Below are 55,789 nucleotides of genomic sequence, written 5' to 3'. Positions count from 1 at the left end.
CATCACCAACGGGTATCTGTCCGACATGGCGATCGTCGTCGCCAAGACCGGCAACACCGGCGAAGGCTCGAAGGACATCTCGCTGATCATGGTCGAAGCCACCCGCGAGGGCTTCACCAAGGGCAAGCCGCTGAACAAGATCGGCATGAAGGCGCAGGACACCTGCGAGCTGTTCTTCAAGGACGTGCGCGTGCCGAAGAAGAACCTGCTCGGCCGCGAGGGCATGGGCTTCGTGATGCTGATGCAGGAGCTGGCCTGGGAACGCCTGATGATCGCGATCACCTCGATCGCCGGCGCCGAAGCCGCGCTGAAGCACACGCTGGAATACACGCGCAACCGCAAGGTCTTCGGCAAGACCGTGGCCAGCTTCCAGAACACCCGCTTCAAGCTCGCCGAGATGAAGGCCGAACTGTCGATCGGCCGCGTCTACATCGACCGCTGCATCGAACTGGTGCTGAACAAGAAGCTCGGTGTCGACGATGCTGCGACCGCGAAGTACTGGGCGTCCGACCTGATGGGCAAGGTCATCGACGAGTGCCTGCAGCTGCACGGCGGCTACGGCTACATGCTCGAGTACCCGATCGCCCGCGCCTGGATCGATGCCCGCGCGCAGCGCATCTACGGCGGCACCAACGAGATCATGAAGGAACTGATCGCGCGCACGCTGTAAGCAACCCGCAGGACACCATGAGGCAGGGATGAGCACCAACGCACGCTGGTGGGAATCCCTGCCGCATGACTATTACCGCCATGTCGAGCCGACGGCGGTCGATCGCGAGAACCGGCTGAAGGTCCGCGGATCGGCCGGGCTCGACCGGCTGCTGCGCACCGGCCTCGGCACGCTCGTGACCGGGGCGATGACACCAGGCTACCTCGCACGCGCGGGCGTGGCCCGCGAGCGGGAGCGGCTGCGCTGGTATCACCGGCATGCGGACGAGGCCGACCGCGCCACGATCTTCCAGCGGCCGGCCGGTCTGGTGCCGATCGATGAATCGAAGCCCGGCTGGTTCGACTATCGGCCGTCCGGCATTCCGTGCCGGCAATGGTCGTTCGAAAGTCCGTTCGAGCCGCTGAATCCGGCGCTGCGGGCGGCCTATGGCAAGTCCACCCGCAACCGCACGGCGCGGGCGCTGCACCTGCACCACGGCGACCGCGCGCGGCCGACGCTGATCTGGCTGCACGGCTACACCCTCGACAGCTACCGCGTGAACAGCCTCGGCTTCGCGCTGCCGTGGCTGTGGAAGCATGGCTACGACATCCTGATGGTGACCCTGCCGTTCCACGGGCCGCGTGCCGAAAGCTGGCACCCGTTCAGCGGCTATGGCTACTTCGCCGGCGGCATGGCGCACGCGAACGAGGCGATGCTGCACGCGGTGCACGACATCCGCATCTTCATCGATCACCTGTTCGATGCCGGCGCGCCGAGCGTCGGCATCTCCGGATTGAGCCTCGGCGGCTATCTGACGGCGCTGACCGCGTCGGTCGACGAGCGCCTGAGCTTCGCCATTCCCAATTCGCCGCTGGTTGTGCCGATCGACATGGCGCTGCAATGGCAGCCGATCGGCACCGCGCTGCGGCTGCTGAAATGGCGCGATGGTTTCGACATCACCGAGATGCGCCACGGCATGGCGCTGCACAGCCCGCTGACCTGGCAGCCGCTGATCGATCCGAGCCGCCTGCTGGTGATCGGCGGCGCCGGCGATCGTTTCACCGCACCGAGCTTCGTCAAGCTGCTGCACGATCACTGGCAGGGCTCGCAGCTGCACTGGTTCCCGGGCAATCATGTCCTGCATTTCCAGCAGGGTGTGTATCTGCGCATGATGAAGCGCTTCATGGACAAGGCCACCGGTCAGGGCCGTTTCGCGCATGGCTGAGCTGCCGCACCTGGGCGACTTGCCGGAGCTGCCGGACGCGCCGCGGCGCGGCCTTCTGCAGCTGAACGGCAAGGTGCTCGATGGCGTCGTCAACACGGTCGACTGGCTGTTCCGGCGCGATCGCCTGATCCAGTCCGGCAAGACCTGGTTCAAGCTGATCCACGATGGCGACCTGATGTCGGTGCGCCTGTACGGCCCGCCGGACGAACCGACCATCGCCTTGCCCGATGGCCGCGAGCTGCCGGTGCTGCGCACCCAGCACGCCGTTCCGCTGGTGCTGGTGCCGCCGCTCGGCGTCACTGCCGATACCTTCGACCTGATGCCGCATCGCTCGCTGGCCCGGCACATGGCGGCGCGCGGCTTCCGGGTCTACCTGATCGACTGGGGCCGGCCGACGCCGCAGCACGCCGCGCTGGGTCTTGCCGACTACGCCGACCACATGATGGGCGAGGCGCTGGCGGCGATCCGCGAGGATTCGGGATCGCGCGACCTGTCGCTGCTGGGCTGGTGCATGGGCGGACTGCTGAGCCTGATGCACGCCGGGCTGACGCAGGACCGGCACATCCGCAATCTGGTGACGGTGGCCAGCCCGATCGACCTGCGCGGCGGGGGCGTCGTGGCCGGCATCGCCGGTGCGCTCGATGCGCCGGCGCGCTTCATCCGCCGCTACAGCGATTTCCGGCTGGCGGCGGTCGATCCGCTGAAGCTGACGATTCCGGGCTGGCTGCTGGCGCTCGGCTTCAAGATGACCAACCCGGTCGCCAGCATCACGACCTACTGGGACCTGATGACGCGGCTGTGGGATCGCGAGTTCGTCGAAGCGCACAGCACCACGTCGAACTACCTGAACAAGATGCTGATCTACCCGGGCGGCGTCGTGCGCGACATGGTGGTCAAGGTCGCGATCGACAACGAACTGGCGAAGGGCCGCATCCGGATCGACGACCGCATCGCCGACCTGTCGGCGATCACGGCTTCGGCGCTGGTCTTCGCCGGCCGCAAGGACACCATCGTCGCGCCGTCGATCGCGCGGCGGATCATCGACATCCTGCCGACTGCCGACAAGGCGTATCGACTGGCGGCCGGCGGCCACATGGGCGTGATTCTCGGCAGCCAGGCGCCGGTGGAAGTCTGGGAACCGGCAGCCGCGTGGCTGGCGGCGCGCTCGCAGGCGCGAAAGGCCAAGGCCGTTCGAAAGTCGCGCGCGAAGCCGGCGGCGACCGCGCCGTAAGCGTGGCGCGGCCGGAGGAATCCGGACCTACGATGCGATCGCGTCGGGCGCCGGTTCCGGTTCGGCGGCGAGGCGGCGCGTGATGCCGTCGCAGTCGGTCAATGTCCGCACGTCGACGAACAGCCGCTGCGCTTGCCCGTAGCTGCGGCCGACCCAGACCAGCCACTGCTTCAGCATGCCCGGCGCGTACTTGGCGGACAGTGGCTTGTCGCACTGCATCGTCCAGTAGCGGCGGACCATCGGCAGGACCTCGGCCCAGCCCATCGGCGCGATGTCGCGGCCATCGCGCACGGCCGCGATCTGGCGCGCAAGGTCGGGACGGGCGATGACGCCACGGCCGAGCATCACGTCGTCGACGCCGCTGATGGCGCGGCAACGGCGCCAGTCGTCGACGCTCCAGATCTCGCCATTGGCGTAGACCGGCACGTCGACCACGTCATCGATCCGCGCGATCCATTCCCAGTACGCCGGCGGCTGGTAGCCATCGGTCTTGGTCCGGGCATGCACGACCAGCGACGCAGCACCACCGTCGGCCAGCGCCTGCGCGCAGACCAGCGCGTTGTCGGTGTTCTCGAAGCCGAGCCGCATCTTCGCGGTGACCGGAATCTGCGGCGGAATCGTGCGGCGCACGGTGCGCACGATGTCGTGCAGCAACTCCGGCTCCTTCAGTAGCACCGCACCGCCGCGCGACTGGTTCACGGTCTTCGCCGGGCAGCCGAAGTTCAGATCGATGACCGGCGCGCCGAGCGTGCAGGCAAGCGCGGCATTGTCGGCGATGCACTGCGGATCGGAGCCGAGCAGCTGGATCCGCATCGGCGTGCCGGACGGCGTCTTCGAGCCGGCTTTCAGCTCCGGTGCGAGCTTGTAGAAGCTCGCTGCCGGCAGCAGATGCTGGTTGATGCGGATGAACTCGGCCACGCACCAGTCGATGCCGCCGATTTCGGTCAGCAGGGTGCGCAGCACGTCGTCGACGAGACCTTCCATCGGCGCGAGGGCAATCTGCATGGCATCCGCTGCGTGGCCGCGGCGGCTGCCGCGAAGGCGCGAATGATAGGGGATGCCGGCCGCAATGCCGCGCGTCAGCCGGCGCGGGGGAGGCATCGACCGGTCGCCCTCTCTCATCGAGAGGGTTTCCTCCGGCGGGCCCCTGAGCCTTTCTTTTATCTATCGGTCAACGTGACGCCGGGTGGCGGTCGTTGCCGGGCGTCCGATCGGCAGGCCCGTCCGATCAAGCGCGGGTATGCGCGATGTGTCAGTGAATCAGCGGCAGCTTGCGTGCCTTGATCTGCTGATCGAAGCGGGCGAGCAGCGACGGCACCAGCTCGGTCAGCCCGCGATCGTCGTCACGCGCGATCGGATGACGCTCGTTGGCGATCTCCGCCTGCGCGCGGAACGCGGTCAGGTTGATCACGCCGCGGCCGGCAGCCGGTTCCAGCCAGACCTGCACCTGAACGGTGGCGTCGCTGCGGGAGAGTCCGGAGTAGAGCTTGCGCATGTCGAACGAACGGTCGGCTAGGCAGATGAGCGGTAGCGGAAGACTACCTGAACGGTTGCCGGCTGCCACCTGCCCCGGCTGGTCAAGACTGCCTAGCAGGGTCCTACTGACGGATGCCCGAACACGCCCGACGACGAGTAATCGGCATTGTTGGCACCTCGCGTTGTACGCTCGCGCCCGCGACAAACGCCCGTCATCGCCGGATTTGATGCGGTGGGGCGGGATTACCGTTCTCCATTCATTGCCCAGGTACCGCCATGCAGCATCTCGAAATCGTTCAGGACTTCTCCCGCCCGGTGGCGGATATCTTCGAGGCGCTGGCCGATCACAACCGCCTGAGCACGGTGTTCGGCATCCCCGTCAGCCGCATCCGCGATGGCAAGCCGGGCGTCAACGGCATCGGCTCGATACGCCGGATCGGCGTCAAGCCGCTGGCGATCGAGGAAACGGTGATCGCGCTCGTCGCGAACAAGTCGATCGACTACAAGATCAGTCGCGGCGGCTGGCCGCTGAAGCGCCACCACGGCCGGCTGACGTTCCGCGCGCTGCCGAACGACCGCTCGCAGGTCACCTGGCACATCGAGTTCGACTCGGCGCTGCCGCTGGCCGGCTCGGTGGTCAAGACCGTGCTCGGCCTGGCGATTTCGCGCGGTCTGAAGAAGCTCGCCTGAGGCCGACGGCCTGACGGCGGCGCGCCTGCCGACGGCGCGCCACCGTGCGCTGCACCACTGCAGAAGCCGATGTCGCGGCCGATAATCCGGCGACGGCACGATCGCTCGTGCAGCCCGCACCGCAGGCAGTCGGACATCGGTCGAACAATCGCCAAGCGCGATTCGGCCCCTCGCTGACCACGCGCCGCGCGCGCTGATCGAGCCCATCGCTCCTGCCGCCGATGAAGTGCTGCGGAGGGCGTTGCCGATGGACGTTTTCGATGCGCTGACCCTCGCGCGATTCCAGTTCGCGTTCACGGTCAGCTTTCACATCATCTTTCCGGCGTTCTCGATCGGGCTGGCGAGCTATCTCGCCGTCTTGAATGGCTTGTGGCTGCTGACCCGACGCAAGGTCTACTTCAGTCTGTTCCAGTACTGGAAGAAGATCTTCGCCGTGGCCTTCGGCATGGGCGTGGTGTCCGGGCTGGTGATGAGCTACCAGTTCGGCACCAACTGGAGCGTGTTCTCGGACAAGACCGGCCCGGTGCTCGGGCCGATGATGGGCTACGAGGTGCTGTCGGCATTCTTTCTCGAAGCCGGCTTCCTCGGCATCATGCTGTTCGGCCTGAAGCGCGTCGGCGAGACGCTGCATTTCATCGCCACGGCGATGGTGGCGCTCGGCACGTTCATGTCGGCGTTCTGGATTCTTTCGGTCAACAGCTGGATGCAGACGCCGGCCGGGTACGCGATCAACGCGGCCGGCCAGTTCGTCGTCACCGATTGGGTGGCGGTGATCTTCAATCCGTCGTTTCCGTATCGCCTCGTGCACATGCTGCTTGCGGCCTATCTGACCACCGCGTTCGTGGTCGGCGGCGTCGGGGCCTGGCATCTGCTGAAGGGTCACGGCAATCCGGGCGCCAAGACCATGTTCTCGATGGCGATGTGGATGGCGGCGATCGTCGCGCCGATCCAGATCGTCGCCGGCGACTTCCACGGCCTGAACACGCTCGAGCACCAGCCGGCGAAGATCGCCGCGATGGAAGGCCATTACGACAGCCATCCCGGCGCGCCGCTGATCCTGTTCGGGATTCCGAATCCGGCCGAGTCGCGCATCGACTACGCGCTGGAACTGCCGCGGCTGGGCGCGCTGATCCTGACCCACAGCTGGGAAGGCAGCATTCGCGGCCTGAACGAGTTCCCGCCGGAGCAGCGTCCGCCGGTGCAGATCGTGTTCTGGAGTTTCCGGGTGATGGTGGGCATCGGTATGGCGATGCTCGGCATCGGCGTCTGGAGCCTGCTGATGCGCTGGCGAGGCCGGCTGTTTGCCGCGCCGTGGCTGCACCGCGCGGCGGTGGCGATGGGCCCGGCCGGCTTCGTCGCGGTGGTTGCCGGCTGGATCACGACCGAGGTCGGCCGCCAGCCGTACACGGTCTACGGCCTGCTGAAGACCGTCGATTCGGTATCGCCGATTGCCGCAGCTGCGGTCGGTTCGTCGCTGGTCGCGTTCATCGTGGTCTATTTCGCGCTGTTCGGCGCCGGCACCTTCTACATCGTGCGGCTGATGAAGAAGCCGCCGGAGAAGGTCGAGCCGGACCTGCCGACGGACGAGCCGATTCGCGCCGCCGGCATCAATCCGGCCCCGGCGCTGAAAGTGCCCGGCGTGGTGTCATGAGCCCCGAAATCAGCTTCGATCTCGCGACGATCTGGGCCGGGCTGATCGCTTTCGCGGTGCTTGCGTACGTCATGCTCGACGGCTTCGATCTGGGCGTCGGCATCCTGTTTCCGTTCCTGCCGGAGGAGACCGATCGCGATCAGATGATGAATTCCGTCGCCCCGGTCTGGGATGGCAACGAGACCTGGTTGGTGCTCGGCGGTGGCGGCCTGTTCGCCGTGTTTCCGCTGGCCTACTCGATCATCATGCCGGCGCTGTACGCCCCGATCATCGGGATGCTGCTGGCGCTGGTGTTCCGCGGCGTGGCCTTCGAATACCGCTGGAAAACGAAGGCCGGCAAGTTCGCGTGGGACTGGTCATTCGCCGGCGGTTCCACCGTTGCCGCCTTCGCGCAGGGCATTGCGCTCGGCGCGCTGGTGCAGGGCATTCCGGTCGAAGGACGCGCGTACGCCGGCGGCTGGTGGGACTGGCTGACGCCGTTCAGCCTGCTGACCGGCGTTGCCGTCGTCGTCGGCTACGCGCTGCTCGGCGCGATCTGGCTGATCTGGAAGTGCGAAGGCCGCGTGCAGCAGCAGGCGTTTCGCCATGCCCAGTGGACCGGCATCGCCACCGTCGTGCTGATCGGCGCGGTCAGCGTCTGGACGCCGTTCCTGAACGAGGCGTTCCGTCAGAAGTGGTTCGTCTGGCCCACGCTGCTGTATGCCGCGCCGGTGCCGGCGCTGCTCGCGGTCTGCGTGCTGGCGCTGTGGAACGGGCTCGATGGCCAGCACGAACGCCAGCCGTTCTTCGCTGCACTCGGGCTGTTCGGGCTGTCGTTCGCGGGGCTGTGCGTGAACTTCTATCCGTACATCGTGCCGTCGTCGGTGACGATCCACGAAGCGGCGGCACCGGACAATTCGCTGTCGTTCCTGCTGGTCGGCTCGGTGGTGCTGTTGCCGCTGATCCTCGCTTACACCGCGTATTCGTACTGGGCGTTTCGCGGCAAGGTCGGCGTGGTCGGCGACTACCATCACTGACGATGGCGGACTCGAACACGCCTTCGCCTTCGATTCTGCGCCGGCTCGCCTGGTTCGCCGCGATCTGGCTGGCCAGCGTCGCCGCGCTCGCAGGGGTCGCCTTGCTGATCCGCTGGGCGATCCGGCCCTAGCGTCGCGCGCCGGGCTTGCGCCGCAGCCGCAGCGCCAGCGCCTCGACCCCGGCAACAAATTCCGGCACGCCGCCATACGCCGGATGACGCAGTGCTTCATGCGCATACCCGAGCCGGGTCAGCGCCTCGGCCGCCTTGTTGCCGACGGCCGCCAGCACGGCATCCGGCAGCGCGTCGCGCAAGGCGCGCAGCACCGGCTCGCCGGCGGCGAGTTCGGTGCGGGTCGGCGTGCGGTTGCTCAGCGGCTTGCCGGGCTCGTGCGGGTGCAGCGGAAACGCGTTCCACAGGAAGGTCGTCTCGGCGAGGCGCTGCTCGTACAGCGTGCGCCAGACGACACGGGCCGACGGTTCGCTCCACGGCTTCGCGCGGGTCGACAGCCGCGGCGTCGCCTCGAGGCCCGGAATGCTGCCATCGATCAGCAGCGCTTCCGAGGTGAACGCCATCCCCGAAATGCGGCAGCCCTGATAGCCCGCCGCCTCGCCGATCAGCACCAGCCGGATCGGCCGCGCGGCGTGCGTGGCCAGACGCGTTCGCCGCTGTTCGGCGCCGTTGTCATCACTATCGTCGGCGTTGGCGGATTGCCAGGGATTGAAGCAGCCGGGAAGCGGCGGCAGAGCCGTCAGCGCGGCGTGCAGGGAGGCAAAGAGATCGGTCATCGAGTGCGGCACGAGCCAGGGAGCGTGTTCGCCGCGCAGCATGCCCGAACCGGGCGTCGCGCACGGCCGGACGGCCGGGGTGATGACGAGGTGGTCGGCGGGGCGATCGACCGGGCTGCGGGCTTGACGCAACTCAACGGAATTCGGCGATGAATCCCTCTACGCTTCGTCAGTAATACGAAAATGCAAACCGTAGGATGATGTCCGGCAGAGGCAGCGCGCCGCGCGTTGCAAGCCGGTCATGCCAGACACAGCCCAAGGGACATCGGACTTGCGGACCCCGCGGAGCCGATGCCGAGTGTTTGCGCCACGTTCTTGCCACGACAACCATTCGATAGCCGCCATGCTTCAAGCCACTGACCTGACCAAACGCTACGGCGACCATCTGGCGCTGAATTCCCTGAACCTGAAGGTCGAGCCCGGCGAAATCTTCTGCCTGCTCGGCGGCAACGGCGCCGGCAAGACCACGACGATCAATCTGTTCCTGAACTTCATCCAGCCAACGTCCGGTCAGGTGAGCGTCAACGGCATCGATGTCGTCGCCCAGCCGCTGGAGGCGAAGCGGCACATCGCCTACATCCCGGAAACGGTGATGCTGTACGGCAGCCTCAGCGGCATCGAAAACCTGGAGTACTTCACGACGCTGGCGCTTGGCCAGAAGCGCCCGCGAGCAGAACTGCTGGATTTGCTGGTGCAGGCCGGACTGGCCCCGGACGCGGCGCCGCGTCGTGTCGCCGGCTATTCGAAGGGCATGCGGCAGAAAGTCGGCATCGCCATCGCCATGGCCAAGAACACCAAGGCCTTGCTGCTGGATGAACCGACGTCCGGCCTTGATCCGCAGGCGGCCAACGAGTTTGCGCGCCTGCTGGAGCAGATGAAGGCGCGCGGCGTGGCCATCCTGATGACCACGCATGACCTGTTTCTGGCCAAGCAGACCGGCACCCGCGTCGGGATCATGCAGCGCGGCGTGCTGGCCGCCACATTCGACACCGATACCGTCGGCCATGCCGAACTGGAACGCATCTATCTGGATCTGTCTTACGGGAAGAAAGCCGCATGAGCGCCACGATCGAAGCCCTTACCCCGAACGCGTCGTCGCCACCGCCACCGGCTGGGGTGATTCCGACGATTGCCCGCAAGGAACTGACCGAGTTGCTGCGCGACGCGCGACTCAAGTGGGCCGGCGGGCTGATCGCGCTGCTGATGCTGACCGCGCTGCTGCTCGGCTGGCAGCAGCAGGAGCAACTGGACGCCGAACGGGCCTCGGCCCGCAGCGAGACCTACCAGCAATGGCTGGGGCAGGGCGAAAAGAATCCGCATTCGGCGGCGCATTTCGGGCAGTACGCGTTCAAGCCGGCGAGCCCGTTGTCGTTTCTCGATCCCGGCATCAATCCCTATGTCGGCGCCACGGTCTGGATGGAGGCGCACAAGCAGAACGAGTTCCGCTTCCGGCCGGCGCGCGATGCCACCAGCCTGCGCCGCTTCGGTGACCTGTCGATCAGCTTCGTCTGGCAGGTGCTGTCGCCGCTGCTGATCGTGCTGCTGACGTTCAACGCCTTCAGCGGCGAGCGCGAGCGCGGCACTTTGCGGCAGTTGCTGAGCGTCGGCGTCCGGCCATCGCAGCTGCTGGCGGGCAAGCTGCTGGCGCTCGGCGCGCTGCTGGCGATGCTGCTGATCCCGCCGATCCTGCTCGGCATGTTGCTGTTACTGGTGATCGATGACCATCACCTCAGCGCCGTCGACACCTTGGGCCGCAGCGGCCTGATGCTGGCCGGCTACGCCATCTACCTCGGCGGTTTCGCGCTGCTGGCGCTGGCCGTATCGGCGCTGTGCGGCAGTTCGCGCAAGGCGCTGATCGTGTTGCTGGCGTTCTGGGTGGCCAATGCCTTCGTCGCGCCGCGCGCGATCACCGATCTGGCCGCACGGCTGGCGCCGACGCCGAGCGCGCTCGACTTCCAGGCGGCGCTGACGAAGGCCAAGCGCGCGAACTTCGGCCACGACGAAAACCACCCGGCATTCATCGAGTTCCGCGATTCGATCCTGAAGCAGTACGGCGTCACGCGAATCGAGGATCTGCCGGTGAACTTCCGCGCGCTGTCGCTGAACGAGGACGACGAACGCGGATACCGTATCTACGACGAGCACTACGGTCGCCTGTGGGCGATCTATCAGGAACAGGAACGCATCCGCGCGCTCGGTGGCGTGCTGTTTCCGCTGACGGCGCTGCAGCCGTGGTCGATGGCGATGGCCGGCACCGACATCGCGCAGCAGAATCATTTTGCCGCTGCCGCCGAGCACTATCGCCGCGGCATTCAGAAGGCAATGGCCGGCGACATGATCAAAAACCGGCCGAATGACAGCAGCGAGTACGTGGCCGGCCCGGAACTGTGGTCCAGCATCAAGCCATTCGAGTACACGCCGCCGTCGGCCGCGGACGTCGTCCCGGGCCAGCTGTCGAGCCTGTTGATCCTGCTGATCTGGGCTGCCGCTGCCGCGGCCTTGGCGATCACCGCCGTTCGCCGGCTGCAGCCGACATGAGCGCCTCGACCGTGACCGCTGCCGACATGCCCCGGCAGTCACTGTTCCGCGAAGCGATCTCGCTTGAACGCCGCTTGTTCCGGGCCGAGCGACTGGTGCTGCTGATCACCGTGATCCTGCTCGCTGCCGTCGCCTACGCCCTGTTCAATGGCGCTGCCTGGCGCGATCGCCAGGGTTCGCTGCTGGCCAGCGCCCAGCTGGAGGAAGCCACGCGCCTCGACGAACAGCGCGACAAGCTGACCAAGATGAACGCCGGCAGTTTCACACCGACCAGCTCGTTCCAGAACCCGCGCAATCCGCTGTGGGTCGGCTTGCGTCACGCGGCGACCTACGCCGCTTTGCCTGCGACGCCGCTGGCGATCACCGCGATCGGCCAGAGCGACCTGAACCCACCGTATGTGCTGGTCTCGGCCGACAGCCGCGAAACCTTCGCGCTGAACGAGGAAATCGAGAATCCCGGCAATCTGCTGGCCGGGCGCTTCGATCTGGCGTTCTTCGTCGTTTTCCTGCTGCCGCTGGTGATCGTCACGCTGTCGTACAACCTGCTGTCGGCAGAGCGCGAGCAGGGCACGCTGGCGATGGCCGCGTCGAACCCGGTGCGGCTGGCGCTGCTGCTGTGGGCCAAGCTGAGCTATCGCGCAGCCGTGGTGCTGGTGCCGCTCGTGGTGTTCGTGCTCGCCGGGCTGCTGCTGCTCGGCGCGCCGATCTTTGAAGCGGACGGCCCGGTGCGGATCGGTGGCTGGCTGCTGCTGGTGACGGCCTACGTCGGCTTCTGGTTCGCGGTGACGGCGGCGGTGACCGTGCTCGGCCGCGGCTCGGCGCACAACGCGCTGATGCTGGTCAGCATCTGGATCGTGCTGGTGCTGGTGCTGCCGACAGTTGGCAGCGTCGCCGTGAATCTGTCGTTTCCGGTGCCGTCGCGCGCCGAAATGATCAATTCCTTGCGCGAGGTCAAGACCGATTCGGCGCGAACCGCCGATGCCGGTGCCGCCAAGTACGCGCTGGAACACGAAACCGACCGCAATGGTGGCGCGGTCAGCGACAAGGATTTCGAAGCGGCCCGCAAGCGCGTGCTGTCGGTGCAGCTGGCGGCCGAGCAGATCGCGTCGACCATGGCGGTCTACGATCGCCAGATCGCCCGCCAGCGCAGCACCATCGCCTGGCTGCGCTTCCTGTCGCCGGCGGTACTGATGCAGGACGCTTTGAACACGATCGCCGGCACCGGCGACGAGCGTTACGCCGATTTCTCGGTGCAGGTCGATGCCTTCCACCAGCAGTGGCAGCAGTACTTCAACGCCCGGGTGCTGGCCAACGAGCCACTGACCCTGCGGGATTACGATGCCTTTCCGCGCTTCGTCTATCGGCCGGGATCGGTCTCGACCGTGATCGGGCCGCTGGCTTCGGCGCTGATCGGTCTGCTGCTGCCGATGCTGCTGCTGTTCGCCTACGCGATCCGCCGCATCGAGCGCTATCCGATCACCGATCGCGCCTGAGGCTCGAGGTCGCGCCAGCGCGCGACCGGCCGTGGCGCGACTGTCGGGCGTTCGGCGCTGATCGAGTGCGTTGCCGGCGATATCGTCGACGTTGCCGCCGCACCGGGGAGTCCGACCCGAGCGCCGGGCCGCGCAGGCGAGCGCTGACGACCGCGGCAAGCGTTGATGCGCATCATCGACGAACGAGCGGTCAATTTTCGCGTCTGCCGGGCGACTCGCTGCAGGTCCAAGCGTTTTGCGCGCAGGCGGTTTGTGCACTGCGCCAGACGGTGTGCTGCGCCGCTCATTGGGTGCTTGCCATCGATCCCTGCTATCCATCTAAACTGAACGAAGTGCAGCCTCGAATCACCAGCCGCCGCCACTTGACGCACGGCCCACGGGAACCTTCTTGACGATGGAATTCACCGACGAACTGATACATGGCCTTTACCGCGCCGCCGTCGAGGACGAGTGGCAGGATTTCCGGGCCCGGGCGCTGGTCCGGGTCTGCGAAAAGGTCGGCGCCTCGTCGATGGCATGGTGGACCCGCGGCTCCGGCACCGACGGTGGCGAACTCAGTCAGCATCCGCAGGCGCACGTCAACGTCGCCGCGCTCAGCGCGCTGCCATTCCCCGATACCTCGCACGGCGCGACCATTGAACTGGTGATTCGTGGCCAGGCCGCCGTTGCCATGCAGTTCCGCCACCGCGATACCGCCGTGATCAGCACCGTGCTGGTGCAGTTTGCCGCCGAGCGCAAGCCGCCCGCCGGCGACATGCTGCAGCGGGTGACCGAGCATCTGGTCGAAGCCGGTGCCCTGGCGCTGCGCCAGTTCATCCGCCGTGACGACTGGCTGCAGGCCATGGGCCGCGCCAACCGCGGTTCGGCCGCGATGGTCGATTCCGAAGGCAGCGTCTTCGCCGCCAGCGAACGCTTCCGCGAAATGCTCGATGAGGACGACGGCAAGGCGCTGACGCATCTGCCGTTCGAACTGCCGGAAGCCGTGCTCGGCGAAGAGGGCGGCGAGTTCGTGCAGGGCCCGCTGCATCTCCGCGTCACCCGCTCCGGGCAGCTCTACCTCATCTACGCCCGCAAGCCGCTGCCGCTCGATGCGCTGTCGCCGCGAGAGCAGGAGATCGCCCGCGCGCTCGGAAACGGCAAGACGCTGAAATCGATTGCCCGCCAGTACGGCATCGCCGTCTCGACCGTCGCCAATCACACCACCCGCATCTACCGGAAGCTCGCGATCTACCGCCGCGAAGACCTGATCGAACTCGTCCGCATGCGCGCGCAAGGCGGCAAGAAGGGTTGAAATCACCCGAGCTTGTCGAAGTGCCTTGAATGGCACTTCGACGGGTGATTTCAACGGGCGGCAGCCCCGGAATGAATCACCCGAGCTTGTCGAAGCGCCTTGAATGGCACTTCGACGGGTGATTTCAACGGGCGGCAGCCCCGGAATGAATCACCCGAGCTTGGTCTGCGTGCCTTGAATGGCACTTCGACGGGTGATTTCAACGGGCGGCAGCCCCGGAATGAATCACCCGAGCTTGGTCTGCGTGCCTTGAATGGCACTTCGACGGGTGATTTCAACAGGCGGCAGCCCCGGAGTGAATTCCCCGCGCTTGTCGAAGTGCCTTGAATGGCCGCGGGTCCCGTCGATTCGCACCGTCGCAGGTCCGGCTTCAGTCGGACCTGCGAACACGGGCCTCAGCACCCCGCCCGAATATCGCCACACACCTGCGAAACGCCATCCCGCGTCACGAAGCTGCGTGCCGACCGGAAATGGAAGCTCGTGCGATCGCGCCAGTCGGCATCGGCCAGCAGGCGGGCATCGGCATTGGCGTAGCCGGCCTCGGTCGGCGCCTTCAGCCAGCGATCGAGCCAGGCCAGCGTGTAGTGCTCGGCCATCGGCCGGCCCCAGCCGCCGTTGCAGCTGCCGCCGGCCGTGCTCGGGCACCAGCTGGTGGTCGGGAAGGTCGGGATCAGGCTCCATTCGAAGTGCGAGCTGCCGCGAATCGTGAATTCGTAGGTCGGGATGCCCGCGGCCTTCCACGCTGCGAAGCCGACGCCATGGGCATCCGGATCCGGTGGTGCCAGCAGCGGCAGCGGGGCAATGCCGTACTCGGACGATTGACCCATCGTCGGCACGCGCGGCTGCCAGCGCGGTTCGTCGCGGGTGATCAGACGGTCGATCACGGCCTGCGTCAGTACCTCCGGCAGCCGCTCGAACAGCGCACCCCCGGCGCCGCCGGGCGTGCCGTCGGCCGGCGAAATCAGCCCGTCCCAGGCCACCGCGACATCGACCGGATTGCTCGCATCGACCAGCCCGGGCCACGGATCGGCACCCGGTGCGCCGTAGCCCTGCACGATCGATACGCCGACCGCGCCGAGCGAGTGGCCGACGATGCCGAGGCGATCCGGATCGAGCACGGCGTGGAACGGGTTGAGCTTCGCGGTGACGGTCGGATAGCTGCCGGCGCAGCGCGCCTCGTGCGGGTACGGCGTGCCCGGGCGCGAGCGCAGGAAGTCGATGGCGTCGACGAGGCCGGTCCAGAACACGCTGGGGTTGATGTTGGTGCCCTGCGCCAGCGTGGGGGTGGCGAAGTCGGACCGGCCCTGACCGCGCGGATCGAATGTCAGCACCGTGTAGCCGGCGCGGACCAGTGCCTGCGCCATCCACCAGTACGCCGTTTCCGGCGCCTGCACCGAACCGTTCTGGATCACGATGCCCGGCAACCGCGTGCCGGCCGGCACATTGCGCGGCTTCCAGACCCGGCCGGACAGACGGGCGCAGCCCGCGTCGTAGAACACCACCGGCTCGACCTCGGCTTCGGTGCGGTAGAAGCCGTCGGTGGACGGCCAGCGGTACGGATCGCCGGCGCAGGGCCCGGCATAGGTCGAGCACAGCGGCAGCGCCACCGGCACGCCGAGCGGCAATCGCAGCGAGGCCGACGGATCGCGCCGGAGCAGCGACGTGACCTGATCGAGCGCGCTCAGCACCGGCGCCGGCCCACGCAGCGCGTCGACGGCGGCGGCGAGGGTCGGCGTGTAGGCCAGCACCCAACTCGGGTCGCGGGCGTCGCGCAGCAGCAGCGCGCTGGTGTTGATCGAACTCTGCGTGCCGAGGCGCAGCAGGAATGCCGGGTTGCGCACCTGCTCGGTCGGCGCCTCGAGCACCTTGGCGTAGTTCGCCGCTTCGCGCACCGTCCACGCGGCCGAGGGATAGGCCGGGCCTTCCGGCACGGCGTGCACGGCCAGCGGCAGCAGGGCGGCAGCGAGCGGCGTCAGGCGGCGGAACAGGGTCATCGGCGTCTCCTCGGTCTTGTTCTGTGCCCGCGAGGATGGGTGCTGGCGTCCGGCACCGCAATGGGAAATCCGTGTCAGAAAATCCGCCTTACCGACAGCCGTCATCACCTTGCGGCAGACTTCCGCCCATGAATTCACAAACCCCCATCACCAGCGTGCCGGTGCTCGAAGTGCGCGATCTGGTCAAGCATTTCAAGCAGGTCAAGGCAGTCAACGGCCTGAGCTTCGAGGTCCGCGCCGGCACCTGTTTCGGGCTGCTCGGGCCGAATGGTGCGGGCAAGAGCACGACGATCGAGATGTGCGAAGGCCTGCTGACGCCGACCTCCGGCAGCATCCGCTACCGCGGCGAGCCGCTCGGGCCGCGCTATCGCGAGCGCGTCGGCATCCAGTTCCAGTCGACGGCGCTGCAGGATCATCTGACGGTGATCGAAAACCTGCGCTTTTTCAGTGCCTTGTATCCGGTGCGGCGGCCGATCGACGAGCTGATCGCGCTGTGCCGGCTGGAGGAATTCCTCGATCGCGACAGCAAGAAGCTCAGCGGCGGCCAACGCCAGCGCCTGCTGCTCGCGATCGCGCTGGTCAACGATCCGGAACTGCTGTTTCTGGACGAGCCGACCACCGGGCTCGATCCGCAGGCGCGGCGCAACTTCTGGGATCTGGTCACCGACATCAAGGCGCGCGGCAAGACCATCGTGCTGACCACGCACTACATGGAAGAGGCCTATCTGCTGTGCGACGAGATCGTCATCGTCGATGCCGGGCAGATCATCGCGCGCGGCGTGCCGAGCCAGCTGCTGGCCGAGCATTTCAATGACTCGATGCTCGAAGTGCCGGCGGCCGAGGCGCACAAGATCGCCGCGACCGGGCTTGCCGGAGTGGCCAAGGGAGAAACCGTGGAAATCCAGACTGCCGATGTCAATGGCGCGGTTGCCGCCCTGCTCGCCGGCGGCGTGTCGCTGGCGCAGTTGCGCATCCGCCCGCGCACACTCGAAGACCTGTTCATCGAGCTGACCGGCCGGGGGCTGCGCGAATGAACGGGTCGCTCCGCAGGATCGCCGCCGCGACGTGGGCGCGCAGCCTCGAATTCGTCCGCGATCGCTCGTCGCTCGGCTGGAATCTGGTGTTCCCGATCCTGATGGTGATCGGCCTCGCGTTCGTGTTCTCCGGCCCCGGCCAGCCGCTGTTCAAGGTCGCGGTGATCGCACCGGCCGAGGCCAAGCTCGACACGAGCCTGCATCCGTTTCTGGGAACGCCGCAGGTCCAGTTCTATCGGGAGGACAGCCGTGACATCGCGCTGCCGAAAGTGCAGCGCCATCGCATCGACCTGCTGATCGACTTCACGGCGCAGCCGCCGCAGTACTGGGTCAACGAGCAGTCGCCGAAAGGCCAGCTGCTGGAACGGCTGATCGCCGGCAGCGGTGGCGAGCCGCTGGTGCGTCAGGCGACCACCGGCAAGGAAATCCGCTATGTCGACTGGGTGGCGCCGGGCGTGCTCGGCATGAACATGATGTTCGCGTGCCTGTTCGGCATCGGCTATGTCATTGTCCGGTATCGGAAAAACGGCTATCTGAAGCGCTTGAACGCGACGCCGCTGCGGGCCTTCGAGTTCCTGCTGGCGCAGCTCCTGTCGCGGCTGGCGCTGATCCTGATCGTCAACATCTTCGTGTTCGCCGCCTGCCGCATGCTGCTCGGCCTGCGCATGGAAGGCAGCTATCTGGACCTGCTGATCGTGGTCGCGCTCGGTGCGTTCTCGATGATCGCGATGGGGCTGGTGGTGTCGGCGCGCCTGTCGAGCGAGGAACTGGCCGGCGGCATCCTGAACGTGATCTCGACCCCGATGATGGTGGTCTGCGGCGTGTTCTTTTCGATGGACGGTTCGCCGCGCGCGCTGCAGATCGCCGCCGACTTCCTGCCGCTGACCCATCTGCTGTCGGCCGCGCGGGCGATCATGCTCGATGGCGCGGGGCTGTCGCAGCTCGGCTATCCGCTGGCGGTGATGGGGGCGATGAGCGCGGTCTATCTGACCTTGGGCGCTGCGCTGTTCAAGTGGCGGCAGGATTGAAATCCGCTGCGAGCACGGCTCGCAGCGGATTTCAATGACCGGCCACGGATGGCCGGTCCGGGCTCAGCCGACATGCGCACCGTCTCGCCAGGGATGGCCTAGATTGCTGGGCCAGAGAAACCGCACGGCTCGCAGCGGATTTCGATGACCGGCCACGGATGGTCTCGATCGGTCGATCGGTCGATCGGCGAGACCGCGCCATACGCTCGTCCGACCATCGATCCCGCCAGCCCCTTTGCACGCGTCCGGCGACGCGCCCTCACGATTTACAATGGCGGCCCACCTGCTACACGACGCCGCCATGCTGCCCGCCACGATCAACTACCCCGACAACATCACCTGCATCGATACCGAGCAGCAGCGCGCCGGGCTCGCCTGCTGTTACCTGATGCGCAGCGGCAACGAGTACGCGTTCATCGAGTGCGGCACGTCGCTGTCGATTCCGGGGCTGCTGGCGGTGCTGGCGAAGCGCGGCATCGGCACCGACCAGATCGCGTATATCATGCCGACGCATGTGCATCTCGATCATGCCGGCGGCGCCGGCCTGCTGATGCAGCACTGCCCGAACGCGAAGCTGGTGATCCACCCGCGCGGCGCGCGGCACATGGTCGATCCGACCGCGCTGATCGCCGGCGCCACCGCGGTCTACGGGCCGGAGGCGATGAAGGTGATGTACGGCGACATCGTGCCGGTCGAGGAGTCCCGCGTGATCGTCGCGGAGGACAACTTCCGCCTCGACTTCAACGGCCGCGAGCTGCTGTTCATCGACGCGCCGGGCCACGCCCGCCATCACTACGCGATCTGGGATGCCCAGAGTCGCGGCTGGTTCACCGGCGACACCTTCGGCCTGTCGTATCGCGTGTTCGATGGCCAGAACGGCCCGTACCTGCTGCCGACGACGACGCCGGTGCAGTTCGAGCCGGACGCCTGGCTGAAGACCATCGGCCGCTTCATGGCGACCGATCCGGCATACATGTTCCTGACCCACTACGGCCGCGTCGGCAACGTGCCGCAGCTGGCGGCGGACCTGCGCGGCGGCATCGCCAACTACCAGAGCATCGCGCTGCATCTGGCCGATGCCCCGGAGCGCCATGCACGCCTGAGCGAAGCGCTGATGCTGCACGCGCTTGAAGAACTGGCCGCGATGACCGCGCCGGTGACCGACGACGTCGCCCGCGACTGGCTCGAATTCGACATCGAACTGAACGCGCAGGGCCTCGGCGTCTGGCTCGACAAGCAGGCCGCGAAGCCGGTCGCGAAGTCCGCCTGAGTCGCGCCTGCGGGGCCGGCGCGCAATCACCGGCCCGTTGCCGGATCAGTCGCCCAGCAGCGCGTCGACGAGGTCGACGAAGCCCTTCGCGCTGATATCCGGCTGATGCGCCGGATGCGCCTCGGCATGCGGCCAGGCCGCCACATCGTGCTGGATCCAGCCGGCGAGCAGGCCGGCGCGCCGCGCGCCGAGCACGTCGGTCACCGGGTCGTCGCCGATGTGCAGCACGGTGTCCGGCGCATGGCCGAGCCGGGCGCAGGCGGCGAGAAAGATGCCCGGATCGGGCTTCGCCGCGCCGTAGTCGCTGGCCGACAGCGAAAAGCGGAAGTGCGCCGACAATCCGATCGTCTGCAGGTCGGCATTGCCGTTCGACACCGCCGCAATCGGGTAGCGCGCCGCCAGCCGCTGCAGCGCTTCGCGCGCCCCCGGATACAGGCTCACGCGCTGGCGCTCGGCAATGAACAGGTCGAAGGCCTCGTCGGCGCGGGCCGGATCATGGCCGGCGGCGTCGAGCATCGCGCGGAACATCATTCGCCGCAGGAACGCCAGATCGTGCTTCTGCGCCGGGTGCGCGGCCACGACCTGCTGCCGCAGCCGCATCCGCTCGGCCTCCGGCCACTGCACGAGCACGGCCGGCGCGTGTTCGGCGAACCAGGCGTTGGCCACCGCCTCGGCGGCGCGGATCGTCGGGCCGATCGGCCACAGCGTGTCGTCGAGGTCCAGCGTGATGGCAGCGGGGCGCAGCGGCTTCGGAAGCATGGGGTCAGTCGGTCGGCATGGCGACGAACGGTCGCTCGATGATCGCAATCAAGTCCGGTGGGGCGGGGCGTGCGTTCGCGCTCGGCAGACGTTTACAGTCTGATGACAAGTGGACCGCTGCCCGCCAGGATCGGACGGGTTGACGCAGGGACGCGAACATTACGGGAGTGAGGTCATGATCGGAACTCGTTGGGCCGCTGCCATCGCGGCCTGTTTCGCCTGTGCGGTCGTGGCATCGGATGTCGGCAGCGTGCTCGACAGCCCGTCGCTCGACCAGCCGGCAAGTGCCGCCGTCGTTGAAAGCGCGACGCTGCCGCTGTCGGTCTACAAGAACTCCCGCCTCGGCGGCGACCTGCTGGGCCTGCGCTCGATGCTCGCCGCGCACCCGCTGATGACCGCGCAGCAATTGCTCGCCGCGTTTCCGCAGATGTCGCTGTCGTCGCGCGGCAGTGAGCCGATGGTCGCACTCGACATCACTGCCAAGCGCGATCCGGCGGCGCTCGCGGCGGCGCTCGAGGCCCTCGGAGCCAGCCGGGTTTCGATCTACGGCCGCATGCTCAGCGCGCGCCTGCCGGTGTCGGCACTTGGCGCGATGGACCTGATGCCGGAACTGCTCGAAGCGCGCCCGGTGCTGGCCCAGACCGATCGCGGCGCCTTCGTCAGCCAGGGCGACTTCGCGCTGCGCGCACCGCTGATCCGGCCGCCGACGGCAGCCCTCGGCCCGACCGGCGCCGGCATCACCGTCGGCGTGCTGTCGGACAGCTTCGGCTGCCTGACCACGCAGCCGAACGCCGCGGCCGATGTCGCCGCCGGCGAGTTCGATCCGGTCAACGTGCTGAAGGAATTGCCGGGTTGCACCGGCGGCACCGACGAAGGCCGTGCGATGGTGCAGCTGATCGCGGACGTCGCCCCCGGTTCGCGCCAGTCGTTCTACACCGCGTTCGACGGCCAGGCCGACTTCGCCAACGGCATCGGCGCCTTGATCGACGCCGGTGCCCGTGTCGTCGTCGACGACGTGCGCTACTTCGCCGAGCCGTCGTTCCAGGACGGCATCGTGGCGCAGGCGGTGGATGCCGCATTCGCCCGCGGTGTGCCGTACTTCTCGTCGGCCGGCAATTCGGCGCGGCAGTCGCTGGAATCCGAGTGGCGCTCGTCGACCACCGGTGCCCGCATCGATGCCGGCTCGACCGGCATCCAGTTCGATTTCGATCCGGGCCCGAATCAGGTCACCCGTCAGCAGGTCACGATCGCCAACGGGGCCCGCCTGTCGCTCGCGCTGCAGTGGGACGAACCGTATGCGTCGATTGCGCCGGGCGCGCCCGGTTCCGCCAGCGACATCGACATCTACCTGCTGAACGCGGCTGGCGGCATCGTTGCGCTGAGCGCCGCCAACAACGTCAACGGCGATCCGTTCGAGTTCCTGAACTACACCAACAACACCGGTGTCGCCCGCACGCTGTTCGTCGTCATCGACGTGTACTCCGGCCCGGTGCCGGGCCGCGTGAAGTACGTCAACTACGGCACGTCGACGATTCCGTTCGCGTTCCCGACCAACAGCGCCACGGCGCTCGGCCACACGGCCGCGGCCGGCGCCTTCTCGTCCGGCGCGGCGGGCTTCTTCAACACGAACGCCTGCTACGGCGGGCCGACGATTCTGGAAACCTTCTCGTCACGCGGCGGCACGCCGATCCTGCGCACGCCGGATGGCGTTCGTCTGGCCACGCCGATCATTCGCCAGAAGCCGGACGCCGTCGGCCCGGATGGTGCGAACACCAGCTTCTTCGGGCAGGTGTTCAATGTGCCGGCGTCGGCGCGTCCGATCGTCCAGTGTCAGGACACCGATGGCCGCGCCAACAATTTCTTCGGTACGTCGGCCGCGGCGCCGCACCTTGCCGCCGTGGCCGCGCTGCTGCGCCAGCAGGCGCCGTTCGCCACTGCCACGCAGATCTACGATGCGATGCGCAGCACGGCGGAAGACATCCTGGCCCCGGGCCCGGATTTCGACTCCGGCTTCGGCTTTGTCCGGGCACCGCTGGCGCTGGCGGCGGCCGTCGACTTCACGCCGGATGCCGTGCAGTTCGTGCCGCTGAACAACGCGCCGTTCAGCACCACCGTCACCAGCAACAGCGTGACGATCAGCGGCATCACCGCGCCATCGCCGGTCTCGGTCGGCGGCAGCAGCTCGGCGGAGTACTCGATCAACGGCGGCGCGTTCACGCAGGCGGCCGGCACGGTGGTTCCGGGAGACACGATCCGGCTTCGGACCGTCTCGGCGCAGGCGGCGGGCGCGACGCTGAACATCAACCTCGCGATCGGCCCGACCATTACGACCTGGGCGGTGACCACCGGTGCCGACACCACGCCGAATCCGATCGAGTTCCCGGTTGCCCGCAACGTGTTGCCGCTGAGCCGCCAGACCAGCATCGAAGGCTTCGTCACCGGCATCAACGTGCCGGTGCCGATCACCCTCGGCAGCGTCAACGCCGATGCTTCCGCCGAGTACTCGCTGAATGGTGCCCCGTTCACTCGCGCGGCGGGCACGGCGCGTGCCGGCGATCGCATCGTGCTGCGGCTGCGGGCGCCGCTGGGCCTGGGCCAGTCGGCGGCGGCGCAGGTGCGGGTCGGCGAGACGATCGCGTCGTTCACCGTGGTGACGGTCGGCGCGCTGCCGGCGCCGTAGGCAACGCGGCGACGCGACTCCGGTCGCTCGCCGATTCAGACCAAGGCCACGTCGGCGACGACGTGGCCTTTTTCGTGGCCGCGGAGAGGCCGGACGCGCTAAGGTGATCGCCGAGAGGAGACCCCCATGGACCAGACCAAAGCCGCCAGCGTGTCGCCCGCCGACGAACGCATCCACCACCGCGCCTGCAATCTCTGCGAAGCGATCTGCGGCCTCGAAATCCGCGTGCGCGGGAACGAGATCCTGTCGATCCGCCCGGACGACGCCGACCCGCTGTCGCAGGGCCACATCTGCCCGAAGGCCGTCGCCCTGAAGGACCTGTACGAGGACCCGGACCGCCTGCGTCAGCCGATCCGCCGCACCGAGTCGGGCTGGGAACCGATGGAATGGGAAGCCGCGTTCGATCTCGTGGCCGACCGCCTGTGCGGCATCGTCGAGAAACACGGCCCGGATGCGGTGGCCAACTACCTCGGCAACCCGACGGTCCACAACTACGGCGGCCTGACCCACGGTCCGCGCTTCCTCGGCACGATCCGCACGAAGAACCGGTTCTCGGCGACCTCGGTCGACCAGCTGCCGCACCAACTGCTGGCGTACTGGATGTACGGTCACCAGCTGCTCGTGCCGATCGCCGACATCGACCGCTGCGACTACCTGCTGGTGCTCGGCGCCAACCCGATGGCCTCGAACGGCAGCCTGATGACCGTGCCGGCGTTTCCGAAGCGGCTGAAGGCGCTGCAGGCGCGTGGCGGCAAGCTGGTGCTGCTCGATCCGCGCCGGACCGAAACCGCGGAAGTCGCCGACGAGCACCTGTTCATCCGCCCGGGCACCGATGCCGCGTTCCTCGCGGCACTGCTGAAGATCATCGACCGCGACAACCTTGCGCGTCCGGGCCGCCTGTCCGGCTTCGAGGACGGGCTGGAAGTGGCGATGGCCGACATCGGCGCGCTCGATCTCGACGCGCTGTCGGCGCACTGCGGCATCGACATCCCGACGATCGAGCGCATCGCCCGCGCGTTCGCGAGCGCGCCGCGCGCGGCGGCCTACGGCCGCATGGGCGTGTCGACGCAGGTGCGCGGCACCTTGTGCCAGTGGCTGATCCAGCTGCTGAACATCGTCACCGGCAATCTCGATCGCGAAGGCGGCGCGCTGTTCACCCAGCCGGCGGTCGATCTGATCGACAACCCGACCTCGAAACCCGGCAGCTTCGGCCGCTGGAAGAGCCGCGTGCGCGGCCTGCCGGAGTTCGGTGGCGAGTTGCCGGTGGCGGCCCTTGCCGAAGAGATTCTCACTGAAGGCGAAGGCCAGGTTCGCGCGCTGATCACGATGGCCGGCAACCCCGTGCTGTCCACGCCGAACGGCGCGCAGCTTGACCGGGCGCTCGACGCGCTCGATTTCATGGTCTCGATCGACTTCTACCTGAACGAGACCACGCGCCACGCCGATGTGATCCTGCCGCCGACCTGCACGCTCGAACACGATCACTACGATCTGATCTTCCACGCGTTCGCCGTTCGCAACACCGCGCGCTACAGCGCGCCACTGTTCGAGCGGCCGGCCGATGCCCGGCATGACTGGGAAATCTTCGAAGCGCTCGGCGATCGCATCGCGGCGCGGCTTGGGTCCAAGCGCACGCCGCATCCGCGGCCGGATCAGGTGGTCGACATGGGCCTGCAGATCGGCCCGTACGGCGGCATGCGCAAACACCCGATGAAGCTGTCGCTCGCCGCGTTGAAGGCGGCCCCGCATGGTGTCGATCTCGGCGCGCTGGAACCGAGCCTGCCGCAACGGCTGCAGACGCCGGGCAAGTTTATCCTGTGCGCGCCGCCCGCGATGATTGCCGAGCTTGCCGATTTCGCGAAGGAAATCAGAGGTGTGGCTAGCGAGTCAGGCCTGTCGCTGATCGGCCGCCGCCATGTCCGCAGCAACAACTCGTGGATGCACAACTCGCAGCGCCTGGTGAAGGGCCCGGTGCGCAACCGCCTGCTGATGCACCCGGGCGATCTCGCCGCGCGCGGCCTGCGGGACGGCGCCAAGGTGCGCGTCGCGTCACGGGTCGGCGCGGTCGAGGTCGAGGTCGAAGCCTCGGACGCGATGATGCCGGGCGTGGTCAGCCTGCCGCACGGCTGGGGCCATGATCGCGCCGGCACGCGGATCGGCATCGCCGAAGCGCATGCCGGCGTCAGCCCGAACGACCTGACCGATGACCAGTACCTCGATGCCGTCTGTGGCAATGCCGCGCTGAACGGCGTGCCGGTGACCGTCGCCGCCGCCTGATTGCGTATCGCCGCATGTTCAATCTCGAAGCGAAATTCCGGTTGCCGGACCACGCGGCCGCGCAGGCGGCTGCCATCGCCATCGGCTACCGCCCGGAAGCGGTGCTGAACCAGCGCGACACGTTCTTCGTCGTCGCCACCGGCAAGCTCAAGCTGCGCGAGGAAGACCATCGCAGCTACATGATCGGTTACGGCCGCGTGGAGCGGGATGGCCTGCAGCTGAGCGAATACCAGATGGTGCCGGTGCCCGATCCGGCCGCGATGCGGACCTTGCTCGCCGGCACGCTCGGCGTGCTGGCCGAAGTGCGCAAGCGCCGCACGCTGCTGCTCTGCCGCAACGTGCGCCTGCATCTGGACGAGGTCGACGGCCTCGGCCTGCTCGGCGAGATCGAAGCGGTGATGCCGGACGGTGGCGACTGGCAAGCCGAGCGCGCGTTCGTCGAGGCGACGCTGGCCGCCCTCGGCGTGACGAAGGATCAGCTGATCGAGGGCTCGTACTTCGAGATGGCCCGGCGGCCGTGATTGCACAGCGGCCGGCAGTGCGGATGCTGATGCTGGGGGCTGCGGTGTGTCTGAGCGGCTGCAGCACGATCGACTACTACGCCCACCTCGCGAAAGGCCAGTACGCGCTGCTCGCGGCGCGCCAGCCGATCGCGACGCTGGTGGCCGATCCGGCCACCGACGACAGGCTGCGCGCGCGCCTGAAACTGGCGCTGGAGGCGCGGGCGTTCGCGTCCGATCAGCTCGCGCTGCCGCGCAACGGCAGCTACACCGACTACGCGGACCTCGGTCGCCCGTACGTGCTGCAGAACGTCTTTGCCACGCCCGAGTTCTCGCTGGACGCGGTCGAGCACTGCTTTCCGATCGCCGGCTGTGTCGCCTACCGCGGCTACTACGACGGTACGCGCGCGAAGGCGGAAGTCGAACGACTGAAGGCACAGGGCTACGAGGTTCACGTCGGCAACGTGCCCGCGTACTCGACCCTCGGCTGGTTCGACGATCCGGTGCTGAACACCATGCTGCGCTGGGACGACGACGAACTGGTCGGCACGATCTTCCACGAGCTGGCGCACCAGCAGCTGTACCTGAAGGGCGACACCCGGTTCAACGAAAGCTTCGCGACGTTCGTCGAGCAGCAGGGCCTGCGCCAGTGGCACGCGGCGCGCGGCACGCCGCCGGCCGACAGCACGCGCAGCCAGCGGGCCGATCAGTTCGCCGAACTGATCCTCGCGCTGCGCGAGCGGCTGAGGGCGCTCTACGCAAGCGGCCTGCCGGCGCCGGCGATGCGCGCGCGCAAGCAGACCGAGATCGAACGACTGCGGGCCGACTACCGTGCGCTGCGTGATGGCGCGTGGCAGGGCTATCGCGGCTACGACGGCTGGATCGATGGCGAGATCAACAACGCCAAGCTGCTGCCGTTCGGCCTGTATCACCAGTGGCTGCCCGGGTTCGCGTCGCTGTACGACCGCTCCGGCAAGACCTGGCCTGCGTTCTTCGCCGCCGCACGCCGGCTGGCCGATGGCAGCGCCGCCGCCCGTTCTGCCGCGCTGGAGCCGTCCGCGACACCGGCCGCCCCGAGCACACCCGACACGATCCCCACCGCCTCGCCATGACCCGCATCCATGTTGCCGCGCCGCTGGCAGTCGGCACCTCGCTTGATCTGCCCGACGACGCCGCGCGCCATGTCGCGCAGGTGCTGCGGATGCGCGTGGGCGAAGCCCTGACCCTGTTCAACGGCGACGGAGGCGAGTACGGCGCCACGATCACCGCCGTCGGCCGGCGCGACGTGACGGTGCGCATCGACGGCTTCGACGACTGCCAGCGCGAATCGCCGCTCGACGTGACCCTGGTGCAGTGCGTGTCGAAGGGTGACCGCATGGACTACACGATCCAGAAGGCGGTCGAGCTGGGGGTGACGCGCATCGTTCCGGTGCTGTCCGAGCGCAGCGTGGTCAAGCTCGATGCCGAGCGCTGGGACAAGAAACTCGAACACTGGCGTGGGGTTGCAAGCTCCGCCTGCGAACAGAGCGGGCGCACGGTGGTCCCGGATGTCGCCGCCGTGATCAAGCTCGATCACTGGCTCGCGACACCGGCTGACGATGCACTGCGGCTGGTGCTGGCGCCGACCGAATCGGTCTCGCTCAAGTCCTTGCCGATGTCGAAGCGCGTGGCGCTGCTGATCGGCCCGGAAGGCGGGCTGTCCGACGCCGAAGTCGCCGCCGCGCGCCGTGCCGGCTGCGTCGGCATCGGCCTCGGTCCGCGCGTGCTGCGCACCGAGACGGCCGGGGTGGCGACCTTGGCGGCGCTGCAATTGTTGTGGGGCGATCTGGGCTGAGGCGCATAATTGCCGACGTTCAATCGACGGTGAAACCATGCTCATCACCAACGCCACCCTCATCAACGAAGGACAGCGCTTCGAGGCCGATCTGCTGATCGACGGCGAGCGCATCGCCAAGATCGCGCCGAAGATCACCGCGCCCAAGGGCGTCGAAGTGTTCGACGCCAAGGGCCGATTGCTGCTGCCCGGGCTGATCGACGATCAGGTGCATTTCCGCGAGCCGGGCCTGACCGCCAAGGGCGATCTGGCGACCGAATCGGCGGCCGCGGTGGCCGGTGGCGTGACCAGCTTCTTCGACATGCCGAACGTCAATCCTCAGACGATCACGCGCGAGGCGCTGGCCGACAAGTACCGCATCGCCGCCGGCCGCACCTTCGCGAACCACGCGTTCTACATGGGCACCACCAACGACAATCTGAGCGAGCTGGAAGCGCTGCAGCCCGGTGAGGCCTGCGCGATCAAAATCTTCATGGGCGCGTCGACCGGCAACATGCTGGTCGACAACCCGGACACGCTCGACAAGATCTTCCAGCGCGCGCCGGTGATGATCGTCACGCACTGCGAAGACACGCCGATGATCAAGATCGCCGAGGACGCGGCGCGTGCGAAGTACGGCGAGGACGTGCCGTTTTCCGAACATCCGTACATTCGCTCGGCGGCGGCCTGCTACAAGTCGACGGAGCTGGCCGTGGGGCTGGCGAAGAAGCACGGCACGCGACTGCACGTGCTGCACATGACTTCGGCCAGCGAGCTGCACTTCTTCGCCAAGGGTGACGTCAAGACCAAGCAGATCAGTGTCGAGGCCTGCGTCCATCACCTGTACTTCGACGAAAGCTACTACCCGCATCTGGGTTCGAAGCTGAAGTGCAATCCGTCGGTCAAGACGCTGGCCGATCGCGAAGCGCTCGTCGCTGCCGTGCGCGATGGCGTCATCGACATCATCGCCACCGATCACGCGCCGCACACGGCGGCCGAAAAGGCCAACACGTACTTCAAGGCGCCGAGCGGCCTGCCGCTGGTGCAGCACAGCCTGCTGGCGCTGCTGGAGCTGGTCGAGCGCGGCGAGCTGTCGCTGGAAACGGTGATCGAGCGCGCCTGCCACGCGCCGGCCGAGCGTTTCGGCATCGTCGATCGCGGCTATCTGCGCGAAGGCGGCTACGCCGATCTCGTGATCGTCGATCCGAACGGCAAGACCGATGTCACGCCGGAAAGCATCCGCTACAAGTGTGGCTGGTCGCCGTTCGACGGTCACCGGTTCAAGGCCCGCATCGACGCCACCTGGGTCAACGGCAAGCTGGTCTACCGCGATGGCGCGCTGCGGCCGCAGGCGTTCGGTCAGCGCATCGCGTTTCGCCGGCAATGAAGGGTTCGCCGCAGGCATCGCAGCGCCGTGATTTTGCTGCGCTGCGATAGCTCGCCGCGTTGCCAACCGGCCGCGTTCACAACCGTTCGTCGAGCCGCTGAATCCGGGCGTCCGATCTTGGCGTAAACGCAGGCGGATGTTAGAACGGCGCGTGACCCGGTGTGCAGCAAAACCGGGCATGCAGCGCTTACAGGGCCAAACCCGCGTGCAAGGGAGGAAGCGAAAGATGCGCATCAAGAAATACGATCACGATTACGGCCGTCGTGAATTGATGAAGAAAGTGGCGACCGGTGCCGGCGCGGGTGTTCTGGCACCCCTGTGGCCGATGATCGCCAACTCGGCCGACAACGTCAGCAAGGCCTATCCGGACGAGCTGTTGTCGATCGAGGCGTACACCAAAGGCAAGATCAAGCCGGGCGACCAGCTGACCGCCGCCAACGTCGATCTCGTGAAGGATCTGTTCGATCCGATCACCTACACGCAGATCAAGTCGCAGGGTCGCCGGATCACCGTCGTCGAATCGACGCGCGACGTCACCAAGCTGTTCAACGCGCCGTACTTCGAGGCAACCCTGCGCAACAAGGGTCGTGCCCGCTTCGACAACACCGGCAATATCGTCACCGACAAGGGCGAACCTTGGATCGGTGGCAACCCGTTCGTGGACCCGAAGAGCGGCGAAGAAGCGATCGCCAACCTGACGTTGGCCTGGGGCCGTCACACGTACTCGCAGTACGCGATCAAGGACTGGGACATCGGCCCGGACGGTCGCCTCGGCTATCAGTACGATTTCATGTGGTGCGAGCTGAACTGCACCGCACGCACCGACGGCAAGGTGTTCAATGGCCGCAACGATCTGCTGCGCCAGCAGTCGGTGTTTTTCACGTCGCCGCAGGAACAGGCCGGTGCGTCGTTCCTGAACACCTGGTACTACGACCAGCGGAAATTCCCGGATCTGTACGGTTATCTGCCGCAGTTCCGCCGCGTTCGCCAGTTCCCGGCGAACCAGCGCTTCGAGCCGCTGGTTCCGGGCATCACGATCTTCCTGTCGGATGCCTGGGCTGCCGGTGACCCGATGCTGACCTGGGGCAACTACAAGGTCATCGGCCGTCAGCCGATGATGGGTGCCATCAGCGGCACGAATTGGCGTGGTGGCTACCATCCGAACTGGGAGCGCGGCGTGCACGGCGGTCCGCAGAACCAGACGTTCTTCGACACCTGGTTCGAACTGATTCCGGAGTGCATCGTGCTGGAAGCCGAGCCGACCGGGTATCCGCGTTCACCGGTGGGCCGCAAGCGCATCTGGATCGACGTTCGCAACGGCATGTTCGTCGCGTACGTGACCTACGATCGCCAAGGCAAGATCTGGAAGTCGTTTGAACCGGCGTTCGCGCAGTACAAGAACGACAAGGCCGAACTGAAGGATGCCGGCGGCAAGCCGGACTGGTCGTGGGTCTACGTGCACAGCCACGACGTGCAGGCCAACCGCATGAGCCGCATCTCGCAGGTTAAGCAGATCAACGGTGGCTATAAGAGCAAGTTCTCCGAAGAAGGCGAGGACGTCTACAACCGCTATCTGACGCAGGCAGCGCTGGCGCGACTCGGTACGGTCTAAGTTCGATCGCAAGCGGGGTTGTGCGGACATCGTCAGCAATGACGATGTCCGTTTTTTTGTGCGGCTCGCTCAGTGGCGAGCGGGAGACAGGCGATGACGACGTGTGCGTGGGCGATGAAGACGGCGGCCGAGCGTGCGTACCACGATGCCGAGTGGGGACGCCCGGTGCACGATGACCGCCTGCTGTTCGAGATGCTGATCCTCGAAGGCGCACAGGCCGGCCTGAGCTGGTCGACGATCCTCGCCAAGCGCGACGGTTATCGCCGCGCCTTCGATCATTTCGACGCCCGCAAGATCGCCGCCTACACCGATGCCGATCGCGAACGGCTGATGAACGATGCCGGCATCGTCCGCAACCGGCTCAAGATCAACGCCGCCATCGTCAACGCGCAGGCCTATCTCCGTCTGTGCGACGAGGAAGGCAGTCTCGACGCCTGGCTGTGGCAGCAGGTCGATGGCCGGCCGGTGGTCAATCACTGGACCGAGATGAAGCAGATTCCTGCGCGTACCGAACTGTCCGATCGCATCAGCAAGGCCTTGCTCAAGCGCGGCTTCAAGTTCGTCGGCTCGACGATCATCTACGCCTACCTGCAGGCGGTCGGCGTGGTCAACGATCACCTGATCGGCTGCCCGTCGCGCATCGTCTAGCCCGCTTGCCCGGGAGTCACGGCTGAGCGAGGCGAATCGCCGATCTGAATCGCCGATCTGAATCGCAAGTGAACCGCACGGTTCAGGCCTGATTCAAGGCGCGGCGCGCAATCTCCGTCCTGCAGGTCAAGCCGACTTGCGCGCTGCCCGAACCGGGCGAGGAGATGACCAGATGTTCAAGAATCCTTTGGTGAAGAAAGCCCTGCTCGCCGTCACGGCGACCGCGACGCTGCTCGTCGCGCTGCCGAGCCAGGCCGGGCGTCCGTATTGCCCGAACCCGTACGGCTACGGCTACGACAACCGTTACGACGACCGCTACGACCGCCGTCCGGTTCGCAAGGTGGTCGTGGTCAAGAAGGTGTATCACGATCATTACGATCACCGCGGAGACCGCCGCTGGGACCGCCGCGATGATCGTCGCGACGACCGCTGGGACGATCGCCGCTACGGCCGCTGATTCGCGGTGCGTTCACGACGAGGCCCGCCGAGTGCGGGCCTCGTTCGTTTCGGCTTCCGGAAGCCAATTCCGCATCCGGAAGGGCACCGTTACACTCGTGCGATGAACGCACCGACGCTGCCGCCGATCGATACCGCCGCCCTGTTTTCCGCGCTGGCCGAGGTCCTTCCGAAAGGCGCGCTGCTGACCACCATCGAGCAGATGCGGCCGTACGAATGCGATGGCCTGTCGATGTACCGCCGGCTGCCGCTGTGCGTCGCACTGCCACAGAATGAAGCGCAGGTCGCCGCCGTGTTGCGCATCTGCAACGCCCGCGGCGTGCCGGTTGTCGCCCGCGGTCACGGCACCGGGCTGGCCGGTGGCGCGCTGCCCGAGGAAGGCGGCGTGCTGCTGTCGCTGGCGCGGCTGAACCGCATCCTCGAACTCGATCCGCTGGCGCGCACCGCGCGCGTGCAGCCGGGTGTCCGCAATCTGGCGATCAGCGAAGCCGCCGCACCGCATGCGCTGTACTACGCGCCGGACCCGTCGAGCCAGATCGCCTGCTCGATCGGCGGCAATGTCGCCGAGAACTCCGGCGGCGTGCACTGCCTGAAGTACGGGCTGACGGTTCACAACGTCGTCGCGGCCCGCGTGGCGCTGGCCGATGGCGAGATCATCGAACTCGGTGGCGAAGCGCCGGACGCGCCGGGCTACGACCTGATGGCGCTGCTGGTCGGCTCCGAAGGCCTGCTCGGCGTGGTCACCGAAGTCACCGTCAAGCTGCTGCCGCGGCCGCAGCTGGCGCGCGTGGTGATGGCCTGCTTCGACAGCGTCGAGAAAGCCGGGCAGGGCGTCGCCGCGATCATCGCCGCCGGCATCATCCCGGCCGGGCTGGAAATGATGGACAAGCTCGCGATCGAAGCGGTCGAGGACTTCGTCAAGGCCGGCTATCCGCTCGATGCCGAAGCGATCCTGCTGGCCGAAAGCGACGGCACGCCGGAAGAAGTCGCCAACGAGATCGAGCGCATCGAAGCGGTGCTGGCCGCCAGCGGCGCCACCGCGATGCGCACCTCCAAGGACGAGGCCGAGCGCCTCAAGCTCTGGGCCGGCCGCAAGGCCGCGTTCCCGGCGGTCGGCCGGATCACGCCGGACTACTACTGCATGGACGGCACCATTCCTCGCCGTCATCTCGGCGACGTGCTGCGCCAGATCGCCGGTTTCTCGGACGAATTCGGCCTGCGCTGCGCCAACGTCTTCCACGCCGGCGACGGCAACCTGCATCCGCTGATCTTCTACGACGCCAACAAGCCCGGCGATCTCGAAAAGGCCGAGGCGTTCGGCAACAAGATCCTCGATCTCAGCGTCGCCGTCGGCGGCACGATCACCGGCGAGCATGGCGTCGGTGTCGAAAAGATCGACGCGATGTGCACGCAGTTCCATTCGCGCGAATTGACCGCGTTCCACGCCGTGAAGGCCGCGTTCGATCCGAAGGGCCTGCTGAATCCCGGCAAGGCGGTGCCGACCCTGCATCGCTGTGCGGAGATGGGCCGCATGCACGTCCATGCCGGCAAGACCGCGCATCCCGAACTGCCGCGTTTCTGACCGCGCATGAGCGACTTCATCGACCAGGCGCAGGCGCGTATTCGCGCTGCGCACGCGAACGGCACGCCGCTGCGGATTCGCGGCGGCGGCAGCAAGGATTTCTTCGGCGGCGAACGGGTCGGCGACGTGCTCGACACCGCGGGCCACAGCGGCGTCATCAGCTACGACCCGAGCGAACTGGTGCTGACGGTCAAGGCCGGCACGCCGCTGCGCGAGGTCGAAGCCACGCTCGCCGCCGCCGGCCAGTGCCTGCCGTTCGAGCCGCCGCATTTCGGCAGCGCCGCGACGGTCGGTGGCTGCGTTGCCAGCGGCCTGTCGGGGCCGCGTCGTCCGTATGCCGGTGCGGTCCGCGACTACCTGCTGGGCGTCACGCTGATCGACGGTCGCGGCGAGAGCCTGCGCTTCGGCGGCCAGGTGATGAAGAACGTCGCCGGTTTCGACACCTTCCGCCTGCAGGCCGGTGCGATGGGCACGCTCGGGCTGATCACCGAAGTCAGCTTCAAGGTGCTGCCGAGGCCGGAAGCGGATGAAACGCGGGTATTCGCATCCAGTGCGGCCGAGGCCATCGCGACGATGAACAAGCTGGCTGGACAGCCGCTGCCGCTGGCGGCTGCCGTGCACCGCGATGGCCAACTGACTTTGCGGCTGGCCGGCAACCCGGCAGCGGTCAGTGCTGCGCTGGCCAAGCTCGGCGGCGATCCGCTGGTGGATGCGGCCTCGTTCTGGACCTCTATCCGCGAGCAGACGCATCCGTTCTTCGCTGGCGAAGCGCCGCTGTGGCGGCTCTCGGTCAAGCCAACCGCGCCGCCGCTGGCCGCTGACGGCATCGACGAACTGATCGACTGGGGCGGCGGACAGCGCTGGCTGCGCACGACGCTGCCGGTCGATGCCGTCCGGGCGCTCGCGGCGCAGCACGGCGGGCACGCCACGGCGCATCGCGGTGTCGACCGTCAGCACGCATTCCAGCCGCCGTCCGCGGCGGTCATGGCGCTGCACCGGCGGCTCAAGGCCACGTTCGATCCTGCCGGCATCCTCAATCGCGGCCGTCTGTACCCGGATTTCTGAGCGCGCCATGCAGACCAATCTCGCCGACTTCATCCGCGACACGCCACAGGGCCAGGAGGCCGACCGCATCCTGCGCGCCTGCGTCCACTGCGGCTTCTGCAACGCCACCTGCCCGACCTACCAGCTGCTCGGCGACGAGCTCGATGGCCCGCGCGGCCGCATCTACCAAATCAAGTCGGTGCTCGAAGGCGCGGCGGTCACCGAGGAAACCCGCGATCATCTCGACCGCTGCCTGACCTGCCGCAGCTGCGAATCGACCTGCCCGAGCGGCGTGCAGTACGGCCGTCTGGTCGACATCGGCCGTGAAGTGGTCGAGGCGAAAGTCCCGCGCAGCGCGCCGCAGCGGCTGATCCGCTGGGCCTTGCGCCTGGTGCTGCCGAAGCCGGCGCTGTTCGGCTTCTTGCTCGGATTGGGCCGGCTGTTCCGGCCGCTGCTGCCGAAGGTCTTGAAGGACAGCGTGCCGCTGCCGCGCCCGGCTGGAACCTGGCCAGCGGCCCGGCACACGCGGCGGCTGGTGGTCGCCGGTGGCTGCGTGCAGCCGTCGCTGGCGCCGGACGTCGACAGCGCCGCCGCGCGCGTGCTGGACGCGATCGGCATCAGCGCGGTGCCGGTCGCCATCGGCTGCTGCGGCGCGGTGGCCTATCACCTGAACGCGCAGGCCGATGGCCTCGACACCGCCCGCATCGCGATCGACCGGCTCTGTGCAGCGCTCGATGCCGGCGCCGAAGGCATCGTGGTGTCGGCGTCCGGCTGCGCCAGCTTCGTCGCCGAGTACGCGCATCACCTGCATGGCGACCCGGCGCATCGCGGCAAGGCCGAGCGGGTCACGGCGGCGCTGATTGATCTCACTGCGATCCTGACGCGGGAAGCCGCCGCCTTCGATGCCGCGCTCGCACGCACGCCCGCGAAGCCGGAAGCGATCGCCTTCCATTCGCCGTGCACCCTGCAGCACGGCATGAAGAACAAGGGTCAGGTCGAGCGCCTGCTGACCGTTGCCGGGTTCCGCACCACGGTGGTTGCCGACAGCCACCTCTGCTGCGGCTCGGCCGGCACTTACTCGATTCTGCAGCCGGCGCTGTCATCGACGCTGAAGGCCAACAAGCTGGCCGCGCTTGAAGCCGGCCAGCCGAACCGCATCGCTACCGCCAACATCGGCTGCCTGACCCATCTGGCCAGCGATGCGAAGCGGCCGGTCGAGCACTGGATCGAGCTGATCGCCGAGCGGCTGGGCGTCTGAGATCGACCAGGCGGCCTGATCGCGCGCCGAAGGCGACGGGGTCCTTCTTGATCGCGGGCGTGCCCGCCACCGACGTGGGGGCCCAAGACGGCGGTGGTTGATCGTTGATTGGAATCAATGCCTGATGGATAACGCTGGCCGACGTCCGGCGGCAGTCGTTAATCTCGAGTGACGAACCCTGTCGAGACATCAGTCATGACGTTCTGCCCGTACAGCGCACCGACTTTGAAGCGCCGCAACCTTGCTATCCATGCCGCAATCCTGAGTCTGGCCTGCGCAGGACCGGCGCTGGCGGCACCCGGCGAGCGCATCGGCGCACGCATCGAGGTCGAACCCGGCACCTCGCTCCCCGTCATCGGCAGCAGTGCGGCCGGCGATTTCGTGGTGGCCTGGACGCCCACCCGATCTTCCGGCGTCGTTCGAGCGCGGCGCTTTGACGCCGACGGTGTCGCTGCCGGTGATGCCTTCGTGGTTGCCAACAGCGAAGCGGCGGCTGGTGCGGCAAGCGTTGCGATGAACGCGAGTGGTGCCTTCGTGATTGCCTGGGCGACGCCGCGAACCACGGTCGTGCCGCTGGTCTTCGGTACCGTGACCCGGCCGGGACGCGTCATGGCCCGTCGTTATGCCCCGGGCGGCGTGCCGCTGGGCGAGGCATTCGAAGTGTCGCCGGAAGGCGATGAAGTGGATGTCGCGATCGACGATGACGGCGACATCGCGGTGGCCTGGGCGGTCGATGGCAACCGCGGCACCGTCAGCCTGTTCGTGCCGGTCGGCTACCTGGCGCTTCGTACGCTGGACCTGCGCTTTGCCGGTGTCGATCGCATTGCCGTGCGTCGCTATGCCGCCGACGGCAGCGCCTTCGCGCCGGTCACGATCGACCGCCAGATCGAACTGCTCGGGCGCGGTGCCAGTGGCGTGACCGTGGCGATGGATGCCGATGGCGATCACGCCGTGGTCTGGTCGCGGCGTATCGGCCGCGAGCGCAGTCAGATCGTGGCCCAGCGCTTCAACGCCGAAGGTGAGGCGACCGGCGACGAGACGATCATCAACAGCAGCCCGGTGACCGGCCGCGACACCACCTCCGGACCGGATGCCGCGATGTCGCCCGACGGCACGCTGGCCGTGACCTGGCAACCCGATCTGGACTTCTCGCCGAGTGCCTCGGCGCGCATCGCCGTCCGTGCGCCGGACAACACGGTGCGCGTGACGGAATTCGCGGCGGCGGCAGGCAATGGCGAGCTCGCGGTGCTGCCGAAGATCGCGATCGATGCGCTCGGCAATCTGCGCATCGCGGCCGGCAGCAATGCCCCGATTTCGTCCCGGCCGCTGCAGACACGCCTGTTCGATTTCAACGGTGTGCCGCTGACGGCGACGACGCCGGTGCTTCCGGCACCGATGAACACGTCTCCGCAGATTTCCGCGATTTCGACGGACGGTGCGGGCCGCAGCGCCATCGCCCACTCCTTCCTCCCCACGGACTTCACCGGTGCGCGACTCAGCGTGCAGCGCTTCGCCGGGCCGTGAGCAGCTAGCCGATCCGCGCGGCGGCAGGCCGAGCAGTCCGATCGGCGGCCGGCTTCGTGATCAACGCGAAAGGCCGACGACGGGGCTGCGCTTGAAGCGGCGCGTCGGGCACGGGATCGAGCCGATTGCGAAACGTCCGCACGTCTGATTCACGTGCTTTGGGCGTTCTGCGGGCCGCTTGAGAGGCGTCATGTCGCCTTGAGTTTCACCCTCGAATTTGCCCCACTAGTCGTGGGACGAGCGAGCACCGGGGCCGCGGCTGCACATCGAATTCGATGATGCGGACGAACCGCCGCCGGCACTGCCTTCGCGCCCGGGAAACCCACGAGAGGGAGGAGAACGAGATGACGATGCGGAAGGGTCTTTGGCTCGCGGTGACGCTGGTGGTCAGTGGCTGTGCGGGCCTTCCGACCGGGCCGGCCAGCCCGGTCACCGGCATTGATGGCGTTGCCTGCGTCACGGGCACCGCGGCGATCGATCCGAGCCTGAAAACGTCCGAGAACGACGTGCTGCTCGGCAAGGCGCGCGGTGTCAGCGGCAAGGGCGGGACCTGCGATGGTCAGGTCTATGCCGTGAGCGCGCCGGTCAAGCTGTACCGGGTCTACGATTCCGCAAAGGGCTACACGCAGCGCGGTTCGTGGTGGGCGCTGGAGAAGCCGAGCGGCACGCGCGACAGCTATCGCGCGACGTACGCGATCTGTCCGGAGTGGAGCGCTGTCGATGCGCTGGTGGAGTGCGAGATTCGCCCCGGCACGCAGGTCGTGATCGGCAGCACCCAGAGTGCCGTCTGTGGCGACGGCACGGAACTGCCGAAGACCGCGGCGCTGCAGGTGTATGTCGCGAACGACGGTCGCAGCGACCTGTACCACGTCGGCGCGTGCAAGGAACTCGGCAGCTGGCCGTGATCAGCCGCGGGTGATCACAGGCCCGGCAGCTTCGCGCGCGGCGGCAGATGCCCGGCCTTGAACCAGATCCGGCAGCCGTCGCGCGAGAACGGCGTGTGTGACGAGCCCGGCGGCACGCGATACCAGGTGCCGGCCGGGTAGTCACCGAACTCGTCGCTCAGCGTGCCCGACAGCACCAGCACTTCCTCGCCACCGTCGTGCGCGTGGAACAGCGAGGTGCAGCCGGGCGCGAAGTCGATCAGCTTGACCACTTCATCGCCGAACTGGTGCAGCAGGATTTCCCGCTGGCCCGGCACCCGGCCCGGCCGCCACTCGGCGGTCACGGTGTCTACCGAGAACTGCGCGGTGTCGCCGTCCTCGAACTGCCAGAGCTTGACCAGAATCGTGCAGCCCTGCGGCGACTTCGGGATGTGCCGGCTGCCGATCGGGTTGCGCACGTAGGTGCCGGCCGGATAGGCGCCGTGCTCGTCCTCGAACACGCCGTCACACACATAGAACTCTTCGCCGCCGCCGTGCGTGTGAGCGCTGAACGACGAGCCCGGCGCGTAGCGCACGAGGCTCGTGGCCCGCGCGACTTCGGCACCGTCGCGGTCCAGCGGCTTGCGCTCGACGCCGGGCAGCGGCGAGGGCGTCCAGTCCATCGCCGTGGTGTCGATGACGACGCGCTGGCGGTAGTCGGTGTGCAGTTTCATCGGGGTCTCGGGACAAGCCGATCAGGTCACGGCTTCGACAGGGACTTCGCGATCTGCACGAACACGCCGTGGTCGACGACCATGCCGAGGTGCGAGCACTGCACTTCGATGTGGTGGACATGCCGGTTGTGGCGGTCGATGCACGCGGCCCAGTTGACGATACCGTCGCGCCGGTCGTACAGCGCGGTGACCGGCACCGGGATGGCCTTCGCGGTTTCGCGATCGTCGGCGGCCTGCGCCATCCGGTCGAGGTCGTAGCCGCGCTTCTGGTAGCCGCTGCCGAAGGTGGTGTACTTCGCACCGCCGACCACCGGCGAGCCAAGCGTGATCACCTGCGACACCAGCGCCGGGTACTCGCGGGCGATGTCGCGCGCCATCACGCCGCCGAGGCTCCAGCCGACCAGCTTCAGCGGCGCGCCGGCCGTGGCGCTGAACTGCTGCACGCGCTCGATCAGTTGCGGCATCAGCTTCTTCATGTTGCCGGTGTTGCGGCCCAGGCCCCAGGTTTCGGCGCGATAGTCCAGCGCCTTCAGCCGCTTGGTCAGCAGGCGGATGGCGATGTCATCGGCCGCGAAGCCCGGAAGCACCAGCACCGGTTCACCGCGGCCGCGCGGCAGCTTCGCGGCGAACGGGCGCGGCAGGAAGCTGGTGACCAGCTCGGGCACCACGCGCAGCTCCCACAGCAGGAGCTTCGGCGGCGGCATCATCGGTTGCGTGGGACTGGCCATCGGGGCTCGAGAGTCGATAGGGGCGGAGCAGCGGAATCAGGCGCGACGCCAGCGCTGGCCGTCCTTGGAATCTTCGACGAGCACGCCGCGTGCCTTCAGATCATCGCGGATGCGGTCGGCCTCCGCGAAGTTGCGGGCTGCCTTGGCCGCAAGGCGGGCCGCGAGCGCGGCTTCGATCTCGGCTTCGCTCGGGCCTTCGCCGGCGCTGCCGGTGGACTGGCTGAACCATTCGCCCGGCGGCTGCTGCAGCAGGCCGAGCACCGAGCCGGCGTCACGCAGCTGCGCGACAAGCGTCGCGCGCTCGGCCGCATCGGTCGACTTGTTCAGCGCCTTGGCCAGTTCGAACAGCTCGGCCAGCGCGGCCGGTGTGTTGATGTCGTCTTCGAGGGCGGCGATGAAGGCGTCCGGCGCCTTGGCGTCGCTGGCGGCCACGTCGCCGGCATCGCGCAGCGCGCCGTACAGGCGATCGAGCTTGCGCCGCGCGTCGGCCAGCGCTTCGTCGTTCCAGTCCAGCGGCTGGCGGTAGTGGCCGGTCAGCAGCGCCAGGCGCACGGCTTCACCCGGCGCGTGCTTCAGGATCTCGCGGATCAGCAGCACGTTGCCGAGCGACTTGGACATCTTCTCCGAGTCCATCGTCAAAAAGCCGTTGTGCAGCCAGTAGCGGGCGAACGTGGCGCCCTCGTGCGCGGCGGTGCTTTGCGCGCGTTCGTTCTCGTGGTGCGGGAACACCAGGTCGTGGCCGCCGCCGTGGATGTCGATGGTGTCGCCGAGCAGCGCTTCGGCCATCGCCGAGCATTCGATGTGCCAGCCCGGACGGCCGCGGCCCCATGGCGACGGCCAGCCCGGCTGTTCGTCGGTCGACGGCTTCCACAGCACGAAATCGCTCGGGTCCTTCTTGTACGGCGCGACCTCGACGCGGGCGCCGGCGATCATTTCGCGCCGGTCGCGCTTCGACAGCTCGCCGTAGCCGGCATAGCTCGGCACGTTGAACAGCACGTGGCCCTGCGCGGCGTAGGCCGAGCCGTTCGCGATCAGGCGCTCGATCATCGAGATGATGTGCGCCAGATGCTCGGTGACTTTCGGCTCGAACGTCGGGCGCTGCACGCCGAGCGCGTCGAGATCCTCGTGATAGATGTCGGTGTAGCGGCGCGTGATGACGCCGATCTCCACCCCTTCCTTCGCGGCGGCGGCGTTGATCTTGTCGTCGATGTCGGTGATGTTGCGGGTGTAGTCGACGCGCGGGTAGCGGCGGCGCAGCACGCGCGCCAGCACGTCGAAGACCACGGCCGGCCGGGCGTTGCCGATGTGCGCGAACGAGTAGACCGTCGGTCCGCAGACGTACATCGTCACCCGCTCCGGGTTCAGCGGGACAAACTCTTCCTTGCGGCCGGACAGCGTGTTGTGCAGGTGCATGGGGACTCGATCGGGCGGCGGACGGGCCGCGTGCGGGGCGGCGGGCAGCGAAAAACTGCGGAAGGATAACTTTGGGGGCGGCCGGTTGCAGCGCAACACGCCGCGCTGTCGCGGCCACGGCGTATCCTGCGCGCCTTCCCGCTCCCGGTCCGGCGCGTTCCTTGCGCCGCGTTTCGCATGACTTTCGATACCTGGCTGGCCTTCTTCGTCGCCGCGTGGCTGATCTGCCTGTCCCCCGGCCCCGGCGTGCTGTCGTGCGTCACGGCCGGGCTGCAGCACGGCTTTCGCGCAGCCCTGTGGAACATCGCCGGGCTCCAGGCCGGGGCGACGGTGACCTTGATCGTGGTCGGCGTCGGCCTGGGCGCGGTGCTGGCGGCGTCGCCGATTGCGTTCACCGCGATCAAGTGGTTCGGCGCGGCTTATCTCGTGTATCTCGGCGTGCAGCAGTGGCGATCAGCCGAAGCCCCGATTCGCGCACCGGAGCCGTCTGCGCCGGGTGTCGCGGCGATCAACGTGCCGCGCGCGCTGTTCCTGCGCGGGCTGATCGTCAACTCGACCAATCCGAAAGGCATCCTGTTCACGGCGTCGGTGCTGCCGCAGTTCATCGACCCGCAGGCGCCGCAGCTGATCCAGTTCCTGATCGTCTGGGTGACGATGCTGTTCACCGATGTCTGCTGCATGACCGGCTACACCGCGCTCGGCGTGCAGGCGCTGCGCTGGCTGCAGAATCCGGACGTCGCGCGCTGGACCAATCGCGCCTTCGGCTCGCTGTTCGTGCTGGCCGGCATCGGGCTCGCGGTGTTCAAGCACTCGTCCTGAGCGCGCAACAGGGCCCGGATCGCGGACAAAAAAAGAGACCGCCGAAGCGGTCTCTTTCGGGTGCTGCCTGACGCCGTGGTTCCGGGCGCCGCCGCTGCGCGGGGGGACGCGACGGCCGTGCCCGGAGGACGCGCGATCAGTTCTTGCGGTCGGCGCGCTGGCGCTGACGCAGCGTCTGGCGTTCGGCGCGGTTGCCCTGACGTTCGGCCTGACGCTCGCTGCTGTTCTCCTGGCGGGTGTCGGCACGCTCGGCACGGTTGCCCTGACGCTCGGCGGCGCGATCCTGCGCGGCATCGACCTTGGCGGCACGTTCCGGGTTCGGATTCGCGGCCTGCGCCTGCGACTGGGCCTGATCGACGGCTTCGGCGCGATTCTCCTGACGGAGGTCGGTGCGGTCGGCCCGGTTGCCCTGGCGCAGTTCCTGGCGCTCGGCGCGGTTGCCCTGACGCTCGGCCTGACGGGCAGCGGACGCTTCCGCCGGCGTCTGGGCCGGCGCGGTCTGGGCATGGACCCGCGTAGCGGCCAGGCTGAGCACACCGGCGGCGAAGATCGAAGCAAAGATGGTCTTGTTCATGTGCGACTCCTGATGGGGATGACGCCGACGAGCCTGTTCTGTGGCGAACGGTGCGTGGTCGACAACTTCACCATACGCCCGGTTCCTGAACGGGGCCTGACTTGCTTTTGACAATTCGACGCACCGCGCCGGCGCCGCAAGGCCTCACTCCGGTGCCGCGGTCGTCACTTCCGGACGACGGCCGGTGCGGAACAGCAGGTCCATCGTGTGGATGCCCTCGACGCCCTTGGCGCGGTCCTCGAAGAAGAACTTGAGGCTGTGCCAGATCGTCGGGAACGCGATCTCGTCCCACGGGATCTCGTCCTCGCGCATCAGCCGCGTTTCCGAGCTTTCGGACGTGATCGCGTGGTGCGGGCTGCGCATGGTGCCGCGATAGATCATGTAGATCTGCGAGACATACGGCACGTTGATCACCGCCAGCAGCCCGCCGATGTCGACCTCCGCCTGCGATTCCTCCAGGGTTTCGCGCGCGGCGCCCTGGGCGCTGGTCTCGCTCATCTCGAGGAAGCCGGCCGGAAACGTCCACAGGCCGAGGCGTGGTTCGATGTTGCGGCGGCACATCAGCACCTTGTCTTCCCAGACCGGCACGCAGCCGGCGATCACTTTCGGGTTGCGATAGTGGATCGTCCCGCACGACGGGCAGACGTGGCGCGGCAGATGGTCGCTAGGCGGGATCAGGTGTTCCACGGCATGGCCGCAGTCGGAGCAGAATTTCATGCGAGAAGGGCAGTTGGAAGCACGCGGAACAGCTTGTTCCACAGGTTATCAGACGGCCCCGGACTGTCGGCCCCCGGTGCGGCCGCATGCGGGCGGCAAGCCGGCGGACCTCACGCGCTGCTGACGTGCCGCATGCTATTGCTGCCATCCGTTTCACTCATTCCCGGAAACCCGCATGTCCCGATCGCTGCTGCCTGCCGTGCTGAGCGTCCTGCTCGCCGTGCTGTTGTCCGCCTGCTCGCTGCCGGCCGCGCAGGGGCCCGCGCCGGCCACGCTGCCGTATCAGCTCAAGGTCGTGGCCGAAGGGCTCGAGTTCCCGTGGAGCCTCGCGTTCCTGCCGGATGGCCGGATGCTGGTCACCGAGCGCCCGGGGCGGCTGCGGATCATCGCGCGCGATGGCAGCCTGTCGCCGCCGGTGACCGGCGTGCCGGCGGTGTTCGCGAAGCGCCAGGGCGGTCTGCTGGACGTGGTGCTGGACCCGGCGTTCGAGCGCAATGCCCTCGTCTACCTGTCGTACTCGGAGGGCGATGTGCTCGGCATGGCCGGCACGGCCGTCGCGCGCGGCAAGCTCGTCGACAACGCGCTGACCGAGGTCGAGGTGATCTACCGGCAGTTCCCGAAAGCCGAGGGCGGGCTGCACTTCGGCAGCCGCCTCGTGTTCGCACCGGACGGCACGCTGTTCATCACCCAGGGCGATCGCTACATCCACAAGGAAGGCGCGCAGGATCTGGCAACCGACTACGGCAAGGTCGTGCGGATCAATCCGAACGGCTCGATTCCGCTCGACAACCCGTTCGTCCGCAACCCGGCGGCACGGCCGGAAATCTGGTCCTACGGCCACCGCAACCTGCAGGGCGCGGCGCTGCATCCGAAGACCGGCGCCCTGTGGACGCACGAGCACGGCGCGATGGGCGGCGACGAGATCAATCTGGACGAAGCCGGCCGCAACTACGGCTGGCCGGTGATCACCTGGGGCGTGGACTACGACGGCTCGAAGATCGGCGAAGGCACCACGCGTGACGGCATGCAGCAGCCGCTGCACTACTGGGTGCCGTCGATCGCGCCAAGCGGCATGGCCTTCTACACCGGCGATGCCTTCCCGAAATGGCGCGGCAGCCTGTTCGTCGGCTCGCTGAAGTTCGGCTATCTCGACCGGATCTCGCTCGATGGCAACCGCATCGTCGGCGAGCAGCAGCTGCTGACCGAGATCGGCGAGCGCATCCGCGACGTCCGCGTCGGGCCGGACGGCTACGTCTACGTCACCACCGATCTGAAGCAGGGCCGGGTACTGCGGCTGGAACCGCCGCAGTAGGTCCGGCGCCGGCTCGCCGCTGCCTACAGCCCGAGATCGCTCAAGCCCGGGTGATCGTCCGGCCGGCGGCCGGATGGCCAGCGGAACAGGCGGTCGCCTTCGCCGATCGCCAGATCGTTGATGCTGGCGTGACGCCGCGCCATCAGGCCGTGGCCGTCGAATTCCCAGTTCTCGTTGCCGTACGAGCGATGCCAGTGGCCGTCGATGTCGTGCCACTCGTAGGCGAAGCGCACCGCGATGCGATGCGTGCCGTGGGCCCAGATTTCCTTGATCAGCCGGTAGTCCAGTTCCTTCGCCCACTTGCGCTGCAGGAACTCGACGATCTGGCCGCGGCCGACCAGGAACTCGTTGCGATTGCGCCAGCGGCTGTCCGGCGTGTACGCCAGCGACACGCGCACCGGGTCCTTCGAGTTCCACGCGTCCTCGGCCAGACGAACCTTGCGGATCGCGTCTTCGAGCGAGAACGGCGGCAGCGGCGGGCGGGGTTCGGGGGAGGTCATGTGCGCAGTCCTGTCGCGTGAGGGCGGGTGATGCAGCCACTTTGCGCGCTTGAGACCGCGATTAGAATCCTTGTCGATCGAATCGATTCGTGTCGCGAGGCGCAACAATGGACCGCTTGCACGAGATGACGGTGTTTCAGGCCGTGGCCGATACCGGCGGCTTTTCGGCAGCAGCGCGGCAACTGGCGCTGTCGACCCCGGCAGTGACCCGCGCCATCGCCTCGCTGGAAGAACGGCTCGGCGCCCGGCTGCTGCACCGGACCACGCGGCAGGTCAGCCTGACTGAAGCCGGCGAGCGCTTCGTCGGCGACTGCCGCCGCCTGCTGGCGGAAATCGCCGAAGCCGAGCAGGCCGCCGCCGGCCTCCACGGCCAGCCGCGTGGACAGCTGGTGGTCACCGCGTCGGTGCTGTTCGGCCGCCTGCATGTGGCGCCGGTGCTGTTCGAGTTCCTTGCGCGGCATCCGGAGGTCACGGTACGCACGCTGTTTGTCGATCGCGTCGTCAACCTGCTCGACGAAGGTGTCGATCTGGCGGTCCGCATCGGCGACCTGCCGGACTCGAACCTGCGCGCCGTGCGCGTCGGCCACGTTCGCCGCGTGATGTGCGCGGCGCCGACCTATCTGGCAAGGCGCGGCGTGCCCCGAACGCTGGCCGATCTTTCCGCACACGATGGCATCGCGTTCAGCGGCATCGGCAGCCCGAACGACTGGCGCTTCGAGATCGACGGTCAGGTGCAATCGGTGCCGATGTCGCCGCAGCTGATCACGCACAGCGTGGAAGTGGCGCTGGATGCCGCGATCGCCGGCCTCGGCGTCGTGCGCCTGCTCAGCTATCAGGCCGATGCCGCGGTGCGCGACGGCCGGCTGGCGATCGTGCTGCCGGACACCGAGCCGCCACCGTTGCCGGTGCACGTGCTGCACCATGAGGGCAGCCGGGTATCGGCGAAGGTGCGCGCCGGCTTCGATGCCCTCGTTGCGGCGTTGCGCCGCAATCCGGCGCTGACCGAAGTCGCTGCCTGAGTGCAGCGCCCCTCCCGATTCCCGAATGAGATCCGTCGGACATGAAAAGTCACCGTCAGGAGTTGTGGTTCGAGACGAAGGCGCGCACCGCGTTCATCAACATCACGCCGCAGGTCGAGGCGGCGCTGAAGGCGAGCGGCGTGCAGGAAGGCCTTTGTCTGGTGAACGCGATGCACATCTCGGCCAGCGTCTTCATCAACGATGACGAGCACGGCCTGCACCAGGACTTCACGCGCTGGCTCGAAGGCCTCGCGCCGCACGAGCCGATCCGCCAATGGCGTCACAACGACACCGGCGAGGACAACGCCGATGCCCATCTCAAGCGCCAGATCATGGGCCGCGAGGTCGTCGTCGCGATCACGGCCGGCCAGCTCGACTTCGGCCCGTGGGAACAGATCTTCTACGGCGAATTCGATGGCCGCCGACGCAAGCGGGTGCTGGTCAAGATCATCGGCGAGTGACGTTGATGATGACTGACGATTCGGACGCGGACTCGAAACTGCTGGCGTCGATCAAACGCCCTGGCCGCTTCTGAAATTTCGGTCGGTGTCGACGTGAATCGTCGTTGCAAACCACGGCAGGTATCCGGTTTTCGATGACGCCCGGCTGATACCTTGCCGTCGCGCACGCTTGCTGGTCGATCTAGCATGCAATCACGGTCCCGCATCGCCGGGACGATGCTGTGGCCTGCTCGGGGCAGGGCCAGGGAAGCGTTTTCGGATCGGATGCGCGGCCCGTGTGTGGGCGATGAAGGCCGTGTCTCGACGTTCGCAACCTGTCTTGACGCAACCGGGACGCTGCACTTGCCAGTCGACGACCGGCGTTGAAAGTCGTTTCGCGCAAGGCCAAGGTGGCATTGCATCCGAAAACTGGTGCCTAAGGAGAGACTCGAACTCTCACGAGGGGTTGCCTCGGCGGATTTTGAGTCCGCTGCGTCTACCGATTCCGCCACTCAGGCCCGCATTGATGCCCCGCAGCAGGCTGCAAGGTCGCGCATTATAGCCGCCGCGCCGCGGCTGCAGGCTGATGGCGCCGACCTTTTTCGAGCCGCCGATCACGCCATGCAGCGCAGCGATTTCACCTACGAGCTTCCTCCCGAACTGATCGCGCAGGTGCCGCCACCCACCCGCAGCGGCGGGCGGATGTTGTGCGTCGATCCGGACGCCATCGATTTTCGCGATGCCCGGGTCGTCGACCTTCCGGGTGAACTGCGGGCGGGGGATCTGCTGGTGCTGAACGACACGCGGGTAATCCGCGCGCGGCTGCACGGCGCGAAGGAATCCGGCGGGAAGATTGAAGCGATGATCGAGCGCGTGCTCGATGCGCAGCGCGCGCTGGCTCAGGTGCGCGCCAGCAAGACGCCGAAGGCGGGCGGCCGGCTGCTGTTCGCCGACGGCGCGCTGGCAGCGACCGTCATCGCCAAGCACGACGATCTGTACGAGCTGGCGTTCGAGACCGACGACCTGCTGGCCGCGCTCGATCGGCACGGCGAGCTGCCGCTGCCGCCGTACATCGCCCGCAGCGACGACGAGCGCCGGCACAGCGCGGCCGACGACGCGCGCTACCAGACGGTCTGGGCACGCGAGCCGGGCGCGGTCGCGGCGCCGACGGCGAGCCTGCATTTCGACGAGGCGATGCTCGACGCGATTCGCGCGCGCGGTGTCGACATCGCCTTCGCCACGCTGCATGTCGGGGCCGGCACCTTCCAGCCGGTGCGGGTCGATGATCTGGCCGCGCACGTCATGCACAGCGAGCGCGTCACCGTGACCACCGCGCTGGCGCAGGCGGTGGCGGATGCCGAGGCCCGCGGCGGGCGCGTGGTTGCCGCCGGCACCACGGTGGTGCGGGCGCTGGAGACCGCTGCGGCGCAGACCGGCCGCGTGCAGCCGTATCAGGGCGAGACGCGGCTGTTCATCACGCCGGGCTATCGCTGGCAGGCGGTCGACGCGCTGCTGACCAACTTTCACCTGCCGGAAAGCACCTTGCTGATGCTGGTGTGTGCGTTCGGCGGTCACGGCCGGGTGATGGCGGCCTATCGCCACGCGGTGGCGAGCCGCTACCGGTTCTTCTCCTACGGTGACGCGATGTGGCTGCCGGCGCGGGCGGCGAGCCAGTCCACCGCACCCTGAGCGGCGGCACGGCCGCTGGCGAAGCAGGCCGTGAGCAGATAGCCGCCGGTCGGCGCTTCCCAGTCCAGCATTTCGCCGGCGCAGAAGACGCCGGGCAGCGCGGTCAGCATCAGGTGTTGGTCGAGTGCCTCGAAGCGCACGCCGCCCGCGGTAGAGATCGCTTCGTCGATCGGCCGGGTCTTGCTCAGGTTCAATCGCAGCCGCTTGATCTGGCCCGCCAGGGCCGCCGGCTGCCGATCCAGTTCGGCGAAGGCGGCGTCCGGCGCCAGCTCGCGCAGCAGCGTGCTCTTGACCGCATCGAGCCCGCAGCGATGCAGATGCTTGGCGACGGACTGCTTGCCGCGCGGCGCGGCCAGCTTCGCGGTCAGCGCGTCGAGCGTCACGCCCGGCAGCAGGTCCAGTTCCAGATCAGCGTGGCCGTACCGGGTGATCGCATCGCGCAGCGCGGCGGACAGCGCGTAGATCAGGCTGCCTTCGACGCCGATGCTGGTGATGATGAATTCGCCCTGCCGGAACGCGCCGTCGCCGCCGTGTTCCGGCGACAGCCGCGCGGCAACCGGTTTCACCGGCTGGCCGGCGCAGCGGCTGCGCAGGATCTCGCTCCAGCGCGTTTCGAAGCCGCAGTTCGATGGCTGCAGCGGCGCGACGTCGACGCCACGGGCGGTCAGCAGCGCGGTCCAGCGGCCGTCCGAGCCCAGCCGCCGCCAGCTGCCGCCGCCGAGCGCCAGCACGGTGGCGTCGACACGCACGTCGACATCGCCGGCGGGGGTGGTGAAGGCGAGGGCGCCGTCGTCGCGCCAGCCGGTCCAGCGGTGATGCAGGTGGAAGCGCACGCCGGCCTCGCGCAGGCGGCGCAGCCAGCCGCGCAGCAGCGGTGCGGCTTTCAGATCGCGCGGGAACACGCGGTTCGAGGTGCCGACGAAGGTCTCGACGCCGAGGCCCTGTGCCCAGTCGCGCAGCGCGTCCGCGCCGAAGCCTTCGAGCATCGGCCGGATCGCCTCGGCGCGGCTGCCGTAGCGCGACACGAACGGCGCGAACGCTTCGGCGTGGGTCAGGTTCAGGCCGCCCTTGCCGGCGATCAGGAACTTGCGGCCGCAGTTGGCCATGGCGTCGTAGACCTCGACGGCATGGCCGGCCGCGGCCAGCGTTTCCGCCGCCATCAGCCCGGCCGGGCCGCCGCCGATGACCGCCACGCGGACGCGGCCGCTCATGGCCGCGACCGGCGCAGCACGACGCTGATCTGACCGTTGGTTTCCAGCATGGCGACGCGAACCTCGTTGACGCAGATGCAGCCGGCCTTGCGCAGCGCGGCGTTGATGTCGCGCTGCGACAGGTCGGCGGTGGCGATCGATCGCGGCCGGAGCCGGCCGTTGGGGATCAGGATCAGCGGCCGGCCGCCGATCAGGCGGTCAAAGCGCTTGCTGGCGGTGGTCGCGACATCGAACAGGTGGTTGACGGCAACCAGTGTCACGGCCGAAATCAGTCCGCCGATCAACGAGTTGTCGCCGCCATTCATGGAGTTCTGCACGGCGTTCGACAGCACCAGCAGCAGCACCAGATCGAACGGCGACAACTGCCCGACGGCGCGCCGCCCGGTGATGCGCAGCAGCCCCAGCAGGAACAGGTAGACGCCGGTGGACCGCAACACCAGCTCCCACCACGGCACGGTCAGTTGCCACATCGTCACGATCTCCGGTCATTCGGCCGCCATGATGGGGCCGAATCGCCGCGACCGTGCAGCCATGTCAGCGCCGGGCGCGGCTCAGAGGCGGTCCAGGTGCCGATCAGCCGGGGCCGGCGGGTTGTACTGGTAGACCCAGGTTTCGGTCAGCGGCTGACCGACCGACTTCAGGAACAGGCGCAGGTCGATCGGATCGGTCGAGTCGTCCGGCGGCCGGATGTCGAAGATCGCGCGGTAGCCCTTGATCGCGTGCAGCGGCCGAGCCGAGGTCAGCTCCACCGTGCCGCGTGACGCCGTGACGATCGCCTCGACCTTGGTGTTGCTGCCGAGCAGCGCCAGATCGCCGCCGGCGAAATCCACCGCGAAGCGCCACGAGAAGTACGTGCGCTTGACGCCGGCCGGGCCGCCGAGGCCGGTGCGGGTGGACTGCACGGTGGCCAGCCGCGGTGCCACCGGCGGCTTGCGGCCCCAGTGCAGGCGGTAGGCATACAGCAGTTCCTCGCCCGGCTGCGGCTTCTTCTCCGGATTCCAGAACGCGACCATGTTGTCGAAGGTTTCGTCGATCGTCGGGATTTCTACGAGCTGCACCGAACCCTTGCCCCAGTCGCCCTTCGGCTCCACCCAGAGGCTCGGCCGCAGGTCGTAGAACGCGCCATCGTCCTGATAATGATCGAAATTCTGATCACGCTGCATCAGGCCGAAGCCGCGCGGGTTGTTGTCGAGGAAGCTGTTGAAGCGCAAGGATGTCGGGTTGACCAGCGGCCGCCAGATCCACTCGCCGGCACCGGTCCACATCTGCAGGCCGTCGGAATCATGGATTTCCGGGCGGTAGTCGTAAGCCAGACGGCGATCGTTCTCGCCGGTCTGGTACATGCTGGTGCCCGGCGCGATGCCGAGGCGCTCGATCTTGCGGCGCGGGTACAGCGCGGCGTCGATCTCCATCACGTGGCTCTGGCCCGGGGCGATCTCGAAGCGGTAGGCGCCGGCCACGCTCGGCGAATCCATTAGCGCGTAGATCACCAGCTTGTTCGAGCCGGGCGCCGGGCGCTCCAGCCAGTAGGCGGTGAAGCGCGGAAATTCCTCCGGTGTCGGCGCGCCGGTGTCGATCGCCAGACCGCGCGCCGACATGCCGTACTGCCAGTCGCCGCCGACGGCGCGGAAATAGCTGGCGCCGAGCCAGGCGCCGACATCGCGCTCCAGATCGGTGTGGAACAGCACGCGGAAGCCGGCGAAGCCGAGGTCGTTCGGCAACTGCCCGGCCTTGACGCCGGACTTGCCGAAATCGAACAGCGAGGCGTCGTAGGCGATTTCCTGCGACTGGCCGTTGACGACCTCGAACATCCGCACCGGGTCCTTGAAGAACAGGCCCATGTGGAAGAAGCGGACCTGGAAGCTCAGGTCATCCTTGGCCCACAGGCTGCGGTCGGCCTTGAAGCGGATGTTCTGGTAGCGGTCGAAGTCGAGTCCCTGCAGGGTTTTCGGCAGGTCGCGCGGCGCGGCCAGATAGGCCACCGAGGCCATCTGGCGGGCCTGGCCCTTGAGCCACGAATAGTCGAAGGGCTGCGGCTTGCCGAGCAGCTTGAGCTTCGGCGCGGCAGCCTCGGCCGGACCGGCCGTGACCCCGGCGGCGAAAACGCCGGCGCCGGCCGACAGGGATTTCAGCAGTTCGCGTCTTTGCATGGTCGATACGAGGAAGGAAGGGGCAACGAATTCATGGACCGTTCGTCCGACATAATATCCGCATGAATTCTTCGTTCATCGGGACGATCACCGGCCTGTACGCCGGAACGGTGCAGCCGATGCCGGGCGACGGCCGGCCGACGGCCATTTTCAAGCAGCCGGTGACCGGCCGGATGGCGATCGGTCCGGAAGGCCTGATCGGCGATGCCCAGGCCGATCGCCGTGTCCATGGCGGGCCGGACAAGGCGCTGCACCACTTCCCGCTGGAAACCCACGCCAGGCTGGCCGAGATGTTTCCGGAGGCCGCCGCGACGCTCGGTGCCGGTGCGCTCGGCGAAAACATTTCCACGTCCGGCATCGACGAGCACAGCGCCTGCCTCGGCGATGTCTTCTCGCTCGGCAGCGCCCGCGTGCAACTGTGCCAGCCACGCACGCCGTGCTGGAAGATCGAGGCGCGGCACGGCGTCGAGGGCATGACCCGCGCGATCGCCGATGCCGGCATGGCCGGCTGGTACTACCGCGTGATCGCGACCGGCGACGTCGCCTGCGGCGACCGGATCGAGCTGATCGAACGTCAACCGGATGCCGTGAGCCTCGCCGAGTTCTGGGCCGTGGTGCAGAAACACCGGCCGCCGATCGAGGCACTCGAACGGCTGCAGGCGATTCCCGGTCTGGCCAGCGGCTGGCAGCGCAAACTGGCCGAGCGCATCGACTGGCGTCGCCGGAACTGAGCGCCGGATGACGGCATCATCGAGATCGGCCCCGCCGCCGATCGCATCGCGGCTGCCTCGGATCGCTGCGGGTCGGGTCGGCATTCCGCTGCGCCGGCGTCGGGACCCGTCATCGACGGCGCTGTTGCGCGCGGCATTCGTGCGGGTGCGCGTCGCCGGCTGGCGACCGTGGCGGACAGGCTCGGCGGCATGAGCAAGCAGCACGAAGACCCGTATCCGAACTGGGCGCGGCTCGGCCCCGCCGAACGCGCGGCCACGGCCAAGCGAATCTGTGTGGTCGGCGCGGAGTCGACCGGCACCACGAGCCTGGCTCGCGCGCTGGCCGAGCACTACCGCACCGAGTGGGTGCCCGAGTTCGGCCGCGCCTACACCGAGGCGCGGATCAGTCGCACGCAGGCGCCGTGGACCAGCGACGAGTTCGCCGTGATCGCCGCCGAACAGTGCCGGCTGGAGGATGAGGCGCTGCCGCGCTGCAATCGCCTGCTGATCTGCGACACCAACGCCTTCGCGACCCAGCTCTGGCATCGGCGCTATCTCGGCATCGACAGCGAAGACGTCGCCGCGATCGCCGCGACGCGCCATTACGACCTCTATCTGCTCGCCGGTGACGAGATTCCGTTCGTGCCGGACCGGATTCGGGACGGCGAGCACCTGCGCCACACCATGCACACCTGGTTCGAACAGGCCCTGGCAGCGCAGAACACGCGCTGGCGGCTGTTGCGCGGCACGCACGAGACGCGCATGGCGACGGCGATTGCCGCGATCAACACCCTGTTCGACGGCTCGGCATGGCAGCCACCGCATCGTGATTGAACTGCCCGCCTATCCGGCGCTCGACGCGCTCCCCGAACTGCGCCGGGCGCTGGCCAGACCCGGCGGCCGTGCCGTGCTGGCAGCCCCGCCGGGCTCCGGCAAGACCACCGTGATCCCGCTGGCGCTGCTCGATGAGCCGTGGCTGGCCGGGCGCAAGATCGTGATGCTGGAGCCGCGCCGCGTCGCTGCTCGCGCCTCGGCCGCGCGCATGGCCAGCCTCATGGGCGAGCGGGCGGGGGAGACCATCGGGTATCAGGTGCGCTTCGAGCGCCGGATCGGCCCGTCGACGCGGATCGAGGTGATCACCGAGGGCCTGCTGACCCGCCGCCTGCAGGCCGATCCGGAGCTGCCGGGTGTCGGCCTCGTGATCTTCGACGAGTTCCACGAACGCAGCCTCGATGCCGATCTGGCGCTGGCGCTGACCCTGGATGCCGCCGCCAGCCTGCGCGAGGACCTGCGGGTGCTGGTGATGTCGGCCACGCTGGAATCGGAACGGGTCGCCGCGCTGCTCGGCGAGGCGTCGGTGGTGCGCGCGGAGGGCCGGATGTTCCCGGTCGATGTGCGCTACCAGCCGCCGCGTCCGGGCGTCGACACCGCGGTGGCCGTGGCCGACGCCTGTGCCTCGGCCCTCGCCGAACGCGAAGGCGACGTGCTGGCCTTCCTGCCGGGTGGTCGCGAGATCCGCGAGGCGCAGCGGCTGCTGGAAGCGCGGCTGGCATCGACGGTCGGCGTTCATCCGCTGTACGGCGATCTGTCGAGCGCGGAGCAGGACGCCGCGCTGGCGCCGGCGCGCGACGGGCGGCGCAAGGTGATCCTCGCGACCAACATCGCCCAGACCAGCCTGACCGTCGAAGGCGTGACCAGCGTCGTCGACAGCGGCACCGCGCGTGTTGCCCGGTTCGACCTCGGCGCCGGCACCAACCGATTGGAACTGCAGCGGATTTCACGCGCCAGCGCCGATCAGCGCGCCGGCCGTGCCGGACGTCTCGGACCCGGCACCGCGATTCGCCTGTGGAGCCGCGACCAGCACGGCCAGCTGCCGGCGCACGACACGCCGGACATCCTCGCCGTGGACCTGTCGCGTCTCGCGCTGGAACTCGCGGCGTGGGGCATTGCCGATCCGGCGTCGCTGGCGCTGCTCGATCCGCCGCCGCTGCCGGCGTGGACGCAGGCGCGCGACGTGCTCGCCGCCATCGAGGCCATCGGCGCGGATGGCCGGATCACCGACCACGGCAAGCTGCTGGCGCGGCTGCCGGCAGCGCCGCGCATCGCCCATCTGCTGGTCACGGCCAAGGCGCTGGGTCTGGCCTCGATCGGGGCGTGGACGGCGGCGGTGCTCGACGAACGCGATGCCGATGTCGATCTCGCGCAGGCCGTGCGCAGCTTCCACGGTGGCCGCGCCGAGCCGGGCGCCCTGCGCCGGGTGCGCGACACCGTGCGCCAGCTGCTCGACCAGATCGACCGCGATGGCGACAGCGACAGCCGCGCAGCGATCGATCCCGATCAGGTCGGCCGGATCGTGGCGCTGGCTTATCCGGAGCGGCTCGCGCGACGCCGCGCGGACACCCGCGGAGCGCGGGACGTCGGCTATCTCTGTGCCGATGGCGGCGAAGCGCGGGTGGCGGAACGCGATCCGCTGGCGGCGTCGGAATGGCTGGCGATCGCGCACTGGACGGTCGGTGCGACGCAGGGCGGCGCGCCACGACGCATCCGCGCGGCAGCGGCGATTTCCGAGACCGACGTGCTGCGCGATCACGCCGGGCGGATCGAGATCCGGGCCGACATCGCCTGGAATGAGCAGGCCGAAGCGGTGCTGGCCGAGCGGCAGACGCGGCTCGGCGCGATCGTGCTCGAGCGCAAGCCGCTGAACCAGCCGGATGGCGAGCGCCAGCGGGCCGCGATGATCGCGGGCATCCGCAGCCTCGGCATCGGCGTGCTGCCGTGGAGCGACCCCGCGCGGCAGTGGCAGGCGCGGGTGCTGAGCCTGCGCGCCTGGCGCGGCGGAGAAGACTGGCCGGATGTCTCCGATGACGCGCTGGCGGCATCGCTCGGCGACTGGCTGACGCCCTACCTGTCCGGCATCACCCGGCGCGAGCATCTGGCGCGGCTGGAACTGGTCGGCATCCTGAACGGCCTGTTGGACTATCCGCTGCAACAGAAGCTGGCGCGGCTGGCGCCGACGCATCTGGACGTGCCGAGCGGGTCGCGGGTGGCGCTCGAATATGCGCCGGATGGCGCACCGCCGGTGCTGGCGGTGAAGCTGCAGGAACTGTTCGGGGCCACGCAGACGCCGTCGGTCAACGACGGGCGGATGCCGGTGTCGCTGCATCTGCTGTCGCCCGGACGGCGGCCGATCCAGGTGACGCGCGATCTGGCCGGGTTCTGGGCGCGCACGTACGAGGAGGTACGCAAGGAACTGAAGGGCCGCTATCCGCGCCACCCGTGGCCGGACGATCCGCTGGCGGCGCCGCCCACCGCTCGCGCCAAGCCGCGAGGCACCTGAGCCCGTCGAAAACATCGGCTGGCGTCAAGTTTCCGGGTCACCGACGGATTTCTGCCGGTGACACGCAAGTTTCGCTTGACGGGACGGGCCGACATCACCAGAATTCGCGGCTCGCTGTAGCGTCCGATCCGCGGAGAGATACTCAAGCGGCCAACGAGGGCAGACTGTAAATCTGCTGACTAACGTCTACGAAGGTTCGAATCCTTCTCTCTCCACCACGGACGGGCGGTGCAGGTGCTGGTCGAGGAAGGCCCAACGGCCGGTGCAGGCGGGTGTAGCTCAATGGTAGAGCTGTAGCCTTCCAAGCTACTGACGTGGGTTCGATTCCCATCACCCGCTCCAACGGCGGCAGCGGCAGATGCAACCGAGTTTTCGCTCACATAGCTCAGTCGGTAGAGCACTTCCTTGGTAAGGAAGAGGTCATCGGTTCGATTCCGATTGTGAGCACCAATTGACACCCTCTGGACGGTTCAGTGCCGGCCCGAGGGTTTTGTTGTTAATCCCAGCAACTTATCACCGAGTATCGTTTCGCCATGGCAAAAGAGAAATTTGACCGTACCAAGCCGCACGTGAACGTGGGGACGATTGGGCATGTTGACCATGGCAAGACGACGACGACGGCGGCGCTGACGAAGATCAGCGCGGACAAGGGTTGGGGCA

The 55,789-nt window shown here is 67.9% G+C and carries 51 protein-coding genes and 4 tRNA genes (1 of these 55 cut by a window edge); 40 read left to right on the top strand and 15 right to left on the bottom strand.

Annotation, left to right across the window (positions count from 1 at the left end):
* The 3 genes in view from QZ951_RS15935 to QZ951_RS15925 are tightly spaced (at most 28 nt apart) and all read left to right on the top strand, a layout consistent with a single transcriptional unit that may run on beyond the window.
* A protein-coding gene (locus QZ951_RS15935; RefSeq protein ID WP_293002332.1) for an acyl-CoA dehydrogenase family protein crosses the window boundary here: on the top strand, positions 1-670 show its 3' portion. The gene continues 470 nt to the left of window position 1, outside the view; the window shows 670 of its 1,140 coding nt (coding positions 471-1,140); its start codon lies beyond the left edge, outside the window; it ends in the stop codon at positions 668-670.
* Between the two features lie 28 nt (positions 671-698).
* On the top strand, positions 699-1,874 hold the full coding sequence (locus QZ951_RS15930) for a hypothetical protein (RefSeq protein ID WP_293002330.1): 1,176 nt from the start codon (positions 699-701) through the stop codon (positions 1,872-1,874).
* Positions 1,867-3,105, top strand: a complete 1,239-nt coding sequence (locus tag QZ951_RS15925) for an alpha/beta fold hydrolase (RefSeq protein ID WP_293002328.1) — start codon at positions 1,867-1,869, stop codon at positions 3,103-3,105. The genes QZ951_RS15930 and QZ951_RS15925 overlap by 8 nt, the downstream gene beginning before the upstream one ends.
* A 27-nt stretch (positions 3,106-3,132) precedes the next feature.
* Here QZ951_RS15925 and QZ951_RS15920 read toward each other — a convergent pair whose 3' ends face one another.
* Positions 3,133-4,110 (bottom strand): tRNA-dihydrouridine synthase, encoded by a 978-nt coding sequence (locus QZ951_RS15920; RefSeq protein WP_293002326.1) that lies wholly within the window; start codon positions 4,108-4,110, stop codon positions 3,133-3,135.
* Positions 4,111-4,357: 247 nt separating this feature from the next.
* Positions 4,358-4,600: a hypothetical protein gene (locus QZ951_RS15915; protein ID WP_293002324.1), complete on the bottom strand. Its 243-nt coding sequence runs from the start codon at positions 4,598-4,600 to the stop codon at positions 4,358-4,360.
* A gap of 257 nt (positions 4,601-4,857) precedes the next feature.
* On the opposite strand from QZ951_RS15915, the gene QZ951_RS15910 reads away from it, so the two are divergent.
* The 4 genes from QZ951_RS15910 to QZ951_RS15895 all read left to right on the top strand — a co-directional run bounded on the left by QZ951_RS15910 (position 4,858) and on the right by QZ951_RS15895 (position 8,069).
* On the top strand, positions 4,858-5,271 hold the full coding sequence (locus QZ951_RS15910) for an SRPBCC family protein (RefSeq protein WP_293002322.1): 414 nt from the start codon (positions 4,858-4,860) through the stop codon (positions 5,269-5,271).
* A gap of 247 nt (positions 5,272-5,518) precedes the next feature.
* Positions 5,519-6,922, top strand: coding sequence for a cytochrome ubiquinol oxidase subunit I (locus QZ951_RS15905; RefSeq protein WP_293002320.1), 1,404 nt, complete (start codon positions 5,519-5,521; stop codon positions 6,920-6,922).
* An 8-nt stretch (positions 6,923-6,930) separates the two neighbouring features.
* Positions 6,931-7,938 (top strand): cytochrome d ubiquinol oxidase subunit II, encoded by a 1,008-nt coding sequence (gene cydB, locus QZ951_RS15900; RefSeq protein ID WP_366943952.1) that lies wholly within the window; start codon positions 6,931-6,933, stop codon positions 7,936-7,938.
* A 2-nt stretch (positions 7,939-7,940) separates the two neighbouring features.
* Complete coding sequence (locus QZ951_RS15895; RefSeq protein WP_293002316.1) at positions 7,941-8,069, top strand: DUF2474 family protein; 129 nt, start codon at positions 7,941-7,943, stop codon at positions 8,067-8,069.
* Here the strand turns inward: QZ951_RS15895 and QZ951_RS15890 are convergent.
* A complete protein-coding gene (locus QZ951_RS15890) occupies positions 8,066-8,725 on the bottom strand; it encodes a uracil-DNA glycosylase (protein WP_293002314.1) in 660 nt (219 codons plus the stop codon). The genes QZ951_RS15895 and QZ951_RS15890 overlap by 4 nt on opposite strands.
* Before the next feature lie 343 nt (positions 8,726-9,068).
* On the opposite strand from QZ951_RS15890, the gene QZ951_RS15885 reads away from it, so the two are divergent.
* The 4 genes from QZ951_RS15885 to QZ951_RS15870 all read left to right on the top strand — a co-directional run bounded on the left by QZ951_RS15885 (position 9,069) and on the right by QZ951_RS15870 (position 14,047).
* Complete coding sequence (locus QZ951_RS15885; protein WP_293002312.1) at positions 9,069-9,785, top strand: ABC transporter ATP-binding protein; 717 nt, start codon at positions 9,069-9,071, stop codon at positions 9,783-9,785.
* Positions 9,782-11,263: a DUF3526 domain-containing protein gene (locus QZ951_RS15880; RefSeq protein WP_293002310.1), complete on the top strand. Its 1,482-nt coding sequence runs from the start codon at positions 9,782-9,784 to the stop codon at positions 11,261-11,263. The genes QZ951_RS15885 and QZ951_RS15880 overlap by 4 nt, the downstream gene beginning before the upstream one ends.
* Positions 11,260-12,756 carry a DUF3526 domain-containing protein gene (locus tag QZ951_RS15875; protein ID WP_293002308.1) on the top strand — a complete coding sequence of 499 codons (1,497 nt, stop codon included), beginning with the start codon at positions 11,260-11,262 and terminating at the stop codon, positions 12,754-12,756. The genes QZ951_RS15880 and QZ951_RS15875 overlap by 4 nt, the downstream gene beginning before the upstream one ends.
* Positions 12,757-13,150: 394 nt before the next feature.
* Positions 13,151-14,047: a helix-turn-helix transcriptional regulator gene (locus QZ951_RS15870; RefSeq protein WP_293002306.1), complete on the top strand. Its 897-nt coding sequence runs from the start codon at positions 13,151-13,153 to the stop codon at positions 14,045-14,047.
* 395 nt (positions 14,048-14,442) lie between these two features.
* Here QZ951_RS15870 and QZ951_RS15865 read toward each other — a convergent pair whose 3' ends face one another.
* Positions 14,443-16,041 carry a hypothetical protein gene (locus QZ951_RS15865; protein WP_293002304.1) on the bottom strand — a complete coding sequence of 533 codons (1,599 nt, stop codon included), beginning with the start codon at positions 16,039-16,041 and terminating at the stop codon, positions 14,443-14,445.
* A 128-nt stretch (positions 16,042-16,169) separates the two neighbouring features.
* Between QZ951_RS15865 and QZ951_RS15860 the strand changes: the two genes are divergently transcribed.
* The 3 genes from QZ951_RS15860 (at position 16,170) to QZ951_RS15850 (ending at position 19,373) form a co-directional block, all read left to right on the top strand.
* Positions 16,170-17,075, top strand: coding sequence for an ABC transporter ATP-binding protein (locus tag QZ951_RS15860; RefSeq protein WP_293002302.1), 906 nt, complete (start codon positions 16,170-16,172; stop codon positions 17,073-17,075).
* Positions 17,072-18,103: an ABC transporter permease gene (locus QZ951_RS15855; protein ID WP_293002300.1), complete on the top strand. Its 1,032-nt coding sequence runs from the start codon at positions 17,072-17,074 to the stop codon at positions 18,101-18,103. The genes QZ951_RS15860 and QZ951_RS15855 overlap by 4 nt, the downstream gene beginning before the upstream one ends.
* A gap of 301 nt (positions 18,104-18,404) precedes the next feature.
* Positions 18,405-19,373: an MBL fold metallo-hydrolase gene (locus QZ951_RS15850; RefSeq protein WP_293002298.1), complete on the top strand. Its 969-nt coding sequence runs from the start codon at positions 18,405-18,407 to the stop codon at positions 19,371-19,373.
* A gap of 45 nt (positions 19,374-19,418) precedes the next feature.
* On the opposite strand, the gene QZ951_RS15845 is transcribed toward QZ951_RS15850, so the two are convergent.
* Positions 19,419-20,132, bottom strand: a complete 714-nt coding sequence (locus QZ951_RS15845) for an HAD-IA family hydrolase (protein WP_293002296.1) — start codon at positions 20,130-20,132, stop codon at positions 19,419-19,421.
* 175 nt (positions 20,133-20,307) lie between these two features.
* Here QZ951_RS15845 and QZ951_RS15840 point away from each other — a divergent pair, with 175 nt between their 5' ends.
* The 14 genes from QZ951_RS15840 (at position 20,308) to QZ951_RS15775 (ending at position 37,818) form a co-directional block, all read left to right on the top strand.
* Positions 20,308-22,812, top strand: a complete 2,505-nt coding sequence (locus QZ951_RS15840; protein ID WP_293002294.1) for a S8 family serine peptidase — start codon at positions 20,308-20,310, stop codon at positions 22,810-22,812.
* A gap of 126 nt (positions 22,813-22,938) precedes the next feature.
* Positions 22,939-25,089 (top strand): molybdopterin oxidoreductase family protein, encoded by a 2,151-nt coding sequence (locus tag QZ951_RS15835; RefSeq protein WP_293002292.1) that lies wholly within the window; start codon positions 22,939-22,941, stop codon positions 25,087-25,089.
* A gap of 14 nt (positions 25,090-25,103) precedes the next feature.
* Positions 25,104-25,610 carry a class IV adenylate cyclase gene (locus tag QZ951_RS15830; protein WP_293002290.1) on the top strand — a complete coding sequence of 169 codons (507 nt, stop codon included), beginning with the start codon at positions 25,104-25,106 and terminating at the stop codon, positions 25,608-25,610.
* A gap of 23 nt (positions 25,611-25,633) precedes the next feature.
* The gene (locus QZ951_RS15825; protein WP_366943951.1) at positions 25,634-26,701 is read left to right on the top strand and encodes an aminopeptidase; all 1,068 of its coding nucleotides are present in this window, start codon (positions 25,634-25,636) and stop codon (positions 26,699-26,701) included.
* A complete protein-coding gene (locus tag QZ951_RS15820; RefSeq protein ID WP_293002284.1) occupies positions 26,698-27,423 on the top strand; it encodes a 16S rRNA (uracil(1498)-N(3))-methyltransferase in 726 nt (241 codons plus the stop codon). Before QZ951_RS15825 ends, QZ951_RS15820 begins: the two co-directional genes overlap by 4 nt.
* 37 nt (positions 27,424-27,460) lie before the next feature.
* Complete coding sequence (locus QZ951_RS15815; RefSeq protein WP_293002282.1) at positions 27,461-28,789, top strand: dihydroorotase; 1,329 nt, start codon at positions 27,461-27,463, stop codon at positions 28,787-28,789.
* A 226-nt stretch (positions 28,790-29,015) separates the two neighbouring features.
* Positions 29,016-30,401 carry a DUF1329 domain-containing protein gene (locus QZ951_RS15810; protein WP_293002280.1) on the top strand — a complete coding sequence of 462 codons (1,386 nt, stop codon included), beginning with the start codon at positions 29,016-29,018 and terminating at the stop codon, positions 30,399-30,401.
* A 93-nt stretch (positions 30,402-30,494) separates the two neighbouring features.
* Positions 30,495-31,049: a DNA-3-methyladenine glycosylase I gene (locus tag QZ951_RS15805; protein WP_293002278.1), complete on the top strand. Its 555-nt coding sequence runs from the start codon at positions 30,495-30,497 to the stop codon at positions 31,047-31,049.
* A 172-nt stretch (positions 31,050-31,221) separates the two neighbouring features.
* Complete coding sequence (locus QZ951_RS15800; RefSeq protein WP_293002276.1) at positions 31,222-31,506, top strand: hypothetical protein; 285 nt, start codon at positions 31,222-31,224, stop codon at positions 31,504-31,506.
* 102 nt (positions 31,507-31,608) lie between these two features.
* Positions 31,609-33,087, top strand: a complete 1,479-nt coding sequence (locus QZ951_RS15795; RefSeq protein WP_293002274.1) for an FAD-linked oxidase C-terminal domain-containing protein — start codon at positions 31,609-31,611, stop codon at positions 33,085-33,087.
* A gap of 6 nt (positions 33,088-33,093) precedes the next feature.
* Complete coding sequence (glcE, locus tag QZ951_RS15790; protein WP_293002272.1) at positions 33,094-34,152, top strand: glycolate oxidase subunit GlcE; 1,059 nt, start codon at positions 33,094-33,096, stop codon at positions 34,150-34,152.
* A gap of 7 nt (positions 34,153-34,159) precedes the next feature.
* A complete protein-coding gene (gene glcF / locus QZ951_RS15785) occupies positions 34,160-35,389 on the top strand; it encodes a glycolate oxidase subunit GlcF (protein WP_293002270.1) in 1,230 nt (409 codons plus the stop codon).
* 195 nt (positions 35,390-35,584) lie between these two features.
* Entirely contained in the window at positions 35,585-36,913 is a 1,329-nt protein-coding gene (locus tag QZ951_RS15780) for a hypothetical protein (RefSeq protein ID WP_293002268.1), read from the top strand.
* A gap of 344 nt (positions 36,914-37,257) precedes the next feature.
* Positions 37,258-37,818, top strand: coding sequence for a hypothetical protein (locus QZ951_RS15775; RefSeq protein ID WP_293002266.1), 561 nt, complete (start codon positions 37,258-37,260; stop codon positions 37,816-37,818).
* A gap of 14 nt (positions 37,819-37,832) precedes the next feature.
* Here the strand turns inward: QZ951_RS15775 and QZ951_RS15770 are convergent, their stop codons facing one another.
* Genes QZ951_RS15770 through cysS form a run of 3 tightly spaced genes read right to left on the bottom strand, consistent with a single transcriptional unit; the run spans position 37,833 to position 40,651 of the window.
* The gene (locus QZ951_RS15770; protein WP_293002264.1) at positions 37,833-38,510 is read right to left on the bottom strand and encodes a cupin domain-containing protein; all 678 of its coding nucleotides are present in this window, start codon (positions 38,508-38,510) and stop codon (positions 37,833-37,835) included.
* 26 nt (positions 38,511-38,536) lie between these two features.
* The gene (locus QZ951_RS15765) at positions 38,537-39,238 is read right to left on the bottom strand and encodes an alpha/beta hydrolase (RefSeq protein ID WP_293002262.1); all 702 of its coding nucleotides are present in this window, start codon (positions 39,236-39,238) and stop codon (positions 38,537-38,539) included.
* 36 nt (positions 39,239-39,274) lie between these two features.
* Positions 39,275-40,651 carry a cysteine--tRNA ligase gene (gene cysS, locus QZ951_RS15760; RefSeq protein WP_293002260.1) on the bottom strand — a complete coding sequence of 459 codons (1,377 nt, stop codon included), beginning with the start codon at positions 40,649-40,651 and terminating at the stop codon, positions 39,275-39,277.
* Positions 40,652-40,828: 177 nt separating this feature from the next.
* On the opposite strand from cysS, the gene QZ951_RS15755 reads away from it, so the two are divergent.
* Positions 40,829-41,470, top strand: a complete 642-nt coding sequence (locus QZ951_RS15755) for a LysE family transporter (RefSeq protein ID WP_293002258.1) — start codon at positions 40,829-40,831, stop codon at positions 41,468-41,470.
* 136 nt (positions 41,471-41,606) lie between these two features.
* Here QZ951_RS15755 and QZ951_RS15750 read toward each other — a convergent pair whose 3' ends face one another.
* Together QZ951_RS15750 and QZ951_RS15745 are read right to left on the bottom strand one after the other, a co-directional pair.
* On the bottom strand, positions 41,607-42,044 hold the full coding sequence (locus QZ951_RS15750; RefSeq protein ID WP_293002256.1) for a hypothetical protein: 438 nt from the start codon (positions 42,042-42,044) through the stop codon (positions 41,607-41,609).
* Between the two features lie 144 nt (positions 42,045-42,188).
* Positions 42,189-42,761 (bottom strand): NUDIX hydrolase, encoded by a 573-nt coding sequence (locus tag QZ951_RS15745; protein ID WP_293002254.1) that lies wholly within the window; start codon positions 42,759-42,761, stop codon positions 42,189-42,191.
* Positions 42,762-42,936: 175 nt separating this feature from the next.
* On the opposite strand from QZ951_RS15745, the gene QZ951_RS15740 reads away from it, so the two are divergent.
* Complete coding sequence (locus QZ951_RS15740) at positions 42,937-44,073, top strand: PQQ-dependent sugar dehydrogenase (protein ID WP_293002252.1); 1,137 nt, start codon at positions 42,937-42,939, stop codon at positions 44,071-44,073.
* Between the two features lie 23 nt (positions 44,074-44,096).
* Here QZ951_RS15740 and QZ951_RS15735 read toward each other — a convergent pair whose 3' ends face one another.
* Complete coding sequence (locus tag QZ951_RS15735) at positions 44,097-44,573, bottom strand: nuclear transport factor 2 family protein (RefSeq protein ID WP_293002250.1); 477 nt, start codon at positions 44,571-44,573, stop codon at positions 44,097-44,099.
* A gap of 107 nt (positions 44,574-44,680) precedes the next feature.
* Here QZ951_RS15735 and QZ951_RS15730 point away from each other — a divergent pair, with 107 nt between their 5' ends.
* Positions 44,681-45,592 carry a LysR family transcriptional regulator gene (locus QZ951_RS15730; RefSeq protein WP_293002248.1) on the top strand — a complete coding sequence of 304 codons (912 nt, stop codon included), beginning with the start codon at positions 44,681-44,683 and terminating at the stop codon, positions 45,590-45,592.
* A gap of 41 nt (positions 45,593-45,633) precedes the next feature.
* On the top strand, positions 45,634-46,053 hold the full coding sequence (locus QZ951_RS15725) for a secondary thiamine-phosphate synthase enzyme YjbQ (protein WP_293002246.1): 420 nt from the start codon (positions 45,634-45,636) through the stop codon (positions 46,051-46,053).
* Between the two features lie 409 nt (positions 46,054-46,462).
* On the opposite strand, the gene QZ951_RS15720 is transcribed toward QZ951_RS15725, so the two are convergent.
* Positions 46,463-46,550, bottom strand: a tRNA-Leu gene (locus tag QZ951_RS15720).
* A 103-nt stretch (positions 46,551-46,653) separates the two neighbouring features.
* Here QZ951_RS15720 and queA point away from each other — a divergent pair.
* Positions 46,654-47,721: a tRNA preQ1(34) S-adenosylmethionine ribosyltransferase-isomerase QueA gene (queA, locus tag QZ951_RS15715; RefSeq protein ID WP_293002244.1), complete on the top strand. Its 1,068-nt coding sequence runs from the start codon at positions 46,654-46,656 to the stop codon at positions 47,719-47,721.
* On the opposite strand, the gene QZ951_RS15710 is transcribed toward queA, so the two are convergent.
* From QZ951_RS15710 to QZ951_RS15700, 3 genes are all read right to left on the bottom strand, one after another.
* Positions 47,664-48,932 (bottom strand): TIGR03862 family flavoprotein, encoded by a 1,269-nt coding sequence (locus QZ951_RS15710; RefSeq protein WP_293002242.1) that lies wholly within the window; start codon positions 48,930-48,932, stop codon positions 47,664-47,666. The two genes, queA and QZ951_RS15710, sit on opposite strands and share 58 nt — an antisense overlap.
* Positions 48,929-49,402: a DUF421 domain-containing protein gene (locus tag QZ951_RS15705; protein WP_293002240.1), complete on the bottom strand. Its 474-nt coding sequence runs from the start codon at positions 49,400-49,402 to the stop codon at positions 48,929-48,931. The genes QZ951_RS15710 and QZ951_RS15705 overlap by 4 nt, the downstream gene beginning before the upstream one ends.
* Positions 49,403-49,483: 81 nt before the next feature.
* A complete protein-coding gene (locus tag QZ951_RS15700; protein ID WP_293002238.1) occupies positions 49,484-51,082 on the bottom strand; it encodes a glucan biosynthesis protein in 1,599 nt (532 codons plus the stop codon).
* Positions 51,083-51,144: 62 nt separating this feature from the next.
* Here QZ951_RS15700 and QZ951_RS15695 point away from each other — a divergent pair, with 62 nt between their 5' ends.
* From QZ951_RS15695 to QZ951_RS15665, 7 genes are all read left to right on the top strand, one after another.
* On the top strand, positions 51,145-51,813 hold the full coding sequence (locus tag QZ951_RS15695; RefSeq protein ID WP_293002236.1) for an MOSC domain-containing protein: 669 nt from the start codon (positions 51,145-51,147) through the stop codon (positions 51,811-51,813).
* 189 nt (positions 51,814-52,002) lie between these two features.
* Positions 52,003-52,626 (top strand): ATP-binding protein, encoded by a 624-nt coding sequence (locus tag QZ951_RS15690; protein ID WP_293002234.1) that lies wholly within the window; start codon positions 52,003-52,005, stop codon positions 52,624-52,626.
* Entirely contained in the window at positions 52,616-55,129 is a 2,514-nt protein-coding gene (gene hrpB, locus QZ951_RS15685) for an ATP-dependent helicase HrpB (protein WP_366943950.1), read from the top strand. Before QZ951_RS15690 ends, hrpB begins: the two co-directional genes overlap by 11 nt.
* 132 nt (positions 55,130-55,261) lie before the next feature.
* Positions 55,262-55,347: transfer RNA gene (locus QZ951_RS15680), tRNA-Tyr, on the top strand.
* 50 nt (positions 55,348-55,397) lie between these two features.
* Positions 55,398-55,471: transfer RNA gene (locus QZ951_RS15675), tRNA-Gly, on the top strand.
* Positions 55,472-55,503: 32 nt separating this feature from the next.
* A tRNA-Thr gene (locus QZ951_RS15670) sits at positions 55,504-55,579 on the top strand.
* Between the two features lie 83 nt (positions 55,580-55,662).
* On the top strand, positions 55,663-55,789 hold a 127-nt coding region (locus QZ951_RS15665), incomplete at its 3' end, for a GTP-binding protein (protein WP_273452399.1).

Source organism: Nevskia sp. (assembly GCF_021732705.1).
Lineage (GTDB): Bacteria > Pseudomonadota > Gammaproteobacteria > Nevskiales > Nevskiaceae > Nevskia.
Note: the sequence above shows the minus strand (reverse complement) of the source record. Positions and strands in the feature narration are given on the sequence as shown.

Bases quoted from the DNA above. Each gene is read 5' to 3' on its own strand.
- QZ951_RS15705 (WP_293002240.1), bottom strand. From the start codon at position 49,402: ATGTGGCAACTGACCGTGCCGTGGTGGGAGCTGGTGTTGCGGTCCACC.
- QZ951_RS15750 (WP_293002256.1), bottom strand. From the start codon at position 42,044: ATGAACAAGACCATCTTTGCTTCGATCTTCGCCGCCGGTGTGCTCAGC.
- QZ951_RS15850 (WP_293002298.1), top strand. From the start codon at position 18,405: ATGCTGCCCGCCACGATCAACTACCCCGACAACATCACCTGCATCGAT.
- QZ951_RS15890 (WP_293002314.1), bottom strand. From the start codon at position 8,725: ATGACCGATCTCTTTGCCTCCCTGCACGCCGCGCTGACGGCTCTGCCG.
- QZ951_RS15800 (WP_293002276.1), top strand. From the start codon at position 31,222: ATGTTCAAGAATCCTTTGGTGAAGAAAGCCCTGCTCGCCGTCACGGCG.
- QZ951_RS15690 (WP_293002234.1), top strand. From the start codon at position 52,003: ATGAGCAAGCAGCACGAAGACCCGTATCCGAACTGGGCGCGGCTCGGC.
- QZ951_RS15930 (WP_293002330.1), top strand. From the start codon at position 699: ATGAGCACCAACGCACGCTGGTGGGAATCCCTGCCGCATGACTATTAC.
- QZ951_RS15825 (WP_366943951.1), top strand. From the start codon at position 25,634: ATGCTGATGCTGGGGGCTGCGGTGTGTCTGAGCGGCTGCAGCACGATC.
- QZ951_RS15765 (WP_293002262.1), bottom strand. From the start codon at position 39,238: ATGGCCAGTCCCACGCAACCGATGATGCCGCCGCCGAAGCTCCTGCTG.
- QZ951_RS15700 (WP_293002238.1), bottom strand. From the start codon at position 51,082: ATGCAAAGACGCGAACTGCTGAAATCCCTGTCGGCCGGCGCCGGCGTT.
- QZ951_RS15745 (WP_293002254.1), bottom strand. From the start codon at position 42,761: ATGAAATTCTGCTCCGACTGCGGCCATGCCGTGGAACACCTGATCCCG.
- QZ951_RS15775 (WP_293002266.1), top strand. From the start codon at position 37,258: ATGACGATGCGGAAGGGTCTTTGGCTCGCGGTGACGCTGGTGGTCAGT.
- QZ951_RS15925 (WP_293002328.1), top strand. From the start codon at position 1,867: ATGGCTGAGCTGCCGCACCTGGGCGACTTGCCGGAGCTGCCGGACGCG.
- QZ951_RS15920 (WP_293002326.1), bottom strand. From the start codon at position 4,110: ATGCAGATTGCCCTCGCGCCGATGGAAGGTCTCGTCGACGACGTGCTG.
- queA (WP_293002244.1), top strand. From the start codon at position 46,654: ATGCAGCGCAGCGATTTCACCTACGAGCTTCCTCCCGAACTGATCGCG.
- QZ951_RS15805 (WP_293002278.1), top strand. From the start codon at position 30,495: ATGACGACGTGTGCGTGGGCGATGAAGACGGCGGCCGAGCGTGCGTAC.
- QZ951_RS15910 (WP_293002322.1), top strand. From the start codon at position 4,858: ATGCAGCATCTCGAAATCGTTCAGGACTTCTCCCGCCCGGTGGCGGAT.
- QZ951_RS15780 (WP_293002268.1), top strand. From the start codon at position 35,585: ATGACGTTCTGCCCGTACAGCGCACCGACTTTGAAGCGCCGCAACCTT.
- QZ951_RS15840 (WP_293002294.1), top strand. From the start codon at position 20,308: ATGATCGGAACTCGTTGGGCCGCTGCCATCGCGGCCTGTTTCGCCTGT.
- QZ951_RS15810 (WP_293002280.1), top strand. From the start codon at position 29,016: ATGCGCATCAAGAAATACGATCACGATTACGGCCGTCGTGAATTGATG.
- QZ951_RS15875 (WP_293002308.1), top strand. From the start codon at position 11,260: ATGAGCGCCTCGACCGTGACCGCTGCCGACATGCCCCGGCAGTCACTG.
- QZ951_RS15725 (WP_293002246.1), top strand. From the start codon at position 45,634: ATGAAAAGTCACCGTCAGGAGTTGTGGTTCGAGACGAAGGCGCGCACC.
- QZ951_RS15885 (WP_293002312.1), top strand. From the start codon at position 9,069: ATGCTTCAAGCCACTGACCTGACCAAACGCTACGGCGACCATCTGGCG.
- glcF (WP_293002270.1), top strand. From the start codon at position 34,160: ATGCAGACCAATCTCGCCGACTTCATCCGCGACACGCCACAGGGCCAG.
- QZ951_RS15845 (WP_293002296.1), bottom strand. From the start codon at position 20,132: ATGCTTCCGAAGCCGCTGCGCCCCGCTGCCATCACGCTGGACCTCGAC.
- QZ951_RS15770 (WP_293002264.1), bottom strand. From the start codon at position 38,510: ATGAAACTGCACACCGACTACCGCCAGCGCGTCGTCATCGACACCACG.
- QZ951_RS15915 (WP_293002324.1), bottom strand. From the start codon at position 4,600: ATGCGCAAGCTCTACTCCGGACTCTCCCGCAGCGACGCCACCGTTCAG.
- QZ951_RS15710 (WP_293002242.1), bottom strand. From the start codon at position 48,932: ATGAGCGGCCGCGTCCGCGTGGCGGTCATCGGCGGCGGCCCGGCCGGG.
- QZ951_RS15735 (WP_293002250.1), bottom strand. From the start codon at position 44,573: ATGACCTCCCCCGAACCCCGCCCGCCGCTGCCGCCGTTCTCGCTCGAA.
- QZ951_RS15905 (WP_293002320.1), top strand. From the start codon at position 5,519: ATGGACGTTTTCGATGCGCTGACCCTCGCGCGATTCCAGTTCGCGTTC.
- QZ951_RS15815 (WP_293002282.1), top strand. From the start codon at position 27,461: ATGCTCATCACCAACGCCACCCTCATCAACGAAGGACAGCGCTTCGAG.
- QZ951_RS15870 (WP_293002306.1), top strand. From the start codon at position 13,151: ATGGAATTCACCGACGAACTGATACATGGCCTTTACCGCGCCGCCGTC.
- QZ951_RS15695 (WP_293002236.1), top strand. From the start codon at position 51,145: ATGAATTCTTCGTTCATCGGGACGATCACCGGCCTGTACGCCGGAACG.
- QZ951_RS15880 (WP_293002310.1), top strand. From the start codon at position 9,782: ATGAGCGCCACGATCGAAGCCCTTACCCCGAACGCGTCGTCGCCACCG.
- QZ951_RS15835 (WP_293002292.1), top strand. From the start codon at position 22,939: ATGGACCAGACCAAAGCCGCCAGCGTGTCGCCCGCCGACGAACGCATC.
- glcE (WP_293002272.1), top strand. From the start codon at position 33,094: ATGAGCGACTTCATCGACCAGGCGCAGGCGCGTATTCGCGCTGCGCAC.
- QZ951_RS15855 (WP_293002300.1), top strand. From the start codon at position 17,072: ATGAACGGGTCGCTCCGCAGGATCGCCGCCGCGACGTGGGCGCGCAGC.
- QZ951_RS15730 (WP_293002248.1), top strand. From the start codon at position 44,681: ATGGACCGCTTGCACGAGATGACGGTGTTTCAGGCCGTGGCCGATACC.
- QZ951_RS15795 (WP_293002274.1), top strand. From the start codon at position 31,609: ATGAACGCACCGACGCTGCCGCCGATCGATACCGCCGCCCTGTTTTCC.
- QZ951_RS15820 (WP_293002284.1), top strand. From the start codon at position 26,698: ATGACCCGCATCCATGTTGCCGCGCCGCTGGCAGTCGGCACCTCGCTT.
- QZ951_RS15755 (WP_293002258.1), top strand. From the start codon at position 40,829: ATGACTTTCGATACCTGGCTGGCCTTCTTCGTCGCCGCGTGGCTGATC.
- QZ951_RS15895 (WP_293002316.1), top strand. From the start codon at position 7,941: ATGGCGGACTCGAACACGCCTTCGCCTTCGATTCTGCGCCGGCTCGCC.
- QZ951_RS15865 (WP_293002304.1), bottom strand. From the start codon at position 16,041: ATGACCCTGTTCCGCCGCCTGACGCCGCTCGCTGCCGCCCTGCTGCCG.
- QZ951_RS15860 (WP_293002302.1), top strand. From the start codon at position 16,170: ATGAATTCACAAACCCCCATCACCAGCGTGCCGGTGCTCGAAGTGCGC.
- QZ951_RS15740 (WP_293002252.1), top strand. From the start codon at position 42,937: ATGTCCCGATCGCTGCTGCCTGCCGTGCTGAGCGTCCTGCTCGCCGTG.
- QZ951_RS15830 (WP_293002290.1), top strand. From the start codon at position 25,104: ATGTTCAATCTCGAAGCGAAATTCCGGTTGCCGGACCACGCGGCCGCG.
- cysS (WP_293002260.1), bottom strand. From the start codon at position 40,651: ATGCACCTGCACAACACGCTGTCCGGCCGCAAGGAAGAGTTTGTCCCG.